Source organism: Poseidonocella pacifica (assembly GCF_900111875.1).
GTDB lineage: Bacteria > Pseudomonadota > Alphaproteobacteria > Rhodobacterales > Rhodobacteraceae > Poseidonocella > Poseidonocella pacifica.
The window spans coordinates 1-57,671 of sequence record NZ_FOJU01000004.1 but is presented as its reverse complement, the minus strand read 5'-3'; the positions used below and the strand labels follow the sequence as shown (position 1 = coordinate 57,671).

The 57,671-nt window shown below is 60.6% G+C and carries 49 protein-coding genes, 1 tRNA gene and 2 riboswitches (1 of these 52 running past the window's edge); of the genes, 24 read left to right on the top strand and 26 right to left on the bottom strand.

Annotation, left to right across the window (positions count from 1 at the left end; all coding sequences use genetic code 11):
* From BM234_RS12195 to BM234_RS12140, 12 genes are all read right to left on the bottom strand, one after another.
* Positions 1 to 70, bottom strand: partial view of a YjbF family lipoprotein gene (locus BM234_RS12195; protein WP_092065369.1) — the beginning only. 533 nt of this gene lie to the left of the window's left edge; only the first 70 of its 603 coding nucleotides appear in the window; the start codon lies at positions 68 to 70; its stop codon lies beyond the left edge, outside the window.
* Positions 67 to 2,121 carry a YjbH domain-containing protein gene (locus BM234_RS12190; protein WP_092065367.1) on the bottom strand — a complete coding sequence of 685 codons (2,055 nt, stop codon included), beginning with the start codon at positions 2,119 to 2,121 and terminating at the stop codon, positions 67 to 69. Before BM234_RS12190 ends, BM234_RS12195 begins: the two co-directional genes overlap by 4 nt.
* A gap of 88 nt (positions 2,122 to 2,209) precedes the next feature.
* A complete protein-coding gene (gene rfbA / locus BM234_RS12185; protein WP_092065364.1) occupies positions 2,210 to 3,085 on the bottom strand; it encodes a glucose-1-phosphate thymidylyltransferase RfbA in 876 nt (291 codons plus the stop codon).
* Positions 3,082 to 3,939, bottom strand: coding sequence for a dTDP-4-dehydrorhamnose reductase (gene rfbD / locus BM234_RS12180; RefSeq protein WP_092065362.1), 858 nt, complete (start codon positions 3,937 to 3,939; stop codon positions 3,082 to 3,084). The genes rfbA and rfbD overlap by 4 nt, the downstream gene beginning before the upstream one ends.
* Complete coding sequence (rfbB, locus tag BM234_RS12175; protein WP_092065360.1) at positions 3,936 to 4,970, bottom strand: dTDP-glucose 4,6-dehydratase; 1,035 nt, start codon at positions 4,968 to 4,970, stop codon at positions 3,936 to 3,938. The genes rfbD and rfbB overlap by 4 nt, the downstream gene beginning before the upstream one ends.
* On the bottom strand, positions 4,967 to 5,533 hold the full coding sequence (gene rfbC, locus BM234_RS12170; protein WP_092065358.1) for a dTDP-4-dehydrorhamnose 3,5-epimerase: 567 nt from the start codon (positions 5,531 to 5,533) through the stop codon (positions 4,967 to 4,969). The genes rfbB and rfbC overlap by 4 nt, the downstream gene beginning before the upstream one ends.
* Positions 5,534 to 5,733: 200 nt before the next feature.
* Positions 5,734 to 6,519 (bottom strand): DUF2793 domain-containing protein, encoded by a 786-nt coding sequence (locus tag BM234_RS12165; RefSeq protein WP_092065356.1) that lies wholly within the window; start codon positions 6,517 to 6,519, stop codon positions 5,734 to 5,736.
* Positions 6,520 to 6,626: 107 nt separating this feature from the next.
* The gene (gene gcvP, locus BM234_RS12160) at positions 6,627 to 9,476 is read right to left on the bottom strand and encodes an aminomethyl-transferring glycine dehydrogenase (RefSeq protein ID WP_092065354.1); all 2,850 of its coding nucleotides are present in this window, start codon (positions 9,474 to 9,476) and stop codon (positions 6,627 to 6,629) included.
* Positions 9,477 to 9,498: 22 nt separating this feature from the next.
* Positions 9,499 to 9,858, bottom strand: coding sequence for a glycine cleavage system protein GcvH (gene gcvH, locus BM234_RS12155; protein ID WP_092065352.1), 360 nt, complete (start codon positions 9,856 to 9,858; stop codon positions 9,499 to 9,501).
* Positions 9,859 to 9,876: 18 nt separating this feature from the next.
* Positions 9,877 to 11,001 carry a glycine cleavage system aminomethyltransferase GcvT gene (gene gcvT, locus BM234_RS12150; RefSeq protein WP_092065350.1) on the bottom strand — a complete coding sequence of 375 codons (1,125 nt, stop codon included), beginning with the start codon at positions 10,999 to 11,001 and terminating at the stop codon, positions 9,877 to 9,879.
* A gap of 68 nt (positions 11,002 to 11,069) precedes the next feature.
* A riboswitch (glycine riboswitch) is annotated at positions 11,070 to 11,136 on the bottom strand.
* 1 nt (position 11,137) lies between these two features.
* Positions 11,138 to 11,223: riboswitch (glycine riboswitch) on the bottom strand.
* 43 nt (positions 11,224 to 11,266) lie between these two features.
* Positions 11,267 to 12,883, bottom strand: coding sequence for an NTP transferase domain-containing protein (locus tag BM234_RS17800; protein ID WP_092065348.1), 1,617 nt, complete (start codon positions 12,881 to 12,883; stop codon positions 11,267 to 11,269).
* A complete protein-coding gene (locus BM234_RS12140) occupies positions 12,880 to 13,878 on the bottom strand; it encodes an XdhC family protein (protein WP_092065346.1) in 999 nt (332 codons plus the stop codon). Before BM234_RS12140 ends, BM234_RS17800 begins: the two co-directional genes overlap by 4 nt.
* Before the next feature lie 459 nt (positions 13,879 to 14,337).
* Here BM234_RS12140 and BM234_RS12135 point away from each other — a divergent pair, with 459 nt between their 5' ends.
* The 3 genes from BM234_RS12135 to BM234_RS17495 are packed head-to-tail and all read left to right on the top strand — an operon-like array spanning position 14,338 to position 16,579.
* Positions 14,338 to 15,276 carry a sulfurtransferase gene (locus BM234_RS12135; protein WP_092065344.1) on the top strand — a complete coding sequence of 313 codons (939 nt, stop codon included), beginning with the start codon at positions 14,338 to 14,340 and terminating at the stop codon, positions 15,274 to 15,276.
* Positions 15,277 to 15,284: 8 nt separating this feature from the next.
* The gene (locus BM234_RS12130; RefSeq protein ID WP_092066024.1) at positions 15,285 to 16,409 is read left to right on the top strand and encodes a YeeE/YedE family protein; all 1,125 of its coding nucleotides are present in this window, start codon (positions 15,285 to 15,287) and stop codon (positions 16,407 to 16,409) included.
* Complete coding sequence (locus BM234_RS17495; protein ID WP_092065342.1) at positions 16,406 to 16,579, top strand: hypothetical protein; 174 nt, start codon at positions 16,406 to 16,408, stop codon at positions 16,577 to 16,579. The genes BM234_RS12130 and BM234_RS17495 overlap by 4 nt, the downstream gene beginning before the upstream one ends.
* Positions 16,580 to 16,643: 64 nt before the next feature.
* Here the strand turns inward: BM234_RS17495 and fcl are convergent, their stop codons facing one another.
* Positions 16,644 to 17,573: a GDP-L-fucose synthase gene (fcl, locus tag BM234_RS12120; RefSeq protein ID WP_092065340.1), complete on the bottom strand. Its 930-nt coding sequence runs from the start codon at positions 17,571 to 17,573 to the stop codon at positions 16,644 to 16,646.
* Between the two features lie 460 nt (positions 17,574 to 18,033).
* On the opposite strand from fcl, the gene BM234_RS12115 reads away from it, so the two are divergent.
* The 8 genes from BM234_RS12115 (at position 18,034) to BM234_RS12080 (ending at position 28,330) form a co-directional block, all read left to right on the top strand.
* Positions 18,034 to 19,047: a hypothetical protein gene (locus tag BM234_RS12115; protein ID WP_092065338.1), complete on the top strand. Its 1,014-nt coding sequence runs from the start codon at positions 18,034 to 18,036 to the stop codon at positions 19,045 to 19,047.
* Positions 19,048 to 19,242: 195 nt separating this feature from the next.
* Entirely contained in the window at positions 19,243 to 20,037 is a 795-nt protein-coding gene (locus tag BM234_RS12110) for a hypothetical protein (RefSeq protein ID WP_139226801.1), read from the top strand.
* The gene (locus BM234_RS12105; RefSeq protein ID WP_092065334.1) at positions 20,034 to 21,182 is read left to right on the top strand and encodes a glycosyltransferase; all 1,149 of its coding nucleotides are present in this window, start codon (positions 20,034 to 20,036) and stop codon (positions 21,180 to 21,182) included. The genes BM234_RS12110 and BM234_RS12105 overlap by 4 nt, the downstream gene beginning before the upstream one ends.
* Positions 21,179 to 22,303: a hypothetical protein gene (locus BM234_RS12100; RefSeq protein WP_092065332.1), complete on the top strand. Its 1,125-nt coding sequence runs from the start codon at positions 21,179 to 21,181 to the stop codon at positions 22,301 to 22,303. The genes BM234_RS12105 and BM234_RS12100 overlap by 4 nt, the downstream gene beginning before the upstream one ends.
* A 102-nt stretch (positions 22,304 to 22,405) precedes the next feature.
* Entirely contained in the window at positions 22,406 to 23,419 is a 1,014-nt protein-coding gene (gmd, locus tag BM234_RS12095; RefSeq protein ID WP_092065330.1) for a GDP-mannose 4,6-dehydratase, read from the top strand.
* 85 nt (positions 23,420 to 23,504) lie between these two features.
* Positions 23,505 to 25,913 carry a glycosyltransferase gene (locus tag BM234_RS12090; RefSeq protein WP_175501265.1) on the top strand — a complete coding sequence of 803 codons (2,409 nt, stop codon included), beginning with the start codon at positions 23,505 to 23,507 and terminating at the stop codon, positions 25,911 to 25,913.
* Between the two features lie 51 nt (positions 25,914 to 25,964).
* Positions 25,965 to 26,891, top strand: coding sequence for a sulfotransferase family 2 domain-containing protein (locus BM234_RS12085; RefSeq protein WP_092065326.1), 927 nt, complete (start codon positions 25,965 to 25,967; stop codon positions 26,889 to 26,891).
* Positions 26,892 to 26,902: 11 nt separating this feature from the next.
* Positions 26,903 to 28,330: a mannose-1-phosphate guanylyltransferase/mannose-6-phosphate isomerase gene (locus BM234_RS12080; protein WP_092065324.1), complete on the top strand. Its 1,428-nt coding sequence runs from the start codon at positions 26,903 to 26,905 to the stop codon at positions 28,328 to 28,330.
* 6 nt (positions 28,331 to 28,336) lie between these two features.
* On the opposite strand, the gene BM234_RS12075 is transcribed toward BM234_RS12080, so the two are convergent.
* On the bottom strand, positions 28,337 to 31,036 hold the full coding sequence (locus BM234_RS12075; RefSeq protein WP_139226800.1) for a DUF4214 domain-containing protein: 2,700 nt from the start codon (positions 31,034 to 31,036) through the stop codon (positions 28,337 to 28,339).
* A 251-nt stretch (positions 31,037 to 31,287) separates the two neighbouring features.
* Between BM234_RS12075 and BM234_RS12070 the strand changes: the two genes are divergently transcribed.
* Entirely contained in the window at positions 31,288 to 32,193 is a 906-nt protein-coding gene (locus BM234_RS12070; RefSeq protein WP_092065320.1) for a hypothetical protein, read from the top strand.
* Here the strand turns inward: BM234_RS12070 and BM234_RS12065 are convergent.
* The 6 genes from BM234_RS12065 to smpB form a co-directional block, all read right to left on the bottom strand.
* A complete protein-coding gene (locus BM234_RS12065) occupies positions 32,179 to 34,644 on the bottom strand; it encodes a glycosyltransferase family 2 protein (protein ID WP_092065318.1) in 2,466 nt (821 codons plus the stop codon). The two genes, BM234_RS12070 and BM234_RS12065, sit on opposite strands and share 15 nt — an antisense overlap.
* Positions 34,645 to 34,737: 93 nt before the next feature.
* A complete protein-coding gene (locus BM234_RS12060; protein WP_092065316.1) occupies positions 34,738 to 35,121 on the bottom strand; it encodes a rhodanese-like domain-containing protein in 384 nt (127 codons plus the stop codon).
* 11 nt (positions 35,122 to 35,132) lie between these two features.
* Positions 35,133 to 36,032, bottom strand: coding sequence for an MBL fold metallo-hydrolase (locus BM234_RS12055; RefSeq protein WP_092065314.1), 900 nt, complete (start codon positions 36,030 to 36,032; stop codon positions 35,133 to 35,135).
* Positions 36,033 to 36,141: 109 nt separating this feature from the next.
* Positions 36,142 to 37,326, bottom strand: a complete 1,185-nt coding sequence (locus BM234_RS12050; protein ID WP_092065312.1) for an amino acid aminotransferase — start codon at positions 37,324 to 37,326, stop codon at positions 36,142 to 36,144.
* Positions 37,326 to 38,183, bottom strand: coding sequence for a 3-mercaptopyruvate sulfurtransferase (gene sseA / locus BM234_RS12045; protein WP_092065310.1), 858 nt, complete (start codon positions 38,181 to 38,183; stop codon positions 37,326 to 37,328). The genes BM234_RS12050 and sseA overlap by 1 nt, the downstream gene beginning before the upstream one ends.
* Before the next feature lie 62 nt (positions 38,184 to 38,245).
* Positions 38,246 to 38,722 carry an SsrA-binding protein SmpB gene (gene smpB, locus BM234_RS12040; RefSeq protein ID WP_092065308.1) on the bottom strand — a complete coding sequence of 159 codons (477 nt, stop codon included), beginning with the start codon at positions 38,720 to 38,722 and terminating at the stop codon, positions 38,246 to 38,248.
* A 131-nt stretch (positions 38,723 to 38,853) separates the two neighbouring features.
* On the opposite strand from smpB, the gene BM234_RS12035 reads away from it, so the two are divergent.
* From BM234_RS12035 to BM234_RS12025, 3 genes are all read left to right on the top strand, one after another.
* On the top strand, positions 38,854 to 39,402 hold the full coding sequence (locus BM234_RS12035; RefSeq protein ID WP_092065306.1) for a pseudouridine synthase: 549 nt from the start codon (positions 38,854 to 38,856) through the stop codon (positions 39,400 to 39,402).
* 70 nt (positions 39,403 to 39,472) lie between these two features.
* Positions 39,473 to 39,859, top strand: a complete 387-nt coding sequence (locus BM234_RS12030) for a hypothetical protein (RefSeq protein WP_092065304.1) — start codon at positions 39,473 to 39,475, stop codon at positions 39,857 to 39,859.
* A gap of 168 nt (positions 39,860 to 40,027) precedes the next feature.
* Positions 40,028 to 41,461: a PepSY-associated TM helix domain-containing protein gene (locus BM234_RS12025; protein ID WP_092065301.1), complete on the top strand. Its 1,434-nt coding sequence runs from the start codon at positions 40,028 to 40,030 to the stop codon at positions 41,459 to 41,461.
* Between the two features lie 11 nt (positions 41,462 to 41,472).
* Here BM234_RS12025 and BM234_RS12020 read toward each other — a convergent pair whose 3' ends face one another.
* Positions 41,473 to 42,264 carry an alpha/beta hydrolase gene (locus tag BM234_RS12020; RefSeq protein ID WP_092065299.1) on the bottom strand — a complete coding sequence of 264 codons (792 nt, stop codon included), beginning with the start codon at positions 42,262 to 42,264 and terminating at the stop codon, positions 41,473 to 41,475.
* Between the two features lie 80 nt (positions 42,265 to 42,344).
* On the opposite strand from BM234_RS12020, the gene BM234_RS12015 reads away from it, so the two are divergent.
* From BM234_RS12015 to BM234_RS11995, 5 genes are all read left to right on the top strand, one after another.
* Complete coding sequence (locus tag BM234_RS12015) at positions 42,345 to 43,820, top strand: NAD-dependent succinate-semialdehyde dehydrogenase (protein WP_092065297.1); 1,476 nt, start codon at positions 42,345 to 42,347, stop codon at positions 43,818 to 43,820.
* Between the two features lie 76 nt (positions 43,821 to 43,896).
* A complete protein-coding gene (ade, locus tag BM234_RS12010; protein ID WP_425439244.1) occupies positions 43,897 to 45,687 on the top strand; it encodes an adenine deaminase in 1,791 nt (596 codons plus the stop codon).
* Positions 45,687 to 47,174: an AMP nucleosidase gene (locus tag BM234_RS12005; RefSeq protein WP_092065293.1), complete on the top strand. Its 1,488-nt coding sequence runs from the start codon at positions 45,687 to 45,689 to the stop codon at positions 47,172 to 47,174. Before ade ends, BM234_RS12005 begins: the two co-directional genes overlap by 1 nt.
* A 129-nt stretch (positions 47,175 to 47,303) precedes the next feature.
* Complete coding sequence (locus tag BM234_RS12000) at positions 47,304 to 47,594, top strand: HU family DNA-binding protein (protein ID WP_092065291.1); 291 nt, start codon at positions 47,304 to 47,306, stop codon at positions 47,592 to 47,594.
* A gap of 155 nt (positions 47,595 to 47,749) precedes the next feature.
* Positions 47,750 to 48,922, top strand: coding sequence for an HWE histidine kinase domain-containing protein (locus tag BM234_RS11995; RefSeq protein ID WP_092065289.1), 1,173 nt, complete (start codon positions 47,750 to 47,752; stop codon positions 48,920 to 48,922).
* 58 nt (positions 48,923 to 48,980) lie between these two features.
* On the opposite strand, the gene ykgO is transcribed toward BM234_RS11995, so the two are convergent.
* Both ykgO and BM234_RS11985 read right to left on the bottom strand, forming a co-directional pair.
* Complete coding sequence (ykgO, locus tag BM234_RS11990) at positions 48,981 to 49,106, bottom strand: type B 50S ribosomal protein L36 (RefSeq protein ID WP_010141322.1); 126 nt, start codon at positions 49,104 to 49,106, stop codon at positions 48,981 to 48,983.
* A gap of 80 nt (positions 49,107 to 49,186) precedes the next feature.
* Positions 49,187 to 49,261, bottom strand: a tRNA-Val gene (locus BM234_RS11985).
* Between the two features lie 152 nt (positions 49,262 to 49,413).
* Here BM234_RS11985 and BM234_RS11980 point away from each other — a divergent pair.
* Positions 49,414 to 50,274: an N-formylglutamate amidohydrolase gene (locus tag BM234_RS11980; RefSeq protein WP_425439243.1), complete on the top strand. Its 861-nt coding sequence runs from the start codon at positions 49,414 to 49,416 to the stop codon at positions 50,272 to 50,274.
* 1 nt (position 50,275) lies between these two features.
* Here BM234_RS11980 and BM234_RS11975 read toward each other — a convergent pair whose 3' ends face one another.
* Both BM234_RS11975 and pyrF read right to left on the bottom strand, forming a co-directional pair.
* Positions 50,276 to 51,529 (bottom strand): DNA polymerase IV, encoded by a 1,254-nt coding sequence (locus tag BM234_RS11975; RefSeq protein ID WP_092065288.1) that lies wholly within the window; start codon positions 51,527 to 51,529, stop codon positions 50,276 to 50,278.
* A 191-nt stretch (positions 51,530 to 51,720) separates the two neighbouring features.
* Complete coding sequence (gene pyrF / locus BM234_RS11970; protein WP_092066020.1) at positions 51,721 to 52,416, bottom strand: orotidine-5'-phosphate decarboxylase; 696 nt, start codon at positions 52,414 to 52,416, stop codon at positions 51,721 to 51,723.
* A gap of 203 nt (positions 52,417 to 52,619) precedes the next feature.
* Here pyrF and clpB point away from each other — a divergent pair, with 203 nt between their 5' ends.
* Positions 52,620 to 55,238: an ATP-dependent chaperone ClpB gene (gene clpB, locus BM234_RS11965; RefSeq protein WP_092065286.1), complete on the top strand. Its 2,619-nt coding sequence runs from the start codon at positions 52,620 to 52,622 to the stop codon at positions 55,236 to 55,238.
* Positions 55,239 to 55,286: 48 nt separating this feature from the next.
* On the opposite strand, the gene BM234_RS11960 is transcribed toward clpB, so the two are convergent.
* A complete protein-coding gene (locus BM234_RS11960; protein WP_092065284.1) occupies positions 55,287 to 55,721 on the bottom strand; it encodes a DUF302 domain-containing protein in 435 nt (144 codons plus the stop codon).
* 156 nt (positions 55,722 to 55,877) lie between these two features.
* Between BM234_RS11960 and msrP the strand changes: the two genes are divergently transcribed.
* Both msrP and msrQ read left to right on the top strand, forming a co-directional pair.
* Entirely contained in the window at positions 55,878 to 56,771 is an 894-nt protein-coding gene (gene msrP / locus BM234_RS11955) for a protein-methionine-sulfoxide reductase catalytic subunit MsrP (protein WP_092065282.1), read from the top strand.
* Positions 56,771 to 57,376 (top strand): protein-methionine-sulfoxide reductase heme-binding subunit MsrQ, encoded by a 606-nt coding sequence (msrQ, locus tag BM234_RS11950; RefSeq protein ID WP_092065280.1) that lies wholly within the window; start codon positions 56,771 to 56,773, stop codon positions 57,374 to 57,376. The genes msrP and msrQ overlap by 1 nt, the downstream gene beginning before the upstream one ends.
* Positions 57,377 to 57,671: the final 295 nt, after the last annotated feature.

The following is a 57,671-nucleotide window of genomic DNA, read 5'->3' as shown; positions in this document are numbered from 1 at the left end:
CACGCGGTGTCGTGAATGGGTCATTCGAGCATCCTGCCAGAAGCACCGCAAGAACGAGTATCTTCTTCATCGCCAGAACCTCCCCCAGCTTTCGACAACTTCGGCGGCATGGTAGTCCCGCACATCTTCGTATAGCCGGTCCCGGACGCGCAATCTTGCGCCGCCGTCCCGGGTCAGAGACTGCAAGGCGATGCTATTATCGTTCCTTGTGGGTGTTCCGAGGACGAAACTCATCGGGATCGTCAGCCTGATACCCTTGTCGAAAGAGCCTTCTCCGAAATCTTCGGTTTCCGCATCGGTGACCGTGGCATAGGCCCCGACCCGCCAACCGTTGGCGAACTCGCGGTCCAGCGCAACGGTCGCACCATAGTCCCCGGCCAAATAGCGGCCGAGGTCCAACTGTCCTTGAAAGCCATTTCCGAAATCGTAATAGGCGGAAGCGTGACCGGTCATGACGTCATAGTCGCGCAATCCGAACAGTTGATCGAAGTCACGCTGCTGCACGTAATTCAACTCCACCCCGAGCGCGAGGCGGCTATCGACGGGTTTCCAGAGAACTTCGCCGGAAACACCGGCATACATCGTCTCCAGGTATCCTGCCGTCAGACGGCCGTAGAGGTCGGGGCCGGGGCGGGCATAGCCTGTCAATGTGAGATGCCCGATGGCGGGGTTACCCTCTCGGGAATAGTATTTGGCATCGGTTCTGACGCGGGGCAGGCCGCTTTCGTCTTCACGTTCGATATCGTCCAGGTTGCCAGCGAGTTTCGCCAGAAGGGAACCAGAAGCGATGATGTTCGGGCGTAGGGCATAATCGCCCCGCAGGCGCAGGCCGACGTCGGCGCGCAGGGGTGATTCCGGATCGAAGAAGCTGAGGCTCATGAACGGGGCCAGAGACCAGCGGAACCGTGGATCGCGCGCTGTGGGGTCTGCGGGTGGCAGGATTTGAGGGGCCTCGGTGATCGTCGCCCTGCGCAGCATTTCCGCGGCGGGGGCATATTCGAGCGCTTCGAGATCGTCCCGTTGCAGGGTAATCGCAGAGGCAGGAACGCCGTTGACGATCGGGACGATTCTGAATGTTTTGATCCGGGCGGGCAGGGTGCGCGTCATGGCGCGGGCCGTGCGTCCGATTGCCTGCGCCTCGGCGTCATAGGTCGGATTCACAAGGCGGAGCGTCGCGGTATCGCCGTCAAGCGATAGCCCATCAGCAAGGAGCTTTTGCTGCCTTAGCAGGGTGGTCAACTCAGCGCTTGCGCGCTCGTCGGACCATCCTTCGCTTCGGCCTGCGACCGGGTAGGGTGCAGTCTCCACACCGCTGGGGCGCGGATTTTCGCGGGCATTCAGGTGAAAGCTGACCTGTGCGCCAATTTCTCCGCCGTGCAAGGTATAGGCTGAGAGTTGCGTTCCGTTGTCGAACCGATAGGTGGCCGCGGCATTCCACGGCCCTGCGCGGTCAAAGACGCCATCGCCTTCCTCTTCGGTGTAGCGATCCGGGGAATATTCGACACTTACGGACCACGGCGCACCGTCGGGCGCATAGCGAAGCCCGCCGAAGCCTGCCACGGGTCCGCGAAACCAGCGGTCATAGTTTGGCACGCCGCCTTCGCCGAGCAGGCTGTCGGGCCGATCACCGGTTTGCCCAAGGGGGCCGTCGCCGCCGAGCCTACCCCAGCCGAGGCCGCCGGTGAGGGTCAGGCCGGGAAGAACTTCCTTGCTCGCGACAAGGTATTCACTTTCGTAAAGCCCTGTCCCAATGAAGTCCTGCAGCCCGATGGCAAGCGCGGGCCAGGCTTCGGTTTCTTCGACAAGTTGATAGCGGAGGTCAAAGCTCCGGTCGTAGTAGTTGGATCGGTCCCACCCAACAGGTTCCAGCCCCTCGATACGGGTGTAACGAAAGCTGCCCTGCAGGCGGGGCGTGATCTGAAAGGTCAGGGTGGTGTGTCGGGAAGGACCAAATTGGCCCAAGGTGGCCGACAAGGTGGCATCCGCAGATTGACGCGCTTCGGGCAGCTCGATGAGCCCGGGTGCGCCGTATATGTTGAAAACGGGCACCTCACCCCAAGCCGCGCTGCTGATCGCGCTGACCAAGAAGATGCCCGCCATACCATGCCGATTGATGCCCATAGCCCACTCCCTTTGGTCAAGAACTAGGCGAGCGACGAAGGCATGTCCATGAAGCGCGCGCAGGTATCCCCACAGCATTGCGGGGAAGTCACGCTTCGCGGAGCAGGCCTTTGAGATAGGTGCCGTAGTTGTTCTTGCGATACCGTTCGGCCTGCTCCGCAAGATGCTCCGCACTTGTCCATCCAAGCTTGAACGCGATCTCATCAAGGCACCCAGTTTGCAGTCCTTGCCGCTGTTCGAGCGTCCGCACGAAGTTGCCCGCATCGAGCAGGCTGGCATGTGTACCGGTGTCAAGCCACGCAAAGCCGCGACCCATGGTCTGCACGTTGAGTTTGCCCGCCTCGAGATACATCTCCAGAAGCGTCGTGATCTCAAGCTCGCCACGCGGCGAGGGGGCGACTTCGCGTGCCAGCTTCGGCGCGTCGGCGTCGAGGAAGTAAAGCCCCGTCACGGCATAGTTGGAAGGCGGCACCTCCGGCTTTTCGATGATCTTCTGTACCTGACCGTCTTGATCAAATGCGACGACCCCATAGCGTTCCGGATCGGCCACGTGATAGCCGAAAACGGTCCCACCCTCAGTCTCATCGGCCTGTTTTAGAAGTTCAGGCAAGCCGTGCCCGAAGAAGATGTTGTCGCCCAGGACCATGGCCGATGGCGACCCGTCCAGAAAATCTTCGGCGAGAATAAACGCCTGCGCCAGCCCATCGGGAGAGGGCTGTACGATGTAGGTGAAAGAGATGCCCCACTGGCTGCCGTCGCCAAGAGTGCGCTGAAACTGCGCTTGATCTTCGGGCGTGGTGATCACCGCGATGTCCCTGATGCCGGCGAGCATGAGCACCGAAATCGGGTAATAGATCATCGGCTTGTCATAGATCGGCAAAAGCTGTTTCGAGACACCGATGGTGATCGGGTAGAGCCGCGTTCCGGAGCCGCCAGCGAGGATAATGCCCTTGCGATTGGTCATGTCTGGGCCTTTTCGAGTTGGGTCAGGACGTGTGCGAGGCCCGCGTGCCAGTCGGGGCGCGGGATACCGAATGTCGTTTCGGTGGAGGAGCAATCGAGACGGGAATTGAGCGGACGGGTGGCCGGCGTGGGATAGGCCGACGTCGGGATGTCTTCTACGGCGCAATCAATCTTGGCTTGGGCGAAAATCTCACGTGCGAAGTCTGCCCATGAGGCATCTGGCGCGCCGCTGAAGTGATAGGTGCCGCTTTTATCGGGGGATGCGCTGAGATCGCCCGCAATGCGGAGGCAAGCGGCCGCGATATCCGCGGCGGGGGTTGGCCCGCCAATCTGATCGGCAACGATGGTGAGCTTTTTCCGCTCAGCCCCGAGGCGAAGCATGGTCTTCACAAAGTTCGTGCCGTGGGCCGAAAATACCCAAGAGGTGCGCAGGATTGCGTGAACACCACCCGCCTCGCGCACCTTCTCCTCTCCTCGCAATTTCGTTCGGCCATAGGCCCCGAGCGGCGCTGTGGGCGCATCGGGCGTTCGCGGTGTATCCCCACTGCCGTCAAAGACGTAGTCGGTGGAAATATGAACGAAGGGTATGCCGCGCGCGGCGGCCGCATGTGCCATGGCTCCGGGCGCGTGCCCGTTGATCGCTCGGGCCGCGGAATCTTCGCTTTCGGCTTTGTCGACTGCGGTATAGGCGGCCGCGTTGATCACAGCCTCCGCATCGCTTTCACGGATGATCTTGGCACAGGCGGACGCATCGGTCAGATCCACATCGGCGCGCGCAAGGAAACGGGCTTCGGGAGCCAGAGCCTTCAGTTCGGTCGCGACCTGACCCGTGGAGCCGAAGACCAGAAGTTTCATGTGCCAAGTCTCCGACCGACGCCGTCACGACTGAGGAGGGGGCGCCACCAGTCCTCGTTGTCGAGGTACCATTGCACCGTCTTCTCCAGCCCCTCGTCTACCGTCACCGATGGACGCCAGCCAAGTTCCGTCCGGATGCGGGTCGGGTCAATCGCATATCGAAGGTCGTGTCCGGGGCGATCCGTAACGAAGGTGATCAGATCGGCATGGGGCGCGCCCTCAGGGTGCTTGCGGTCGAGGATCGCGCAGATCTTTTTCACAAGATCGAGGTTCGTGGCCTCGTTCTCACCGCCGATGTTGTAGCTTCGGCCCTCTTTACCCTTTTCCAGCACCAGCAGCAACGCGTCGGCGTGATCTTCGACAAAAAGCCAATCGCGGATATTCTCGCCGCGCCCATAGACCGGAATTTTCTTTCCGGCCAGGGCATTCAGGATCACGACCGGGATGAGTTTTTCAGGGAAATGGAACGGCCCATAGTTGTTTGAGCAATTCGTCAGAACGACCGGTAGCCCATAGGTTTCGGACCACGCGCGAACGAGATGATCCGAACTGGCCTTGGATGCCGAATAGGGGCTATTGGGGGCGTAGGGTGTCTCTTCGGTAAACTGCCCTTCGGGCCCCAGCGTGCCATAGACCTCATCGGTAGAGATATGGTGAAACCGGAACCCTTCAGGGCGGCCTTTTGCTTCCCAATAGGCGCGGGCGGCTTCCAGCATATTGAATGTGCCCGTCACGTTCGTCTCGATGAACGCTGCAGGTCCGTCTATGGATCGATCTACATGGCTCTCGGCAGCAAGGTGCATGACCGCATCGGGGGCATGCTTCGCAAAAATCCGGTCCAGCGCGGGACGATCACATATGTCTGCCTTCTCGAAGGCATAGTTGGGATTGTCCGCCACCATCGCCACATTCTCAAGGCACGCGGCATAGGTCAGCGCATCGAGGTTCACGATCTCATGCCCGCGAGAGACCGCAAGCCGCACGACGGCGGACCCGATGAACCCGGCACCGCCGGTCACGAGGATCTTCATGTAGCAACTCCATACGTGAAGGGCGAAGTCCAGTCAGTAAGGTGCGGCGCCGCATCGTCCTTGCCCGAGAGCACCGGATCGCCAGTAAGGCCCCAGTCTATGCCGATATCCGGATCGTCGAAACGTACTGCGCCATCACATTCCGGAGAATAATAATCGGTGCACTTGTAGATGATTTCGGTATCAGGTTCGCGGGTCGAAAACCCATGAAGGAAACCGGCGGGAATGAGCAGTTGCCGCCCGTTTTCAAAGCTCAATTCCTCACCCACCCACTGGCCATAGGTTGCCGAGCCGAGCCGTACGTCGACAGCGACATCAAAAAGCCGCCCTCGCCCACAGCGGACAAGCTTGGCCTGCGCATGGGGCGGCGACTGATAATGCAGGCCACGGACGGTGTTCGTTTCACGGCTGAGGGAGTGGTTGTCCTGCACGAAGTCGTAGTCGAGCCCTTGATCGGCCATGCGTTTGCGATTCCAACTTTCGCTAAAAAAGCCTCGCTCATCCCCAAAACGCGCTGGAATGAGGATCAGAACGCCGAGAAGCGCCGTTTCAATGACTTCCAAGGGAAAACTCCTGAACCAAATGCTTCAGGCACCCCTTAGCAACCGCCCGTCGGCTTGTCACGTCGCGCCACCCGAACCCTCCGAGAATTTGCGCCTTCGTGCTTAATGTCGCACGCGCCGTGGGCGTTCTGCACAGGCGGCATAAAAAAGCACCCGCCGAAGCGGGTGCGAAGGTGGCAGTTGGCAGTAATTGGCAGTGTTCAGATAATGGCTTTGTTGGCACCTCGGCGCCAATTCTCTCCGTCAGAGTAGACGATCTGGGGGCCGCCATCATCATCGGAGACGAAGGCGATGCTTCCCATAGGTGCTCCGGCCGGCAGGTCCGAGATGATCGTGGGGGGCAGGCGAAATGCCCCTTGGATATTTACGGTGCCGTCCGCTGCATCGACGCGGAGCGCTTCGGACCAGGCTGATCCGTCGGCGCTGACCTTGATGGAGAAATCGTCGTTGCCGGCTGTTCCCAGTTCCGCGCGTCCCGACCACCCGGCCTGCAACAGAAGGCTGGCGGTCTCTGTCTCCTGGGCCTTGTTGATCTTGAGGTGATGGCTGCCGCCCGCGTGGCTCAGCGCGGTGGCGTCGGCGGAAACAGAAAGCCGCGTGGTGTCATCGGCCGCGGTGTTGACCCCGAGTCTGTCGGTTTCGCGAGTTGCGAGAGGTGTCCAGCTGACTCCGTCGAACCGCAGGGTCGTCCCGTTGACCTGATCATCTGCGCGCCAGCCGGGTTGCGGTGCATGAAATTCCCATCCCGTCGGCCCGAAGAGCGTTACCGCGTGATCTTGACCAGCCCACTCTCCCGTCGCACCGGAGGCCACGATATAGCGAGATCCCATTTCCGGCGTCACAGGCGGTGAGGTCAGCGCCGCGTCGACAACTGAAAGTTGGATGAGCGCGTCAAGCACCCGCAACGCCTCATTGTGCGTCACGTGCTTTTGCGCCTGCGCAGGCTGAATATAGGGAAGCTGCAGCGTGGGGGAGGTTTCGGTCATTGCGGGTCCTTGTCATCGGGGCGAAGAGCACGATCGCTTTTGGCCGCGCTCTGCCAAGATAAATCCATCCGCTGGCTTAATAAGACGGAAACCGACCGCGCGGTGCCCTACTCTGCGGCGTCGGCGTAATCCTCCATCGGTGGGCAGGTACACACTAGGTTGCGGTCGCCATAGACGTTGTCGACCCGATTGACCGGTGGCCAGTATTTGTCCACGCGAAAGGCGCCGGGCGGGAAGCAGCCCTCTTCGCGGGAATAGGGCCGATTCCAGTCACGGACGAGGTCTTCCATCGTGTGGGGCGCGTTCTTGAGCGGGTTGTTGTCCCGGTCCATCTTTCCGTCTTCAATGGCCCGGATTTCCTCCCGGATGGAGAGCATCGCATCGCAAAAGCGATCAAGCTCTGCCTTCGTCTCGCTTTCCGTGGGTTCGACCATGAGCGTTCCGGCCACGGGCCAACTCATGGTTGGCGCGTGAAACCCGTTGTCGATAAGGCGTTTCGCGATGTCGTCCACGGTAACGCCAGCACTCTTCTCAAACGGGCGCGTATCAAGGATGCATTCATGCGCCACCCGGCCCGTGGGGCCTTTGTAGAGCACGTCGAACGCCCCCTCGAGCCGCTTAGCGATATAATTCGCATTCAGGATCGCAACCTTGGTGGCTTGGGTCAGGCCCGCGCCGCCCATGAGCAGGATATAGGCCCATGAGATCGGTAACAGCGACGGCGACCCGTAGGGCGCGGCGGAAACCGGCCCCTCGGGAGCGTCGCTGTCGATATGGCCAGGGAGATGCGGCGCGAGATGTGCCTTGACGCCGATGGGCCCCATTCCGGGCCCACCTCCGCCGTGCGGAATACAGAAGGTCTTGTGCAGGTTGAGGTGGCTGACATCGCCGCCCAGATCGCCGGGCCGCGAGAGGCCGACCATCGCGTTCATGTTGGCGCCATCGATATAGACCTGCCCGCCGTGCTCATGCGTGATGGCACAGACGTCCTTGACGGTCTCTTCAAAAACACCGTGCGTCGAGGGATAGGTGATCATGCAGCCCGCCAGCGCATCGGCGTGCTTCTCTGCCTTGGCGCGGAAGTCATCGAGGTCGATATCGCCATTTTCGGCTGACTTCACCGGCACAACCTTCCAGCCGACCATTTGAGCAGACGCAGGGTTGGTGCCATGTGCGCTGTTGGGAATGAGACAGACGTTCCGGTGCCCCTCACCCTGAGCGCGATGATAGGCGGCGATTGTAAGCAGCCCCGCATATTCCCCCTGAGCGCCAGAGTTCGGTTGCATCGAAAGCGCGTCATAGCCCGTGATTGTGCAAAGCTTGGCGGAAAGGTCTTCGATCAACTCTCGATAGCCCTCGGCTTGATCGGCGGGCGCGAAAGGGTGAAGCAATGAAAATTCACGCCATGATACGGGCATCATCTCGACCGCTGCGTTGAGCTTCATAGTGCAGGACCCGAGCGGGATCATTGCCCTGTCGAGAGCGAGGTCGCGATCCGCCAACCGGCGCATGTACCGCATCATTTCGGTCTCGGCACGGTTCATGTGGAACACATCATGCTCAAGGTAGTTCGACTGTCGTTGAAGGGCATCCGGGATACGGTACTCGGCGGTCAGGTCATCGTCCTTCCGGTCGATACCGAACGCGCGCCAGACTTTTTCTATGATGCCCGAGCGGGTTGCCTCATCAAGCGTGATACCGACGCAGGTTTCCCCGACTTTCCTCAGGTTGATCCCCTCGGCCACCGCGGCCTGCATCACACCCTTCTGCAGCAATCCGACCTCTACCGTGATCGTATCGAAAAACGTGGACGGTTCGATCTTGAAACCCGCAGCCTCAAGACCGCGGGCGAGGCGGACGGTCTTGCGATGAATGCGTTGCGCTACCGCTTTGAGCCCTTCTGGCCCGTGAAAGACGGCATAGAAGGACGCCATGACGGCAAGTAGCGCCTGCGCCGTACAGACATTGGAGGTGGCTTTCTCGCGGCGGATATGCTGTTCGCGGGTTTGCAGGGCGAGCCGGTAGGCCTTGTTGCCGTGGCTGTCGATGGAGATCCCCACAAGCCGGCCGGGCATTGCACGTTTGAAGTCGTCTTTGGTGGCCATGTATGCCGCGTGCGGGCCGCCATAACCCATCGGCACCCCGAACCGTTGGGCGGATCCGACGACGATATCCGCCCCCATCGCGCCCGGCTCCTTGAGCAGGGTCAGCGACAGCGGATCGGCTGAAACGACGCCGATCGCCTTCGCCTCGTGCAGCGCGCCTATCTGTTGCGTGAAATCTCGGAGGTGGCCGAACGTGCCCGGATACTGAAAGATCGCGCCGAAAACCTCATCGGCCACAAGGTCATCGGGCGCGCCGACAATGATCTTGATCCCGAGCGGTTCCGCCCGCGTGCGCATAACCGCGATGTTCTGCGGATGACAGTTTTGATCGATAAAGAAGGCAGCCGCTTTCGACTTGGCCACGCGCTGCGCCATGGTCATGGCCTCGGCACAGGCGGTGGCCTCATCGAGCAAAGATGCGTTCGCGATTTCGAGCCCTGTGAGATCAGAAATCATCGTCTGAAAGTTCAGCAGCGCTTCGAGGCGACCTTGGCTTATCTCCGGCTGGTAGGGCGTATACGCCGTATACCAAGCAGGGTTTTCCAGAATGTTCCGCTGGATCACCGGGGGCACGACGGTTCCATGATACCCCTGCCCGATAAGCGAAGTCAGGACCTGATTCTTTGAGGAGACGACACGCATATGATAGAGCAACTCGCGCTCTGACTTGGCCTTCCCGAAATCAAGCGGCTCAGCCTGACGAATTGATTTCGGGACGGTGTCGTCAATGAGAGCGTCGAGCGTCCCTGCACCAAGCGTTTTGAGCATCGCAGCCATCTCTTTTGGCGACGGCCCGATGTGACGGCGATTTGCGAAATCGTACGGCAGGTACTCGGTCGGGGTAAATGACATGCCCGTCTCCTCTTGGTTTGTTCTAGCCGATCAACTGCTTGTAAGCGGCCTCGTCCATGTATTCGTCCATCTGGCTCGGCTCGGCGGGCTTGATTTTGAAGAACCAGCCGTCGCCGAGTGGATCTTCGTTGACGGTGCTGGGCGAATTTGTGAGCGCCTCGTTGACCTCGACGATCTCTCCGTCAATCGGGGCGAGAATATCGCTCGCGGCCTTGACGCTTTCGATGACGACAACCTCATCATCCTTCACGACCTCTGTGCCTTCTTCGGGAAGCTCGACAAAGACGATGTCGCCAAGCTGCTCGGCGGCGTGCTCCGTTATGCCCACAACGATCAGATCGTCCTCGGGGCGAAGCCATTCGTGTTCTTCCGTGAATTTCATGGAGTGCAGACCTCTCTGTCAGCGTTTGAATCTCGCCGGTGTAAAGGGCAGGGGAACAACGCGCACCGGCTGGCGCCTGCCCCTAAGATCACCATAGATCACTGTTCCGTCTGGGGAATAGTGAGCGGTCACATATCCCATCGCGACGGGCCCCTGTACCGTAGGCCCGAACCCGCCGGAGGTGATTTCCCCGATGAGATCATCACCCGTCTCGGACGCAAAGAGTTTGACCCCTTCGCGCATGGGCGCGCGCCCCTCCGGAGCAAGGCCAACGCGCTTTCGCGCCGGCCCCTTGGCCATCTGGGTCAGTATCGCAGCCGCGCCGGGAAAGCCGCCCTCCCGCGCCCCCCCCGCCCTGCGCGCTTTTTGCATCGCCCAGGTCAGACCGGCTTCGACCGGTGTCGTCTTTTCCGTGATGTCGTGCCCATAGAGGCACAGGCCGGCTTCCAGTCTGAGGGAGTCGCGTGCGCCGAGGCCGATCGGCTCCACGTCTGGATGTGCGAGCAGTTTCTCCGCCAGCGGGGCGGCATTCTCAGACGGAACTGAAATCTCATAACCGTCTTCACCCGTGTAGCCTGAGCGAGAGACCCAGCAGGTTACCCCGCCCAGCATGAGGTCGAAAACATCCATGAAGCGCATGTCGGCCGCGCGTGGGTCGAGCTGTGAGAGGACGGCCTCGGCGGCAGGGCCTTGCAAGGCAATCAGCGCCCGGTTGGTAATTTCCTCAAGCATCACATCTTGCGGGAGGTGCGCCCGAAGGTGGGCGATATCGGCGTCTTTGCAACCCGCATTCACCACCATGAAAATGTGATCCCCGCGGTTTGCAAACATCAAATCATCAAGGATGCCGCCATCGGAATTGGTGAGAAACCCATATCGTTGGCGGCCTTCCGCGAGCCCCTGCGCATCCACGGGGACAAGCGCTTCGACAGCTGCAGCGATGGTGGCGTAGTCCGGTCCTGTCAGTCGAAGCTGCCCCATGTGGCTGACATCGAACAGTCCCGCCTTGTCTCGGGTGTGTTGGTGTTCCTTGAGTACCCCTAGCGGGTACTGGACCGGCATTTCGTAGCCGGCAAACGGGACCATCTTGGCACCATTCGCAATATGCAGGTCATAAAGTGTCGTCCGTTTCAGGTCAGTCATGCCCAACTCCTGCCATCGACGGTGCGCAAGGCACCGTGCATCCTTGCGCGTTTCGCGCGCGCGATGCCCCCTCTGTCCTTTTGCCTGAGATCGTTATCCCGTCGGCGCCCCGGTTAGGGGGATCTCTCCAGAGTGCTTGGCGGCGTCGGTCCTTTGGCCTGAGAGTTTCCGGGGCGGTTGCTCCTTCGGCACCGGATGAACCGGTTCTCCCGACGACACTTTCAAGCTTGGTAGCGAAGCTGACAAAGCCGCACAACCCGGTTTCTCAACTCGCTGCCCTTGTTTTCCGCTCGGCATCCCATGCTGCCCAATCTTCGGGAGAATCCAGATCGAGCGTAGCGCCGCGACCTGGCGTCGCGACCTCCTGAAGGTACTCCGGATGCGCGATCAGGATCTCCTTCGCGCCGCGATCACCTTGCAATGCGCGCAAAGCTTCGAAGAAGCGCGCGCCAAAGAGTACGGGGTGACCGGGAAACCCGCCCTCGTCGCACGCACGGCAGATTTCCCTTTGTTCGTCTGGGCGAAAGGCCGCGATGAGCCGGTCGTGATGCTCCGCTGTCACCTCGGGCATGTCGGCAAGTGCAACGATTACCGCGTGTGTCGTAGGTTCAATGGCGCGCAAGCCAGCTTGTAGCGAAGCGGCCATTCCCAAACTCGTCTCGGGGGTTTCAATAATGTCGACGTCGAGCCCTGCCAGGGTATCTCGACGGGCTGTCTCTGCTTCTGGGACAACGACCCGCACGCGGTTGGCCCGAGATCCCAAGGCGGCGCGCGCGGAGTACCGCAACACGGCCTCGCCTTCGACCTCGCGAAGCAATTTGTCTTCGCCCCGCATACGTCGGCCCTCGCCCCCTGCGAGAAGGATCACTTCGACGCGCAAGGGTCCTTCACGTGGGGTGGCGCGGGGATGATCGCGTTGGGGGATTTCCTTGAGCAGTCCACCTACTCCCATCGCGCCAATATCGTCCGAAGTGACACGTATCCCGGCCGCCAGCCTTTCGAGTATCCAATCCGCTCCATTGAGCGCAGGAGAGCGCGCGCAGCCGGGCAAACCTACCACGGACCGTCCCTGCAACTCGCCCAACAGCAAAAGGTTTCCCGGATCCACAGGCATTCCGAACCGTTCGATCCGCCCCCCAGCTTTGAGCAAAGCCGACGGAATCACATCGGCTCGGTCCGCGGTGGCGGATGCCCCGAGAAGCAGGACCAACTCAGCACCGCACTCCGCGAGGGCTCTTGCAACGGCCTGTTCGTCGTGCGGAACCCGTATCACCCGGCCAAGAGCCATGCCCAAGCCGGCGAGGCGCCGCGCGGTGACGGCTTCCGCCTTCGACAGAAGGCCCTGCTTTATCCCCGGCACTTCCGTCAAGATGAGGTCGGCCCTGCGCAGCTGAAAGGGATGAAACCGGATCGCGCCCCGCCGCAGGAGGGAGGCCGCGCGAGCGACATCGGCACCTTCTGCGGCATAGGGTATGATCTTGATCGTCGCGGCGAGCGTGCCCGCCCCCAAACGGGCCATGTTCGGGAGGGTCGCGATCGTGATCGATTCATCGACCGTGTTCATCTCTCCGAGCGCGTCGGCGTCGACTTCCAGAAGTCCGGCGTGCGGCGCGATGAGGTTGACCCGTCCGGTGAAGGGCGCGCTGGATTCAAGGCCGTGATCGCCCAGAGCATCGGCAATCGCCGCAGCGGCGATATTCTCGTCCATGTCCCCCGGGGCAAGTGCAGCAGCTATGACCGAGGTGATGCCGGACATGCGCAGCAATGCGATGTCGTCCGGTCCGATCACCTTTCCCTTGCGGAGTTTGCGCCCGTCCGCCTGAATCGAATGGGCGAGGATGAGTCCCTGAGCATTTTCGATAGCGACCGTACCAAATTTCATGCGGTTCTCCCGGGGCGGGTGTTTGGGCGACGCAGGCGCTCCGTCATTTCCGCCATGATCGAGATCGCTATCTCGGCGGGGGAACGGCTTCCGATGTCCAGCCCCACGGGAGCGTGAATGCGAGCAATCTCTACGTCCGAGAAGCCTGCTTCCTTGAGGTGACGGACGCGCTTTGCTTGGGTTCGCGTGGAGCCAAGACAGCCGAGGTAAAACACTTCAGACCGCAGCGTGGTTTCGATGGCCGGATTGTCGAGTTTCGGATCGTGAGTGAGCGTCACAACCGCAGTGCGCGTGTCCAGCCCGTGGGCTGCGAGGGCCTCATCGGGCCAATCGTGCACGAGCGTGAGATCTGGAAACCGCGCGGGAGAGGCGAAACTCTCCCGTGGGTCGATGATCGTGACATCGTACCCCGCCAGAACCGCCATCCGCGTGAGCGGCTGTGCAATGTGGACCGCGCCTACGACGGCGAGTTTCAGCGGCGGATTATGGACCGCGTAGAAAGAGGCTCCGTCCACAAAGGAGGTGTCCGTTCGCAATCCCTGCGCCGCCTTGCCGTCATCTGGCGGCAATAGAGTGCGGTCCCAGTCGCTGAGGTTTGTGGATAGGACGATTGGGCGACGTTCGGTCCGCGCGCGCGCGAGACTCCGCAGCAACTCGGGGTCGGGCCCGTATCCGATCCCCACCGGTTCGACGAGAATCCGGATGTTGCCGCCGCAGGCGAGACCGACGGCGAAAGCATCTTCATCTGCGACGCCGAATTCCAGGATGCTGCATTGACCGGTCCGTATGGCATCCTGCGCCTCGGCGACAACGGCACCTTCGACACACCCACCCGAGACGGACCCTGCCATTTCACCGTCCCCGGCGATGGCCAGTTGGCTCCCCACAGGGCGCGGCGCGCTGCCCCATGTCTCGATCACTGTGGCGAGCGCCGCGCCGCGTCCCGCCTCAAACATCCTCAGCACGGTTTTCGTGATATCGTCGTCATCGTGCATTGTATGATCCCCGGTGGGCTTCTGCGATATTCTATCCAGTGCAATGAGATGCACGGTACTGGCCCTGCGGCCTGTTTGCCGTGCTCAGCCTCCGGCGTCAGGCCATCATGCAGCCCAATCGCCTATCTACTGTGGTGCTCTTGCCTCTCAAGACAAGAGAGGCTGCGCGAGACTGGCGCAAAATTCCACCCCATCGTGCAAGATACGACAGCGATCCCAAGGCCTATGGTTGCCACGGGCATGTGGCGAAAATCTAGCGCGGAAAAGAACGCTTGTTCGCGCTGCAGGGCCGATACGACACGTGTTTCCTCCTATGCGTCTTGAGGGGCAACAATGAGCTTGGGAATTCAGGGTTTGTTGCGGCGCGGTTTTCTGCGATCCTGCCCCAGAGGAACCGCAAGGGTTGCCAATTGCGCAAAGCGCCCGAAGTTAGCGGCAAGACTTCAGGAGAGTTACACCATGAAACAGGTACTGGCCGCTGCTGCGGCGCTTGCATTTTCCGCTACAACCCTGCTGGCTCAAGCGGGGTTCGGTCCCTTGATCGACCCGGCGACGCTCGAATCCGCGCAATCCAGCGAGGAGGACCTTCTCGTCCTAGATATTCGCGCAAACAAAGATGGATACGCCGAGGGTCATATCGAAGGGTCTGTGAACGCACCCTATGGTCTTTTTCGCGGGCCGGAGAACAATCCGGGGCAACTGGTTTCCGAAGCGACGCTCACCGACGTTCTGAGCAACGCCGGAGCGACCCCCGACCGCCCGACCGTCATTGTGTATCAGGGCACCGATGTCACTGACTTCGGAGCGGCGGCCCGTGTGTACTGGACTCTGAAATCCAGCGGCGTCAGCCAACTTGCGATCCTGAACGGCGGCGTGAATGCGTGGACCGAAGCGGGCAAGATCCTCACGAAAGAGACCTCGGAGCCCGCGCCGAGTGAGTTCGAGGTCAGTTTTTCCGACCAGTGGCTCGCGACGGTTGACGACGTTCAGGCGGTGCTGAATGGCGATGACGATGCGCTTTTGCTTGATGCCCGCCCAGAGAGCTTCTGGAACGGGGAGCAGGCTCATCCCGCCGCCGCACGTCCTGGAACCTTGCCGCAGTCGGAATACTTCGAGCATGCAGGTTGGTTCTCCGGCGGGCCGGCGATCATTGATGCGGCTGCTGCTCGGGCCCTCTCAGAGGAGCAGGGCTTTACCTCGGCGGATCAGTTGATCTCATTCTGCAACACGGGTCACTGGGCGGCCACCAATTGGTTTGCTCTGAGCGAGCTTGCAGGGATTGAGAATGTGAAACTCTTTCCCGAAAGCATGGTTGGATGGTCGAACGCTGGCTATGAAATGGCCAACGTCCCCGGCCCGATCCGCTATCTGTGGATCCAGATCAAGAACATCTTCTGAAGGTCGACATGAGCCAAACACTAGATACGCCTGACGCTGGGCCCGGACTGGGGCGGCGCGCGGCGCTCATCGGGGCGGGCATTTCGCTCGCCCTCATCGTTGCCGCCTTCGTTGGCGCTCGGTACGGGGCCCTGCTCCTGATCGGGTTGGGTTTCGGGATCGTGCTGGAAGGCATGCGGTTCGGTTTTGCGGGTCCGTGGCGGGCCATGATCGTCCGGCGCGAGCCTGCAGGCGTGTTGGCACACCTGCTGTCGATCGGGATCGTTGCCGCTGTTGCACTGCCCCTTCTCGGAAGCCATGAGGGCGAACTGGTTGGCGCTCACGCTCCGGTCGGTTTCGCGATGATTGGCGGGGCGTTTGTCTTCGGCGCCTGTATGCAGCTGGTCATGGGGTGCGGCTCTGGCACGCTCGTCAATGCGGGAAGTGGTAATCCCGTGAGTCTGGTGGCCCTGCCGTTCTTTGCGCTTGGCAGCTTTGCAGGCGCATTTCACCTCTTCTGGTGGACCGACCTTGGCAGTTTGCCAGTTATTGCGGCCACTGGCGGCTCGGGCCTTGCGCTTACGCTCGCCGCTCTGGCGGCCGTGGCGGCACTTCTTTTCTTCCTCGGCAAGCCGGGACACCGCACGATGCCCCGGCGCTATGTAATTGCGGCCATTCTGCTCGCGGCGCTAGCTATCGGAAACCTCGTTGTCGCAGGGCAACCTTGGGGTGTGGTCTATGGCTTGGGGCTCTGGGCGGCAAAGGGGGCAAGCGCCGTTGGGGTCGATCTTGCGGCATCGCCTTTCTGGTCCGCTCCGGGGAACGTGGACCGAGTGGCGGAAAGCCTTCTCACCGACGTCACCTCGCTTACCAACATCGGCATCATCCTTGGGGCATTCGGCGTGGCCGTATGGCGCGGCGCGCTGTCGGCTGGACTGCCCAAGCTGCCTGCGAAAGCCTGGGTCGCGACGATCATCGCCGGGTTCTTGCTTGGGTATTCGTCGCGCCTTGCGTTTGGGTGCAATGTCGGCGCGTTCTTCAGCGGGATATCGACCGGCTCACTGCATGGATGGGTCTGGTTTGCGATGGCCTTCGGGGGCTCCGCTTTGGGAATCCGGCTTCGCCCATCCCTTGGGCTGGAGGCACGGAAATGAGCACCAGAACTCCGATCGCGCTTGCAACCGTTGTGCTGCTGTTTGTCCTCATAGGCTGGGATCTCGCCGCGAAGGGCATGCCAAACGCTTATCAAGCACCTCCGCTTCTTGCTCTTGGGTCAGGGCAAGCCGCTGGCGGCGCGCATTGCGCGGCACTGCCCGCCCAATAGCGTACCTGCTGAGTTTGTGGTTGCCGGTTTTCAATCAGGAAACCGGCGGCCCTCCTCGTCCCGCTCAGGCCTCAACGTTCTGTAGAAACCATTGGTAGGTCGCTGCGAGGCCTTCGCGCAGTTCGATCTTGGGGCGCCAGCCGAGCCCGCGCAGTTTCTCCGCGGACATGAGCTTGCGCGGTGTGCCGTCTGGCTTGTCCAGATCATGGCGAAGCTCGCCCTCAAGTCCTGCAACCTCCATCACCATTCGCGCGACTGCGGCGATAGAAAGGTCGGAGCCGCTGCCAATATTGATGTGCTCGTAGTCTTCGTAGTTGAAGAGGACATAGACGGCAGCATCTGCAAGATCGTCGACGTGCAGGAACTCGCGCAATGGTGTGCCCGTGCCCCAGATTTCCATTCCGCTTTCGCCGGCCAGTTTCGCCCGATGTGCCTTGCGCATGAGCGCCGGTATGACGTGACTTGATTTCAGGTCAAAGTTGTCGTTGGGACCATAAAGATTGGTGGGCATCGCCGATACAAAGCGCGCGCCGTATTGCTTCATGTAAGCCTGACAGAGTTTGATTCCGGCAATTTTCGCAATCGCATACCATTCATTCGTCGGCTCAAGCGGGCCTGTCAGAAGGGCGTCTTCGGTGATCGGCTGTGGTGCGTGTTTGGGGTATATGCACGACGATCCGAGGAAGAGCAGCTTTTCAACGCCGTGTTGATGACTGAGGCGAATGACGTTGTTCTGGATCGCCAGATTCTCATACAGGAAATCCACGGGATAGGTATCGTTCGCCAGAATGCCGCCCACTTTGGCTGCCGCATAGACAACCATATCGGGGCGGTTCGCCCCCAGCCAAAGATCCACTGCCTTGGTGTCAGAGAGGTCGCATTCCCAGCGGGGAACCGTCAGGATCTCACAGTCTTCGCGTTCGAGGCGGCGAACGAGCGCCGATCCCACCATCCCGCGGTGCCCTGCAACCCAGATGCGTTTTCGATCCGCCATTCGCTCACCAAAGATTTCCGTCTAGTCATTGGCACCCTGCCACGTGTGTACCGCCGCGCCCATGGAAAATGGTGGGGTTTGGGTCAAACGGCGGAAAGGGGCGAGCTCTACCGTTGGGGCGCAAGGTCGCCTCCTTATGCTAGTTGATTGCCATACGTGGGCCAGTTGTCGTAAACGCCGAGTAATCAAGGGCGCAACCTCGCGGATGGGAACGAAGAGACATGTTCTACAACCTATACGATTGCGAGTTGCCGAGCGCTCACAGGCTTTCCCCTCCCGAAAGACATGCCTCCGGTTCGATTTGCCGACGCCCGCGCCTCGGGCCTCTGGGCGCGAAATCTCCCCGCGAACCCTCCGGCTTCCATCAAATCCGGTCGATGTCAGGCAAAGCAACAAGCGGAGTCCCCGGGCTTCACTTCGGTTCTTGACATGGCTCTGGGCGTAGTTTCGGATATCACATATGCAACCTAAAGTTCATCTTCACATCGGCCTCGGCAAGACCGGGACGAGCACGATCCAGTCGCTTTGCAATCAGCAAAGAAAGGCGTTGGAGAGCCACGGGATACGTTACGCGTTCCCGGAGGAGAATCATTCTCTGCCTTTGGTTTCTGCCTTTGCTTGCGATCCGCTGCGCTTTCCGGTGTTTCTCGAAAACGGCGGCAACCCAGACACGGTGGAAAACAAACGCCGTGGTGCTCGGAGGACCCTGAAGAGACAACTCAAGGATTGTCCGGTACCGAATGTTTTCATCTCCGGAGAGGCTGCTGCTGCGTTCGGCGATGAAGACGTCAAGCAGGTGAAGAAATTTCTGAACAATCAGGCGATCTCGGGTGTTCAGATCATCTGCTACGTACGAGAGCCGATTTCCTTTGCGACGAGCCTTGCACAGCAGCGCATGAAGGCCGGCGTTCGCTTGAGCACGTTGATTGCAGAGCCGCCAAAGCCCCTGTTTCGCGAAAGGCTTTCCCGGTGGGCAAATGTGTTCGGGCGAGAGGCGATCACCGTAGTCGATTTCCATGAGGCGTGCCAGCATCCCAACGGTTTGCTCGGGTCCATACTTGCCAAGGTCCTTGGTGAAGAGGTCCCGGCTCTGGATGGCGATGTCATGCAGAAATCCAACCCGGCCCTGTCGATGGAGGCGGCGCTCTTGCTGGACGCCATCAATGCCCGGCACCCCTATATCGTTGATGGGAAAATCAATCCGAACCGACGATCTCAGGATGCGAACAGGATCTTGACGTCGATCAAGGGTGCGAAGTTCGATCTTGGACCCGAATTTGCCGCCCGGGTTCGGGAGTTGACGGACGACGACGTGGCGTGGTTGCGGGAGTTCACGGGAAGGCCAAGCCTCTTTGAGGCGTATACCAAAGCGGCAACAGCTGCGACGCCTGCTCCTCTCTGGTCGGATGACACAATTTCCGACATCGCTGAAGAGTTGTTTGGATTATACGCTGCGTCCGTTCAACAGAGGTAACATGCCCAGGTGCCAAGCCTTCTACGAAGGAAATCCACTTCTTTTCACCGTCGTTGGCCCTTTTCAGGGCGTCCGCCGGCCAAAGTTGCTATTGAAGCGGTGGATTCGACCGTGGCACTAGTGCGGTAACGTTCCGTTGTCTAATGGGCCGAGGAATTTGAGAAGACTATCGCATTGCAGGGGGAAGGTACGTCAGTGACTGAAGTAGAAGGCCGTATGGACGACGAGGAAATAGCGAAGATCGCGGAGAAGGTCAGCACCTTCATGCAGCTTGATCGCATGCGACATCAAGTGGATACGCAGGTGGATATGACGGTGCTCGGCGCAGTGCCCGCCTATATCGCCTCGGTGTTTGAGCAGGCCAATGAGATCAATTCCGACCTCGAGCCTCACGACGTCTATCGGCAGATCAACAAGCGCATTTCTCAAGTGCAGGCGCAGTTGTACCTGATCCGACTGGAGATGGAAAATCGCTCTGAACGCGATCCTGCGAGCATCTTCGAAGACCCTATGGTCATTGCCGCATATGGCGAACGCATCGTTTCGTCGATGTCGTTCGATCGCAGTTTCAGCTTTGAGACTTCGATTCTGGCCTATGGCTGGTACCCGGTTGAGGTTGTGGAGGGGACGTCTCACAGGTGGATGCGTCCTGCGGATGTGTCCGTGGCTTGTGTGCCTCACCTAGGCCCGGTCGATCAAATTATCGAAGTTTCCGGTCGCGTGCTGGTTCCCGAACAACTGCCGTCGCTGTCGATCAGAGCTGGAAATCAGAATTTCCTCATCCAACAGAGCGGAGCGTCTCCAGTCGACTTCAAGGCTAGCCTGTCGATCTCGAAAGAGGTTGCGAAACACTCCAATCACCTTCCCATTGAGTTCAGGATGAGAGATTTTCGCGAACCCGCATCCGAAGATACCAGAATGCTGGGCGCCAATGTTTCCGGCTTCTCGGTGAAGAAGGCTCTCGAGGAAGAGGCTCGGCAAGATCCATGAAGATAGCCGCTATTTGCGACTTTCCCTACTGGGAGCGAAAGATCGGCTCGGCGGTACGGTTCGACAGTGTGTGCAGATCGGTGTCAAGGCATGCCGAGCTGACCGTGATTTGCAGCGTTTCCTTGCCGTCCACGTACTTCCAGTTCTGTCAGAGCGCTCCTTACGAGATAGTCGACCGTGCGCGGCTCAAGGAGATCGACGCGGGCCTGCCTCAATCGTGGGTGCCGGGTCTGCGGCGGGATCGGCAAATGACCGTCCGTTCGATAAAGCATGTCGTCGAAGAGGGCAGTTTCGATGCCGTGATCATCCCATACTTCAACCGAAGCTGGATGATAGATGGTATCGACCCGAGCGTCGTCCGTATAATCGATACCATCGATTGCCAATCTCAAAGAACCCGGTCCTTCGCGCTACAGGGCATGAGCCCCACATTCCAGATGACGCCCGAAGAAGAAGGCAAGGCTCTCGACGCCTTCGATCTCATCCTGTCGATCTCCGATGAGGACAGCGTTGAGTTCTCGGAGATCACCGAGCGGCCAATCGTAACCGCGCCATTCCGCCTCTCGATCCCTGACATTTCCGAGCGGCGAAAACAGGAAGCCGCTTCGGAAGACAACCGAGAGCTTCTGTTTATCGCCGCAAGAAGTGAGGTGAATGACCTTACCCTGAATTTCCTGCTGACCCAGATTTTGCCGCTTGTTCCAGGACAGGTTACGCTCAACATCGTGGGGAACGTGACCGTCCCAAGCTATTACCCTGAGAACACAACAGTCGTTCGCCACAAGAATCTCGACGATATTATCCCGATCTATTCGAAAGTTGCGCTTGCCGTGAATCCGACCTTTGCAGGCGGCGGGGTGAAGACCAAGACTCTCGAGGCCATCAGTCTGGGCGTGCCAATCATCACCACCGACGAAGGGGCGAGGGGATTGCGCCCGCTCGTTCCGGACTCGTTGATCGTGAACGACAAGGAGAGCTTTGCCTACATGATAGGGTATCTTCTTGATCGGCCCGAAGAATTGACCGCGCTGTCGAAGGAAATACTTCTGCGTGTGAAGGCCGAAGCCTCCAACGCATGGGTTCCGGTGTTCGTCCAGCTCGTTTCCGCGATCAGGATTGAGAAGACAGCCAAGAGGGCCGGATGACAAATCGGGTTGAACGCATAGTATTCACCGGCGATTTTCTGCGGCCCTCCGTAGGAGAGTTTCGCCCTACCCAGCACGAAAATATCGCGTGGCTGGCGCGTGTTCTGGACGCGCCGGTGGGGATGGCGACAGGGCTTCCTCGCGAGATCGTTCATTGGGACAATAATTGGCTGAATGGCTCACGTCTGGATCAAGGGACAGTCGAGGCAATCTACAGATCTCTCTGGCTTGAGCCCAATATAAACAGCTGGCCTTCCGTGTTCGACGCGACCGCTCTTCCTGACTCCGTCGAGAGCTTGCTCGCGCCACTGTTCGAAAACAGTTTTGTCATCGGATTCGAACTGCCGCCGTATCTTTTGGCCATTCTTCGGCGGCTTGGGGTCGGGTTCGTAGATTGCTCTCTCTCGCCCATACGTTTTCTGGACGACATCGTTTTCACTGTCGCTGGAGAGGCAGAACATGTCTCCGCTGCGATCAAGCGGTATGAGGTCTTGGAAGATTACGTAAAGCTGCATGCGGGAGTTTTGGCCTCCAATGTGGCCAAGGCGAACCCAAATCCGCCACGTCCGAACACGCTGCTTTTGATCCTGCAAACCGTCTATGACAAGGTGGTCATCTCGAACGGCAAGTTCGTCTCTGCCTACGATTATATCGATGCGTTCAAAGAGATTTCGGCGGACTATCAGCATGTGTTGATCAAGGAACATCCGCTGGAGCCGCAGCCCAACGTTCGGGACCAACTCTTGAAGAACCTGAAAGCAGCCTCTGTGACGGAGGAGAATTTCTACCGTCTGGTTGGGCATCAAAACGTCACGGGGGTAGCGGCCCTTTCCTCCAGTTGCGTAGCCGAGGCGCGATACTTCGGGAAGACCGGTCATTATGTCTTGCCGGGCTTTACCGAAAGCTCTTCCCAGTCGATTTCCGGGGGGTCGAACATCGACGATGCGGTCATCATGCCGGATTTCTGGCGGGATGTTCTGGGGGCTGCTGGGGTGACCACGTCCGCAAAGGACGGGTTGCGGATTCCCACGAAACCCAACCGGTTCCGGCAGCAACTTCGCGCTGCATGGGGGTTCAACCAGATCGACACGGATATCCCGGTCGAATGGGCGCGCAAATAGGGGACTATCCCGGTGGCGCCTTGCTTCTGGTGTTCCGCGCTTTTAGGAACCGTATGATCAAAACAAGAGCGTCACGGCGCGCGGACACGGGGCAAAACACGCATGAAGTCGGCATTCATTACGGGCATCACCGGGCAGGACGGCGCATATCTGGCAAAGCTTCTGCTGGAAAAAGGGTACGTGGTCCATGGCGGGGTCCGCCGGATTTCGCATCCTGAGCTTGGGCGCCTCGAGGCTCTGGGCATCGCGAACGACGTTCAACTCCATAACTTCGATCTGACCGATACGACGAACATCCACAGGGTCGTGAAGACCATCGAGATGGATGAGTTCTACAACCTCGCCGCGCAAAGCTTCGTCGGGGCCTCGTGGGATCTGCCGGTCTATACCGCGGATGTCGACGGGATGGCGGTGGTCCGCATTCTCGATACCCTGCGCACCATGCGTCCGGAAATAAAGTTCTATCAGGCTTCGACATCCGAGATGTTCGGGCTGGTGCAGGAAGTTCCGCAGTCTGAGACAACCCGTCTCTATCCGCGCTCTCCTTACGGTGTGGCCAAGGTGTATGGGCACTATATCACCATGAACTACCGTGAGAGCTTTGGCATGCACGCAAGCTCCGGCATCCTTTTCAACCATGAGAGCCCCCTGCGCGGCAAAGAGTTCGTCACGCGCAAGATTACCATGGCGCTGGCCAAGATCGCCCGCGGCGGCGACGTACCCGTCGAGTTGGGGAACATGGATGCGCAACGGGATTGGGGCTTTGCCGGCGACTATGTCGAGGGCATGTGGAAAATGCTTCAGCAGGAAACCGCGGACGATTTCGTGCTCGCGACCGGGGTGACGACGACGATCCGCGATTTCTTCACCTACGCCGCGGAAATCTTGGGGATGGATATCGAGTGGAAGGGCGAAGCCGAGGCGGAAACCGCCACGGACCGCAAGACTGGCAAGGTCGTCATGAAGGTCAACCCCAAGTTCTACCGGCCGGCGGAAGTGGACTTGCTGATCGGTGATCCTTCCAAGGCCCGAGAAAAGCTGGGATGGGAGCCAAAGGTCGACGTTAGGCAACTTGCGGAGATGATGGCAAAGGCTGACTACGATGCGCTTGCCTGAAGGACTCCGCGCGCGCCTTCGCGGACCCTTGGCGCGAATGCGCGGATTTCGGGGAAATGTGGACGGCGTCGCGGAGTCAGCGCTGATGGGGTGGGTGCATATACCCGGCCAGCCTTTCGTAAAGGTCGGGCTATACCTTCAGGATGCGCTCTTGGCCCAAACGATGGCCAATCTCGAACGGGAAGACGTGATCGCAGCGGGTCTGGCGGATGGACCATGTGGTTTTGCGCTACCCTTGAGCGAGGAGACCCTTCGTCTGGTCCAAGGCAACGGCGGCGTTGCCGAGGTAAAGGTGATCGGACCGCGCAACCAAAAGATTGGCGTCTGGCGGGTCGACAGGGCGGATGATCCAAGTGTCCGACCCCTTCAGACCGGGCTTAGCCAGCGTCAGAAACGCCTGTACGGCGATGTCGAACTTCTCGGCAAGTTGCTGGAGTTGCCGGCGCTGGAGGCTCGGGAGCCGCTGAAAAGCAGTCCAGTTCAGAAGCTGCTTTTTGACCGGCGTGACTTTCTGCATCCGGGTCATGAACTGCCCAACGAGATGTTCGCCTACACTGAGTATATCAGGTACCGGGATCGGCTCGACGAACGTTACCAGACAGACAGCGCCCCCGAGGATGTGGCCCATTTCTACAAACGGTATCTTGGGGTCTATGGGGCGATGCGCGGGGGGCTGCGCATCCCCCTCTCGAAGGCTGCGATTGACTGGCTGAATGAGCCGATCGTGATTCCCGGTCAGACACGGCATCTGACCCGCGTGGCGTGGGCTTTCTTGATGGATGTGGCCCCAATCCTCAAAACGATGAACTTCGGTGCGTCGGATTGGTATGCTTGGGTGGTGTACTGGTGGTCGGTCAACCAAGCCGAGGCCATTCACTGTGAAGACTGCCTTGTCCCGGACTTTCTTATCGCGGTTCTGGGCGCGGTGGATGAAACCCGGTGGAACGGACCGCTTGCCCCATCCGAGTTCATGGTGCGCATCCATTCCGAGACGCCGGAGTTGGCCGGATTGGATCTGAATACCGAGGCGGGAAAGCAAGACCTGATCTGCGCCCTCATGATCTTGGGTCTCTCCCGTCCTGACTACCTGAGGTATATTCCTGACGCCGCGATCGAGGCTATGCTCTCTTCTGAGACCGGCCCATCGGCTTTTGCGACCTACGTCGCGGAAATGGGTCTGCCTGTTTCTGATCTGACGCGGCAGGACTACGCCAACGCGCTTCGCCATCAGCGCTTTGATCTGGACACAAAGCAGTTCCTGACCTTCACCGCTGAAGGGCATCGTGTGGAATATGCGTCGCTTCCTGTCATAGACGAGGCAGCGGCAGATCAGGATGTTCCCGCGGTTCAGGTCATTGGCCCATTCGCCAAGGCTTCGGGGCTTGGACAGGCGACGCGGCTTTCTGCCGAGATGGTCGAAGCCAGTGGATTGTCGCTCAACCGCGTAAACTTCGGGCTGGATAATCCGGCGCCAGAAGGGTTCAGCAGGGCCGAAGCCGTCTCGGGCTACCAGCGGGCACAGATCAACCTCTTTCATCTGAACGCCGAGGCAATCCCCCTCGCTGCTGCTTATCAGCCCGATACATTTTCGGGCGCCTACAATATTGGTTACTTCTTCTGGGAACTCGATAGCCCGGGTGCCTGTCACTATCTTGGAATGGAGATGCTGGACGAAATCTGGGTGTCGAGTGAATTCGGCGTCTCGGTTTTCCAGCCTCATACCGACAAACCCGTGGTGAACGTCGGGATGAGCTTTGAGGCCCTGCCGGACATCTCGCGGGATGAGGCGCGAGCTTTCCTGAAGAAAACGGCGAAACTGAACTCCGAAGATTTTGTCTTCCTCGCGACGTTCGACAGTTTTTCCTTCGTCCAGCGCAAGAACCCCCTTGGCGTGCTTGCGGCGTTTCGCGATGCTTTTCCGGTCGAACGGAACGTCCGGCTCGTCATCAAGACACAGAACCGAACCCGAGTGGCAGATCCCGCTCAGATCGCGATCTGGAAAGATGTCGACAAGATTCTCGCAAATGACGATCGCATCGTCCTCATCAATGAAACCATGCAATATGAGGATCTGCTCCGCCTGAAGGCCGGGGCGGATGCCTATATCTCGCTTCACCGTTCCGAAGGGTGGGGTTTCGGTATGATCGAAGCCATGAACCTCAACGTTCCCGTGATCTGCACAGGATATTCGGGAAACATGGAGTTTTGTACCGAAGAAACCGCTTGGCTTGTGGATTACGAAGAACGGCTGCTGGAACAGGGGGAGTATATCTTTGTTCGTCTTGGGTCGTTCTGGGCGGAGCCGGATGTGGCGTCTGCGTCTTATCAACTGCGAGCGCTTTACGACGATCCAGTTGAACGGGAGCGAAAGGCGGCTGCGGCGTATGATTTCATCCAGTCAAAATTCTCCAAACAGGCGATTTCACAGCGCTATGCGCGGCGCCTCCATGAAATCATCGGCGATCTGGACGAAGGCATCCGAAATGCTGGTTAGCGTGATTGGTGGTTGCGCGGGGCAAGCTTTGAATCGCCGGGACGCAAAGGCATGATGAAAAAGAAGAATGTCGTCACCGCGTACAGATTTTTTCTCGGACGTCGTCCGAGTGATGAAGAAGTGAAGAAGATGGTTGCGCGGAAGCACAACCTCGAAAGTCTACGACGGGCCTTCCTTGCTTCCGATGAATTCAAGAACAAGGTTGCCCCAAAGTTCCGCTTGGTAGAGAGCGCTGAGGCCCCTGCTGGCGACAGCAGCGCTGAACTCTTGATTCACCTTCACGTTCCAAAGACTGCCGGTACCACGCTCAGTTCCGTCCTTCAGCAGGTCGCGGCCGGTGGGCCACGAATGACGGTGGGCACTCATGATATCCACCGTTTGGAAGAGTTACCCGCCCCGCGCCGTGCCGCGTTGCGCTTCGTCTTCGGGCATCTCAACCACGGTGTCGATCGTTACTTCACCCAGAAATGCACCTACGTCACAGTTCTGAGGCAGCCGGGGCCGCGGATCCTGAGCTTCTTCAACTATTGCAAACGCATCGAGCATCATCCCCTCCACGCCAAGATAAACAGCGCAGGGATGTCGTTCGGCGACTTTCTCGAACACGTGGCGCGGACAGGGGACGCCCAGAATGAGATCGACAACGGGCAAGTTCGTCGGCTCTCCGGCTTTGACGCTGCTGCGGGCGCAGAACTACAGCAGCAATTCTCGGCGGCGTTGGGAAACATCTTTGCGGCGAACATGCATTATGGCCTCAGCGAGCATTTCGGGGAGTTTCTTGATCGTTTGCAGCGCCGTGGTCTGATCCCGGGATTCGAGAACTCGCGCCAGAATGCAGCGCCGGAGCCTACGGATATTGCATCTGCGCTTGCGAAGCTCACCCCAAAGCAGAAACGCATTTATGATGCTTTCACAATCTGGGACGATTGTTTCTATAATATATGTGAGGCGGCATTTTTCGCTCCTGACGAACCTTGAGGATTGACCTTATGATTACGCCTATTCTTCTTTGCGGTGGTTCAGGGACGAGGCTTTGGCCGCTGTCGCGTAAGAGCTTCCCGAAGCAATTCACCGAGGTTGTCGGGGACGAAACCTTGTTTCAGGCTTCGGCCCGCCGCTTTGTGGGGGAGGGCTTTGTCGATCCGGTTGTCGTCACTGGCAATGATTTCCGGTTCATCGTTACTGAACAACTCGAAGAGATCGGGGTTTCCCACGCGGGAATCATCATTGAGCCGTCGGGCCGCAACACCGCTCCCGCCGCGATCGCATCGGCTATCTTCGCGGCCAAGTCCAATCCGGATACCTTGATCCTTTTGGTGCCCTCTGACCATTCCGTCTCTGATCCAGATGCGTTCCGTGACGCGGTAGAGAAGGGCCGGATCGCGGCAGAAGAGGGCCAGATCGTAACCTTCGGTATCGCGCCGACACGCGCTGAAACGGGGTATGGTTGGCTGGAATCTGGCGATATCACCCATGACGGCGTTCACAAGTTGACCCGGTTCATTGAGAAGCCGAATACCGCGCGCGCGGCTGAACTCTTCGCCGACAAGCGCTATCTATGGAATGCGGGGGTCTTTCTCGCGTCGGCGCAGACCCTCATCGCCGCTTACAAGAAACATGCGCCCGAGATCTACGAGGCAGTGCAACTCGCCCTTGCGCAAGGGATGGAGGATTTGAGCTTCACTCGGATCGATCCCGAACTTTGGGAAAAGGTCCCGGAGGACTCAATCGACTTCGCGATCATGGAGAAGGTCGACAACGTTTCGGTTGTCCGCTTCGAGGGGCATTGGTCCGATCTGGGGGGCTGGGAGTCTGTCTGGCAGGAATCCGGTCATGATGCGGCTGGCAATGCGGTATCGGAGCACTCCACCGCGCTGGATTGCGAAAACTCGTTGCTGCGGTCCGAAAGCGATGAGATCGAACTTATCGGGATTGGCCTGAAAAACACTGTCGCGGTCGCTATGCGTGATGCGGTGATGGTTGCCGATATGTCGGAAAGCCAGAACGTCAAAAAGGCGGTACAGGTGCTCAAGGAGCGCGGGGCGAAGCAGGCCGATCACTTCCCCGTCGATCACCGGCCCTGGGGCTGGTATGAAACCCTTATTCTGGCCGACCGTTTTCAGGTGAAGCGCATCCATGTCGATCCCGGTGCTTCGCTGTCGTTGCAAAGCCACCACCATCGGTCGGAGCATTGGATCGTCGTGGCGGGCACCGCCAAAGTAACGGTCGACGACAAGGTGACACTCCTGACCGAAAACCAGTCGGTCTATATCCCGCTTGGGGCGGTGCACCGAATGGAAAATCCGGGCAAGGTGCCCATGGTTCTCATCGAGGTTCAGACCGGGGCATATCTCGGAGAAGATGACATCATCCGCTACGAAGACAAATATGCCCGCGGTCAGGGCGCAAAGGGCTAGCGTCTATCAGAAGACGAACATCCCGTCGTCGAGAAGTGAAAGGGAGGCGTCGTGAAAAACGACGCTGACCCCGGCATCCTCAAAGAGAACGGCGCCTTCCGATTCTGTAAGGTGGGCCCGTATCTCATTGGCGCTCGAATATCCGAAGCCTTCGAATTCCAGTGTATCCCAAGCTTCGAGGTCCAGAACAGAGTGTTGGCCCTCATCGCTTGCTCGGAAGACGAAGCAATCGGACAGCACGCCACCTACCAGAACATTGCTGCCTGACCCACCATCGAGAGTATCGTCGGTGCCAAGGTCGCGAAGCCACTCCTTCATGAGCGGCTCGCTTCGCGCACGGAATTCCACGCTGTCGGAGAACCGAAGCACGGCCTCCGTTCTGGCCATGCCATCCGACAGCCTGCCGAGCCATGTCTCAAGCCCGCCGGGATCAGGCGTTCGGTTCAGCACGTTGTTGTAGAGAAGCGTGATGAACTCGTTGTCCGAGGTCGATCCATAGCTTGAGACAAACTCCGCGCTGCTTACGAAACGATCGATGGCGTCGGCGGAGGTCATTCCGTCGGCGAAACGTTCCGTCCAGGTCAGGAAGCCAGCCTCATCGGGGGCCCGGCCCAAGGTCGCTTGGTACAGCCGGAAGACGTCGTTTGCTGCGGCCGCACGCAAGCCGGACCACGAAAAGGCAACGACGTCGTCCGCCGTGCTGTTCTTGAACTCAAGGCTCTCGGAGAAGCGCAAGACAGCTTCCTCGCGGGCCATTCCACCCGCAAGTCGTTCCGTCCATGTCTCAAACCCGCCGGGATCGGGCGCTCGCCCCAAAACGTTGGAATAGAGCAGTGTTATGAAGGCTTCGTCCGTACTGTCGCCGTAGACGGATCGAAATTCACGGCTGTTGACGAACCCGGAAACGACATCAAGGCCGGTAACACCATCCTGCAATTTGTCGATCCAGCTATGAAGCCCGACCGGGTCGGGATCGCGGCCAAGCGTCGCCCAATAGATCCTGCACACCTGCGCTGAGAGCGCGTCAAACTCCGCAAACAGCGTTTCTGCGTCAAGCCTGTCGTCCCCGCCCGCCCCGATCAGAAGGTCGTGACCGCCACCGCCCATAAGTCTGTCGTCTCCGCCAAAGCCGGTGAGCGTATCGTTCAGCTTACTTCCGGCCAGCGCCACGGGGCCCTGAACGAGCGCGGCCGCATCCATGTGCCAGATGTCAAAGAGATCCTCCGCGTCGAAACTCGCCGCTGTCAGCGATGATCCATCATCAGTGATGACGCGAATGACTTCGTCGCCGATGGTGATCTCTGCGCCGTTGGATCGACTGACGATCTCAAGCGCGTCTACTCTGCGTTCCTGTGTAAGTGAGGACAGGTCAAGCCGGTCAACGCCCAACTGAAAATCCACAACGGTATCAAGTACGCCGTCAAGGGAGAACACGAACACGTCCGAGCCATCCCCCCCGGTGAGCCGGTCGATTCCTTCGCCATCAATCAGGATATCGTCGCCATCCCCGCCCAACAGAACATCGTTCCCCGCGCCGCCGAAAATCTGATCGTTGTGTTCGGTGCCAATCGCGGACTGGGCCCCATCACCAAACGCAATGACTTCTCCGACAGCGCCAAGGTCCAGGTGTAGGCGGGTGATCCCATCCTCAGCCGCGTCTTCGTTGTCAGGGACCAGAAAGATGTCGATCCCATTCTCGTCTGCCGTGAGCATGAGGCCCGCGAAGGCGCTCTCCGCATCGACGGCTTCCATGTCGAGGGTAGACAAGCTCAAGAGACGTCCATTCGGAAGCAACGTCAGAAGGCTCAAACCGCCTTCGGTACTCCCGGCGACGATGTAGCCGCGGTCGCCCAATGTCACGGTCTGGAGGATTGCCGCGCCTGCGAATTGCGTCGACGGATCGCCGCCGATCACGTCGGTGACGCGCATATCTCCGTCAGTGCCCAGGGCGACCACCGCAATCTTCTCGTCCTGCGATCCGCCGACGATCGCATAAGAAGATCCGGCTACATCCAAAGTCGCGAGGGACGTTGGCGCAGACAACTCGACCTCTTCGAGCAAGTCTATGGATTGCATCCCGGTAAGTTGGCCCTCTTCCGAAAGCGTGAAACTGACCACGGAATTGCCCGCTGATGAGAGCGACAGCACTTGGGCGGTCTCGCCAATGACAAGCGCGGCTGGGGAGCTTAGTTCACCCGGAGCAAGGTCAGTCGGTGGAGTCGATTGCAATACTTGGGCAAAGCTCGTCCCATCGAGTTGCCAGATGACCGGGCCCGCCGCGTCGGTAGTAGTCGATACGAAAAAGGTTTCACCACCCAGTGTCACCGCCGTCATACCAAGCAGACCTTGGATGTCGTCGCCTTCGAGTGAAAGTTGTTGCGCAGGGGCAAAGTCACCGTCGGCACGGATGGCCCATGCCTCGACCTGTGTGCCGATCTGCTCGATGGAAATGAGGGAGGAAATGCCGTTCACATCTGCACTCAGAAGCGTTCGCGGCAAATCCAGAGAGTCGTTCGTTGGAAAGGTGCCCGCGTCGATCAGCGCGATATTGCCGCTCGCGTTCCGTGCGAGGTTTTTACCCCCGAGGCCCGCAACCGTATAGACTGACGTCCCCGGACCCGCCTCAGTTGAGAGAAGCGCGGAAATCGAGGTGATGTTCGCAGTTGGGCCCGATGTGTCGGGCCCCCCATCTTCGATCAGTGCCATGATTTCTTCCAAATTGCCCTGCGCGGGTATCCTTTGAAAAAGAAGAAATCTGATGACTCAATTGCGGCGAAAATGTGGAACGTGGGTCGAATTTTCCATGTTCAGAGTTGGTTAAGTGTTGGGGGCTGATCGCCGGGTAGGGCGATTTCGGTTTGACCTCACCCCTTGCTTGACCCAAGCCTATGGCGGTTGGTCACGGCGCGCTCTGATGCCGTTGGCGCCATAGTTGCAGCAGGAATGACGTGGGCTTGATGCCGAAACTTTATATTCACGCGGGCCAACACAAGACTGGCACAACCAGCATACAGCGCGCGATGTTCGTCAACCGAGAGTCCTTGCGCGAACAGGGCGTCCTCTATCCGCAAGCCGGCCTTGCCACAGAGAAAAACAACTGGGGGCATCACGCCGCCGCGCTTTCGTTGGGAGATGCCGAAACGGGGAAGGACGTCTGGGGGAGGATGCGCCGGGAGGCGGACGAGGCCGCCCTTGATACCGTCGTCGTATCTTCAGAAATTCTCTACCGGTTGCCATTTGGAAAGATGTCCGCTGCGCAACCGTTTCGCCTGATCGCTGAGCATTTCGCAGGGTATGACATTCGCTTGTTGGTCTACCTGCGCCCGCAGGTGGATCTCATCGCGTCGAACTACAGTCATAACGTCAAAGCCGTGGGGGAAACGGCGAGCATCGTCGACTTTATCACGCGCGCCGCGTCGTCGCTGGACTACATGCAATTTCTGCACCTTGCCTCCGTCGGCTTGGGTGAGAGCGCCATAGAGGTGGGCCGCTACGACAAGCCTTATCTCACCAATGGGGACGTCGTCGAAGATTTCGCGCGGCGGATTGGCATTGATCTGTCACGGGGGATCGCCCTCCCGCCGGAATCCCTGAATCGCGGATTGAGCGACGAAGGCTTGGCTAGAATGCTTGAGGCAAACCGAAGGTACGCAAACAGCCCCCTGCGCCTCCGGCTGGCTCGAAAACGGATCCTTGAGGCGCATCGTGCGCCGCCCTTCACACGGGTGAATGTCCTGAGCGATGATATGTGCAGGACGATCGAGGCGATTTATCGTCTTCGCAACCGCAATGTGGCGGCGCGGTTTCTTGGCGAAGACGGCGATCTTTTTCCGCCGCGTTATTTGACCTCACCCCTTCCCTGAGGTCACGGCCAGCTCTTTTTCGATGGCCGCAAGCATACGCTCAAACAACTCATCGGGCTCGCCAAAGGGGAGTACCGATCCCGGAGCGCCGTGCGCCATCGCCGCCCCCACCGCTTCACCCTGTGCTCCCATCCCGAACGCGATGACCGGAAGGCCGGTGCCCAGCATTTCGTGCGTGGTGAAGGAATAGGTTTCCGGCCAGATAGACGGCATGAGCCAGACCCGAATACCATAGCGCGTGATCAGTCCGGGGAGATCCTCAAGACGATAGCTGCCATGAACCACGCCGGGAGACGCCAGCCGATATTCCGGTGCGAGATCGCCGATCACGATGATCCGCGCCTTGCCGAGCAATGCTCGGCTAAGACGTGCCACCAGCGCCGCGCCCTTTTGCTCCCCGATGTTTCCCAGAACCCCAACAGTGGGCACAGTGGCATCTCGTGGTGCGGGCGACTGGAGCGGCGGCACCACGGGCCGATCATGGGGACAAATGCGAATGTCGCTCCGCTCGGGATAGGCTTCATGCAATATGTCGGCGCTTGCGTTTGAGAATGCCACGACGTCATCCGCTTCCTTGAGAAGCGCACCCCACGCAGTCTGCCATTCGCGAAGATCCACCTTTTGATTCGGCAAACGTAACTGGTGTGCCGGATCGCTCGCCTGCGGAAATCCAGCGCGTGGCACCCCCCGATAGACGCCGTCGGCGCAAAGCAGCGTGTAGGAGGGGCTGATGGCGAAGTAATCGTGCAGCAGCAACCTGAGCGGCTGTCTCTGTCTGTCCCCGGTGCGACCGGCCAGCTTCAGAAGGAAGGAGGGAAGGCCGAGCGGGTCCCGGGCGCCGACGCCGCAGGAATAGATTATATGGCGTTTTGGCAGCAGATCGAGCAGCGTTTCAAGGAAGGCCTCATCGTCGCAAAGACCTTCGGCAAGACCCTCGGGGCAATGCAACTCCAGCTTCCATGGCGTCTGTCGCCAGACACGTAAAACAACCGCAGAAACCCCCTCGCTCAGATGCCCCTTGATTTGCGTATCAAGCCAGTTATCCGCTCCCCCGCCGAGGGCATGGCCGATATAGACGGGGATCGCGATCTTTTGGCGATTGCCTGTTAGCGCCAATCCGAGAGCGAGCCGAACGGTGTGTAACGGGTCGCGCCGGATGAAGTCCTGTACCGCCGCCTCATACCCCGGGTGGCGGCGCGACAGACGACGCAGGTTCTGCTCCAGAAGACGTTGCTTCTCGGCGCTTGGGAAGGATTGACCGCCGTGATGCTCGACAAAAAGGTTGGGCGCGGCGCGATGCTGGCCGCCGAAGACCCGAACCTTCTGGCACCAATCGTTTTCCTCGCCATAACCGCGCCCGAACCCGGTATCGAATTCAGGGACATGCGCGAGGAACTTTGGCGACAGGGCCATGCAGAACCCCACTCCGGTAGGCGCGCTTACGATTCCAGCGTCAGGATTGAAGCGGGCGGCGATACGATCAAGCGCGTCCGCCTCGCCGGGAGAGAGGGATATGCGCGTGCAGATAGCGGGGACGGAGAATATCTCTGCGTCATTCGACATGGGCGTGACGGAGGCGGTGTCGGGATCCGATAGCGGCGCAAGGAGCCGTGGCAGCCAACCGTCGGGGACGAGCGCGTCGCTGTTAAGGAGAACAACGGGGGCATCGGGCCAGCGCTCCCGTGCCAGCGCGAGCCCTCGATTGACGGAGCCGATGAACCCAAGGTTACGGTCGTTTTCCAACAAGGTCACCGGCTTACCCTCCGCCCAGGCCCGCAGGAACGGCCGAACCCGTGGGTCGGTGGATGCGTCCTCAATGAGGATAAGCCGCCATTGATCGCCCGAGTGCCGCAAAACCCGGGCCAATGAGTCCTCCAGCAGCGGAAAAGCGTTGAAGACGGGCATGATGAGCGTGGCCGAAGGATCCGGTGGGAGGGCAGGCTGTGGATCAAGCAAAGCGGAGTTCAGCAGGCCCGCGTCCGAACGCGGCACCAACCCAAGCCGTTCCTTGACCACCTCACGGCCCCCCAGATCGCCGCGCATTTTCCAACGATAGATGTCGGGGGCGAGGGCGACGAGGGATGCGACGAAGCGTGGCAACAGTGCAGCGCGCGCCAAAGCCAATTCAGCGCGGCTGAATCCCCGAAGGACCAGCGGGCCTGACCCGTCAACTTTGATCGTGACGGGGCCGGTATCGCTGGGGAGATCAAAGACGAAACGCCCTGTCGAAGGATCGATGTCGGCATCGTGAGTGACCGGTCCGAGTGTCAGGGTGACGGTGGCGCCTTCCGCGCGCCCTTCGATGATTTGCCGATTGGCGCGAAGCGACATCCCCTTGACCGTGCAGATGGGTCGCCCATCGGCGTTGGGCAGCGCACCACCGCGCCGGTCAAGCGCGACATTCATCGCCGCATAGCGGAGAAAAATCCGATATACCCTCCCTGCGAGCACCCGCGCCTCCTGGATCGTGTCGAGAGGCAAGTACGGGCCGCCGGTGCTCGACGCAAGCGATTGCGCCCCCTGCGATGCGGGGGCCCAAGAGGATCAGCTTTTGGCGGGTACTGACTTTGGAGCGCCCGTCCCCATATCAGTGCCCATGTGAGCCTTCCCGGCGGCCTTCCATGCGCCGAACCCCCCGTCCAAGTGGGCAATGGGATCCATTCCCGCGCTGATGGCGTTCCGAGCGACCTTCTCGGAGCGCGCGCCGGACCCGCAATGGAAAACGATCCGCTTTCCGTCCTGCGTGGGCAGCTTGGCGGCATCGAAAAACGCCATGGGCATGAGGAGCGCGCCGGGGATATGCTCGAACATGTATTCCTGAGGTGTCCGCACATCGATCAGTACGATTTCGTTTGCCTCAAGCGCTTTGGCCACCTCATCGGCGCTCCATGTCTCTAGTGTCGAACCATCAACTGTTTCGGTTTTCATCTCGGTCTCCTTCAGAATTTGTTGGCCGGTATCTTGAAGTAACTCGCGCCATCGGATTCTGTTTCAGGTAGTCGTCCTCCGCGCAGATTGACCTGCAGCGCGTGCAACATCCGGTCGGGCAGCGGAAGGGTAGCGTCGCGCTCATCGCGCAGCTTGATGAAATCCTGTTCGGAAATTCCACCGCCCATATGCTTGTTGTTGGCGCGGTGGTCGGCAACCGTGGCTTCCCATGCCGGATCCGTGCGGTCCCCGACGGGTGGGTAATCGTGACCCACGAAAAGCCGCGTATCGTCCGGCAGCGCCAGCAATGCCTGCAGTGAGGCGTAGAGAACCTTGGAGGAGCCGCCGGGGAAATCTGCGCGTGTCGTGCCGGCGTCGACATGCATGAAGGTGTCATGGACGAATGCCGCATCGCCGACCACATAGGTGATCGACCCGAGCGTATGCCCCGGGGACAGCATGACCTTTACGTCGAGTTCCCCGAGTTTGAAGGTCTCTCCATCCGCGAAGAGACGATCGAAATCACGGTCTGCGTCGAACATGCCCGGAACGTTGTAGATCCCGGTCCAAAGCTCTGCGATCTCGCGAACCTTCTCACCGATGGCGTTGGGTGCGCCCGTCTGCTCTTTCAGCCAGGCGGAGGCCATCATGTGGTCGGCATGGGGGTGGGTATCGAGCACCCATTCAACCTCAAGCCCCTCAGCCCGGATATAATCCAGGATATACTGGGCGCTGTCGGTGCGCGTGCGGCCATGCGCAGGATCGAAATCGAGGACGACGTCGACAACGGCGGCCTTTTTGGTGGCTTCATCCACCACCACATATTGGATGCTGCCGGAGGCCTCTTCGTAGAATCCGACAACGCGCGGGCTTCCGGGGCCGGTCGATGGGCTGGTTGCGGTAAACATCATAGGCATCCTTGTCTCGTGTGAGTTACATTCATTAATTGGAATGTAATGGTCGAAGTCAGGATGTAAAGGGCGAGCGAAAAACTCGCCCCAAACCGGGGTTTGTCAGGTATCAGATACCGCAGTCCACGATCGCCTTGGCGAGGATCGGTACGGTCCGCTGGTTGAGACCTGCGATGTTCAGGCGGGAATCCCCCACCATGTAGATTGCGTGATCCGCCCGCAGCTTCTCCACCATCTCAGGCGTCGTTCCGAGGCGGGAGAACATGCCGCGATGCTGGGCGATGAACCCGAACCGGTCGGACCCGGTCAGCCGTTGAAGCTCATCGGCAAGCTGCTGTCGCAGTTCCAGCATCGTCAGGCGCGTATCTTCGAGCTCTTTCTTCCAATCCGCGCGCAGCGCCTCGTCGGTCAGGACCATGGTGACGAGTTTCGCGCCATGATCCGGCGGGAAGGAATAGTTCTGGCGGTTCAGATAGGACAAGCTGCCTTGGGTGATCTTGTTTCTGCTGGCGTCCTGCATCACGGCCATCAACAGACCCGTCCGCTCGCGGTAGATGCCGAAGTTCTTGGAGCAGGAGGCCGCAATCAACACCTCGGGACAGTTTGCAGCAACGAAGCGGGTTGCTTCCGCGTCCTGTTCAAGCCCGTCGCCGAAACCTTGATAGGCGATGTCGATCATCGGAATTGCGCCGACCGCATTGAGATGCTCCACCACTGCTTTCCACTCAACCATGTTGAGGTTTGCACCGGTGGGATTGTGACAGCAGCCGTGCAGCAGGACGATATCGCCCGCTCGGATCTGGGCGAGATCTTCCATCATGCCGCCGAAATCGACGCCGCGGGTTTCGTCGTCGAAGTAGCGATACTGGATCGTTTCCATCTTCATGTGCTTGAGGATGGACAGGTGGTTCGGCCAAGTTGGATCCGACACGAAGACGCGGGCATCGGGGTTCGCCATCTTGACGAGGTCAAATCCCTGTCGCACGGCACCGGTTCCGCCGGGGGTCGCGATCGCGGCGATGTGCTCCCGCGTGACGGCATCCCCCAGGATGAGCGCGATCATCGCGTCTGCATAGGCTGGATCGCCGGCCAGTGCGACATAGGCCTTCGTGGTTTCTTCTTCCCAGAGGCGTTTTTCGGCTGCCTTGACTGCGCGCATGATCGGCGTGACGCCTTCGGGGTTCTTGTAGACCCCGACTCCGAGGTCGATCTTTTCGGGCCGGGGATCGGCCTTGAAGGCAGCGCCCAAGGCGAGGATCTTGTCGGCGGGCAACTCGTTCAGGCGGTCGAACATCAGATGTCTCCAGTAGCGACAGGAAGTGTGGGAAAGGCGCCCCACTCGGCCCAGGAGCCGTCGTAGAGCGAATGATCGTGTTTGCCGAGGCGTTCCAGCGCGAGGCTCAGGATCGCGGCGGTGACGCCGGAGCCGCAGGTGGTGATGACCGGCTTGGACAGGTCCACACCCGCGGCCTCGAACGTGGCGCGCAATGCATCCACGTCTTTCATCGTGCCATCGGCATTGAGGAGGCTGCGATAAGGAACGTTGCGGGAGCCGGGGATATGCCCCGAGCGCAACCCGGCCCGTGGTTCGGGTTCAGCGCCGGTGAAACGAGGCTTGGATCGCGCATCGACAATCTCATGATCCCCCAGCTTGGACGCCGAGGAAACCTGCGTCACGTCCCGGACAAGATGAGCCTGCCGCTGTACCGTCATGTGGCGGTCGCGGATCACGGGGGGGAGGTCTTCGACCTCGCGCCCTTGGGCCTGCCATTTCGGAAAGCCGCCGTCCAGAACGGCCACATCCAGCTTGCCCATATGCTTGAAAAGCCACCAGACCCGGGCCGCGGAGAAAAGCCCGGTGCCGTCATAGACCACCACCTGGTGCCCATCGCCGACGCCCATGGCGCGAAGGCGGGACATGAACTTTTCCACTGGTGGGGCCATGTGGGGCAGGTCGGAACGGGCGTCGCTGATCTCATCGATATCGAAATAGCGTGCGCCGGGGATGTGGGCGGTTTCATATTCAGCCCGGCCGTCGCGCCCCGTGTCGGGCATGTGCCACGACGCGTCGAGAATCCTCAGGTCGGGATCGTTGATATGCGCTGCGAGCCATTCCGTCGAAACGAGCGTTGTGGGATCGTCCTGTGCCATGCGCTTTTCCCGGTCCATCAATCCCGGGCATGGGTAAACGAGGGCGCTGTGGCTGGCAAGTCTCAGCCGTGGTCCTTGAGCAGCCGTTGTTTCTGGCGGCTCCAGTCGCGCTTGGCGTCGGTTGCGCGTTTGTCGTGCAGCTTCTTGCCCTTGGCGATGGCGATCTTGATCTTGGCCATACCGCGGTGATTGAAGTAGAGCACGAGCGGCACGAGGGTCATGCCCTTGCGTTGCGTCGCGTTCCACATCCGCGCCAATTCACGCTTGTTTGCCAACAACTTGCGCTGTCGCCGTTCGTTGTGCTGGAACGTCTTGGCCTGATCATAGGGGGCCACGTAGGAGTTGGTCAGCCACAATTCGCCATCGATGACTTCGGCATAGCTCTCGGCGATATTCGCGCCGCCCTGACGGAGGGATTTGACCTCCGACCCTTCGAGCATGATGCCACACTCCACGTCCTCTTCGATCGCGTAATCGAAGCGGGCACGGCGGTTTTCGGCCACCACCTTGTAGTTCTTGTTGTCTTCGTTCTTCGCCATGGAGTGGAGATATAGGGCGAGAGGGGGGCTGTAAACAGAGGGGCCGCAACGCGGTATGACATGTGTATGACAATCGTATGACTCCGCGGCATACGATTGTGCAGCACGGCCCGGGCGGATAGCTAGGGCGCATGGCCCGAGTGATCCTTTTGAACAAACCTTTCGACGTGCTCTCGCAGTTCACCGACAAGGGCACCCAAGGCAGCAGCGCACGAACCCTGTCGGAATTCGGCCTGCCCCCGCGCGTCTATGCGGCGGGGCGGCTGGATCGTGACAGTGAAGGGCTTTTGGTTCTGACCGATGATGGGCGGTTGCAGGCCCGGATCGCGGAGCCGAAGGCCAGAACCGCCAAGACCTATCTGGCGCAGGTCGAGGGCGCTCCGGACGAGGCCGCGCTGGAAGCGCTGCGGCGGGGGGTTGATCTCAAGGACGGGCCGACGCGGTCAGCCGAGGTGCGGATCGTCGAGGAGCCCGAATGGCTCTGGCCCCGCGTGCCGCCGATCCGTGTGCGCAAATCGGTGCCCGACACTTGGGTCGAGCTGACGATCACCGAAGGGCGCAACAGGCAGGTGCGCCGCATGACCGCTGCGGTCGGGCATCCGACGCTGCGGTTGATCCGGGTGCGGGTCGGGGATTTCCGGCTGGACAGCCTGCCCAGCGGTGCGTGGCGGGACGCCTAGCGCGGCGATCTGGCCAGAGCGCCGGGGGGCAGTCAGGTGCGGCATCAGGACCGAAAATGGATATCGACCTGTGCGCGGCGAGGCCTTAGACCTCGTGGGCAGCATGCGGATATTCCGGTTCCTCTGTTTGATTGCCGTCATTCTCGGCATCACGCTGCCCCAGACGTCGGCGGCGCTTTCGGCTATGGCCGCGCCGGGGGCGATGACCATCGTCATCTGTACCGGCAACGGGCTGGAAACACTTACGCTCGACGATGTGGGCAATCCCGTCGAGCAGGCCGAGAAAAGCGCCCACCACTGTCTTTTGATGCATGCCGCCGATACCGGGCGGCGGGTCTCTGTGGGTCAGCGCGTGCCGGGGTGGCGACATGCGCCGGGCTTTGCGTCGATTGAGGTTGCCACACTGCCCGCGCGGGGGCCGCACGATGGCCAGCCCCGCGCGCCCCCGGTCACATGATGACGGACTTTCGCGCCTGATATCATGATCTGCCGGAACTGGCCCCGCCATCCGGCCTGACGGAGACCTTCCGATGACCTCGTATTCCTTCGCGGCGCTTATGCGTGTTCCGCGCCCATCTTGTCGTTCCATCACCGCTGGCCATGCGCCGTTTCCGGGAGGCCGGACATGACAGCGTCGCGCGCGAATGCCCAGCCCACCACGGACGCGGCCAAGACTGCCAAGCTCTATCGTGCCGTATGGCGGTGGCATTTCTATGCCGGGCTTTATGTCATTCCCTTCTTCATGATGCTGGCGCTGACCGGGATGGCGATGTTGTGGATCGCATGGATCGACGGCCGGGACGGCGAGCGGACCGCCGTGGCGATCCAAGGCACGCCGCTGCCCGTATCCGCGCAGGCGGAGGCCGCATTGGCCGCGTGGCCGGGGGGCGACCTGGCCCAGTATATCGCGCCGCGCGACGGGGATCTGGCCGCGATCTTTCGCGTGAATACCGCGGAGGGTCCGATGATGGCGGTTGTTGATCCCTATACCGCCGAGGTGATCGAAGCCTTTCCCCGCCGCAGCGGGTGGTACGATACGATGGACCGGATCCATGGGGAGGTGATGCTGGGCGTGGCGGGGGATCGCATGATCGAAATCGCGGCCTCGCTTGGGGTTATCCTGCTCGTGACCGGGCTTTACCTCTGGTGGCCACGCGACGGGCAGGGGCTTCGGGCGCTGGTGCCTCGTTTCGGGGCGCGCGGGCGCGGGGTGTGGAAATCGCTGCATGCCACGGTGGGAATCTGGATTTCCGTGGCGCTGTTGTTCTTCTTGATCTCGGGTCTGTCGTGGGCGGGGATCTGGGGCGGCAAGATGGTGCAGGCGTGGTCGAGCTTTCCGGCGGGCAAGTATTCCGGTGTGCCGCTGAGCGATGTCAGCCATGCGAGCCTGAACGGGGGGCGGCGGGAGGTCGCATGGGCGCTTGAACAGACGCCGATGCCCGCCTCCGATCCTCATGCGGATCATGGCGGCGGAGCGGTGGCGCGTGTGGCGCAGACCGGCCAGAGCGCCGGGGCCGCGCCCGATCTGGACCGGGTGGACCGGTTTGCCCGCGAGATCGGGTTTCAGGGGCGGTATCAACTGAACTGGCCCGCCGGGGAGACCGGTGTCTGGACCCTCAGCCGGGATTCCATGAGCACCGACAGCCCTGATCCGACGAGCGACCGGATCGTGCATCTGGACCGATACTCGGGGGATATGCTTGCTGATGTGCGGTTTGAGCAGTATTCGCTCATGGGCAAGGCGATGGCGGTCGGTATCGCGCTGCACATGGGGACGCTGGGCCTCTGGAGCGTCCTCGCGAACACGGCGGTGTGCCTGTCGGTGCTGTTCCTGTGCGTCTCCGGGGTGGTCATGTGGTGGAAGCGGCGACCGGCGGGGGGCCTGCGTCTGGCCGCGCCGCCCGCCCCGAGGGACATGCCCCAGTGGGGCGCGGCGATGAGCATCGCGCTGGGGCTGAGCCTTGCCTTTCCCATGGCGGGGATCACGCTCGTGGTGGTGCTGGCCTTTGACAGCGTGCTCTTGCCGGCGCTGCGCGGTCGTGCGGTGGCCCCCGGCTGAGCGGAGGGGGGTCAGGCGAGCAGGGCTTTGGTGAGGGCACCCTCCGGGGCGGCGAGGCTGTCGATGACGTCGAAGTGGTGGCGATCCTTTTCGACGGTATGGTCCGCCGCCCATGCCTCCGCCAGCCACCGCGCCTGATCGAGAAAGGCGGGACGCTCCTTTGCCCCGACCCAGACGGTTGTAGGCACCGGCAGCAGGTCATGCATCAGCACGGGGCTTTCCGCAGTGGCGCTTTGGGCGTCCAGCTTCAGGTCGCGGTTCATGGAGGTGCGCAGCAGCGGGCGCAGGTCGGAGACCGGGGAGATGGGCAGGATCCGCGCCAGACGGCTTGCGGTTTGCGGGGGCAGCAGGCGCGGATCTCTCATCCGGGCGACGAGGTGGCCGCCCGCCGAATGCCCGGCAAGGCGAATTGGGCCGGCGATCTCCTGCGCGGCGCTCTCGATGGCGCGCGTGATCTGTGCCGTGATCTGGGGAATGCGGGCCTTGGGGGCGAGATCATAGGAGGGAAGCGCCACGGCCCAGCCATGGGCGAGGGGGCCTTGCGCCAGATGCGACCACGAGGATTTGTCGAACCGAAGCCAGTACCCCCCATGCACGAACACGGCGAGCCCCTGCGGCGTGCCATCGGGCAGGAAGAGATCAAGCACCTCGCGCGGGCCCGTACCATAGGGCAGATCGAGCCGGGCACGGCCATCCATCGAGGCGCGAGCGCGGAACGACGCCGCGTCATCGGCCCAGCGTGCGGGGAATTTTTCCGCGCCCGGAATGTAGGGCGCATTTGCATAGGCGTCGTCGAGCTCCATCTTTCCCTCCGTGACGGCTGGACAAGGGCAAGTGTGAGTGGTTTGCCTGAGCCAAACTCGAATTCCAAGGGAGTGCGATCATGCTGGACGAGACAACGAACCTCGCGGGGCTTCTGAAGGACCCCGCGCTTTTGGTCGAGCGCGGCTATGTTGGCGGCGAATGGATCGAAGGAGACGACGGAACTTTCGACGTGAAGAACCCCGCGCGCGGGGATGTCATCGCACGGGTTGCGGATCTGTCGAGAGCCCAAGTGGCCGTGGCAGTGGCCCGCGCAGAGGCGGCGCAGAAGGACTGGGCCGCGATGACCGGCAAGGAACGCGCCGGGATCCTCCGCAAGTGGTTCGACCTGCTGATGGAGAATGCCGACGATCTTGCCACGATCCTGACCGCCGAGATGGGCAAACCCCACGCCGAGGCAAAGGGTGAGATCGCCTATGGCGCAAGCTACATCGAATTCTTTGGCGAAGAGGCCAAGCGGATCTATGGCGAGACGATCCCCGGCCATCAGCGCGACAAGCGCCTCATGGTGCTCAAACAGCCCATCGGGGTGGTGGGCGCGATCACGCCGTGGAACTTCCCCAACGCGATGATCACCCGCAAGGCGGCCCCGGCGCTGGCGGCGGGATGCAGCTTCATTTCCCGCCCGGCGGCGGAAACGCCCCTTTCGGCGCTGGCCCTCGCCGTGCTGGCGGAACGCGCGGGAATACCGGCGGGTGTCTTCAACGTCGTGCCGTCGTCCTCGGCGTCCGAAGTCGGCAAGGAATTTTGTGAAAACCCCGGCGTGCGCAAGCTGACCTTCACGGGGTCCACGGAAGTGGGGCGTATCCTGCTGCGGCAGGCGGCCGATCAGGTCATGAAATGCTCCATGGAGCTTGGCGGGAACGCGCCCTTTATCGTCTTTGACGATGCCGATCTGGATGCGGCGGTCGAGGGGGCGATGCTCTGCAAGTTCCGCAACAACGGCCAGACCTGCGTTTGTGCCAACCGGATCTATGTGCAGGACGGGGTCTATGACGCCTTCGCCGAAAAGCTGGCAGACGCCATTCGGGGCATCAAGGTCGGCGACGGGCTGTCCAGCGGTGTCGATGCAGGCCCGTTGATCAGCGAGGAAGCCGTGGAGAAGGTGCGCGAGCATCTGGCCGATGCGGAATCCAAGGGCGGCAAGGTCGTGGTCGGCGGCAAGCCGCATGATCTTGGCGGCACCTTCTTCCAGCCGACGCTTGTCACCGGAGTGACCCAGGAGATGAAAGTCGCCTCCGAAGAGACCTTCGGCCCCGTCGCGCCGCTCTTCCGGTTCAAGGACGAGGATGAAGTCATCGCCATGGCGAATGACACGATCTTTGGGTTGGCGTCCTATTTCTATGCCAAGGACCTGTCGCGCGTTTACAAGGTTGCCGAGGCGCTGGAATACGGGATCGTGGGGGTCAACACCGGGATCATTTCCACGGAGCTAGGGCCCTTTGGCGGGGTCAAGCAATCCGGTCTTGGCCGCGAGGGCAGCCACCACGGGCTCGAGGACTATCTCGAAATGAAATACGTCTGCATGAGCATCTGATGATTTACGGGCCCGCGTGACCCGCGGGCCCGCTTGAACCCCACCCAAAGCCGTGCGACCGTGGGTCATGAGCAGCATGAGTTTCAAAGCATGGGCCGAGGTGGCCGCCGATCTGGTGGCCGTTGCGGCGGGGCGCGCGCCTGCGGATCTGGTGATCCGGGGCGGGCAGTGGGTCAACGTTCACACGCGAGAGGTTTTGCCCGATCACGACATCGCGGTGAAAGCCGGGCGGATCGCCTATGTCGGCCCCCACGCGGGGCATTGCATCGGTGACGGCACCGAGATCATCGAGGCCGAGGGCCGGTTCATGATCCCCGGCCTGTGCGATGCGCATATGCACATCGAAAGCGGTATGCTGACCCCGGCGGAGTTTGCACGCGCGGTCATCCCCCATGGCACCACGAGCATGTTCACCGACCCGCACGAGATCGCCAACGTGCTTGGGCTCGATGGCGTGCGGATGATGCATGACGAAGCGGCGCTGCAGCCGATCAATATCTTTACCCAGATGCCAAGCTGTGCGCCCTCCGCGCCGGGGCTTGAGACCACGGGCCATGAGATCACGCCAGAGGACGTGGCCGAGGCGATGAGCTGGCCCGGAATCGTTGGGCTGGGCGAGATGATGAATTTCCCCGGTGTTGTCGCGGGCGATCCCAAGATGCTGGCCGAGATCGCGGCGACCCAGACCGCGCGCAAGACGGTCGGGGGGCATTACGCCTCGCCCGATCTCGGGCCTGCGTTCCATGCCTATGCGGCGGGCGGCCCGGCGGATGACCACGAGGGCACGCAGGAGGCGGATGCCATCGCGCGGGTCCGGCAGGGTATGAAGGCGATGATGCGCCTCGGCTCTGCGTGGTATGACGTGGAAAGCCAGATCACCGCCGTGACGGAAAAGGGCCTCGATCCGCGTGGGTTCATCCTGTGTACGGACGATTGCCATTCCGGGACGCTGGTCAACGACGGGCATATGAACCGCGTGGTGCGACATGCAATCGACTGCGGCTGTGATCCGCTGATCGCGCTGCAGATGGCGACGATCAACACCGCCGAGCATTTCGGAATGGAGCGCGAACTTGGCTCCATCGCGCCGGGCCGGCGGGCGGATGTGATCCTGACCTCGGATTTGCGGAGCCTGCCGATCGAGCATGTGATTGCGCGGGGCGTGACGGTGGCGAAGGATGGCGCCTGCCTCGTGGAGTGTCCGCATTACGACTGGCCGCAGCGGGCGCGGGGCACCGTGCATCTTGGCCGGGCGCTGGGCGCGGCAGATTTTGAGATCAAAGCCCCGAAGGATGCCGCGCGCGTCACCGCCAAGGTGATCGGCGTGGTGGAAAATCAGGCCCCGACCAAGGCGCTTTCGGCGGATTTGCCGGTGCAGGGCGGGATCGTCGAGGGCGAGGGCGGCGTTTGCCAGATCGCCTTGGTGGAACGGCACCGGGGGACCGGAGGGGTCACCAATGCCTTCGTGTCCGGCTTTGGATATGAGGGGCGGATGGCGATGGCTTCCACTGTCGCGCATGACAGCCACCATATGATCGTCGTGGGCACTGACCGCGCGATGATGGCGGAGGCGGCGAACCGGCTGTCGGATGTGGGCGGCGGCGTGACGTTTTGGGCGGATGGCGCGGAACAGGCGCTGGTTGAGTTGCCCATCGCCGGGCTGATGAGCGACGCACCGGCGCGCGAGGTGGCCGCAAAGGCCGAGGCGCTTGGTGAGGCGATGCGGGCGCAGGGCTGTACGCTCAACAATGCCTATATGCAGCATTCCCTGCTTGCGCTTGTGGTTATCCCCGAATTGCGTATTTCGGACATGGGGCTGGTGGATGTCACCCGCTTTGAGATTACACCGCTGTTTGAGGAAACCTGATGTTCGAAAACGCGTCGCCCGACCTGCCGATCCGCACCCCGACCGCGCATGAGCCGAAGGTTTTCCACGACGCGCGCGCGGCAGTGGAGCATCTCAAGGTGCTCTATAACGATGCCGTCGCCTTTTTGACGGAGCATTTCACCGCCGCGCTTGCCGGTGAACCTACGGCGGCCCGGTATCGCGCGTTTTATCCCGAGGTTCGGATCACCACCCGCACCTTCAAACCGTCGGATTCCCGGCTCAGCTTTGGCCATGTTCCCGCGCCGGGCACCTATTCGACCACGATCACGCGGCCCGAGCTTTTTGAGAACTACCTGCGCCAACAGCTTGAGCTGTTGATCAAGAACCACGGCGTGCCGGTGACCGTGGGCCTTTCGACCACGCCGATCCCCATCCATTTCGCGGTGATGCAAGATGCGGCATTGACCGTGCCGCAAGAAGGGGCCGGCAATTTCACCCTGCGCGACGTCTTTGATGTGCCGGACCTGTCGACCACGAATGACGATATCGTCAATGGCTACGGGTTCATGCATGCCGATGGCTCCGGCCCCCTTGCGCCTTTCACCGCGCAGCGCGTCGATTATTCCCTCGCCCGGCTTGCCCACTACTCCGCCACGACGCCCGAGCACTTCCAGAACCACGTTCTCTTCACCAACTATCAGTTCTACGTGGAGGAGTTCGAGGCATACGGGCGCAAGATGCTGGCCGATGAAAGCAGCGGCTATGACTCCTTCGTCGGGCCGGGCAATGAGGAGATCTATGCGGGCGATGCGCCGCTGCCCACGCCGGCCAAGTTGCCGCAGATGCCGACCTATCACCTCAAGCGCGCGGATGGCTCTGGCATCACGCTCGTGAACATCGGGGTGGGGCCGTCGAACGCCAAGACGGCGACGGACCACATTGCGGTGTTGCGCCCCCATGCCTGGCTCATGGTGGGCCATTGCGCGGGGCTGCGGAACACGCAGGCGCTTGGTGATTTCGTGCTGGCCCATGCCTATCTGCGCGAGGACAACGTTCTCAACGACGATCTGCCCGTCTGGGTGCCGATCCCGGCGCTGGCGGAGATTCAGATCGCGCTGGAGGAAGCGGTGGCCGAGGTCACTGAGCTTGAGGGATACGAACTCAAGCGCATCATGCGGACGGGCACGGTGGCCACGATCGACAACCGCAATTGGGAATTGCGCGACCAGTCCGGCCCGGTGCAACGGCTCAGCCAATCCCGCGCTGTGGCACTCGACATGGAAAGCGCGACCATCGCGGCCAACGGTTTCCGCTTTCGCGTGCCCTACGGAACGTTGCTCTGCGTGTCCGACAAGCCGCTGCATGGGGAATTGAAACTGCCCGGCATGGCGACGGATTTCTATCGCACACAGGTCACCCGGCACCTGCTCATCGGGATACGCGCGATGGAGATGTTGCGCGAAATGCCGCTGGAGCGCATCCATTCGCGCAAACTGCGCAGCTTTGAAGAGACGGCATTCCTCTAAAAACGCGGGTTACGCTACAAAATGAGCCTTTTTTCCTTGCATCGCTCCACCATTCGTTGTGAAGCATAACTACATAAGGCAAGATTCAACCGAGACCGCCCAAGATCGGGCAGAGGAGGGAAAGAAAAAATGGCAACGAAACCGATGACGAAGACCCAGCTTGTCGCTGCTCTGGCCGAAGAAATGGACACAGAGAAGAAGACGGCGGGTGCCGCGCTCGACGCGATCACCGATATCATCACGCGCGAAGTTGCGTCCGGCGGTGCCGTGACGCTTCCCGGCGTCGGCAAGATCTACTGCCGCGAACGTCCCGAGCGGATGGTGCGCAACCCCGCGACGGGCGAGCAGATCAAGAAAGATGCCGACAAGGTGGTCAAGGTCACCATCGCAAAGGCTCTCAAGGACAGCGTGAACGGCTAAGCTCCGTTTCGCGTCCGAGTACCAAAGGGTCGCCCTTGGCGGCCCTTTTTCTATGGAAAGCGTGCGTTTGTGCGCCCGCTTGTCGTATAAAGGGTTGCCGGCGCCTGCTCAGGACGACCTGATAGGGTGAAGGTGGAACCGACATGGAGACGTAAATGGCCGGACCCGGCGCCTTTCCCACTGAGTCACCGGCAGATCACGAAGACGGGCTGAACGATGAAGCGCGCCTGTCTGCGTTGCGATCGTCTCGCCTGATGGAAAGTCTTCCCGAAGAGGCATTTGACCGGGCGGTGCGCCTTGCGACGCGCATCACCGGCTCCCCCGTGGCGCTGTTTTCCCTGGTGGATGACCGGCGACAATTTTTCAAGGCAAAGTCCGGGGTGCCCGATCCGCTGACGGAAACCGGCCTGAACCATTCCTTTTGCCAATATGTCGTCAGTTCGGACAAACCGCTCGCGGTCGAGGACTCGCGCAAGCACCCTCTTCTGTCAAAGCTGGATGTGCATCCCGATCTGGATGTCGTGGCCTATCTCGGGGTGCCGGTCCATGGTCCGGAGGGACAGGCGCTCGGGTCGTTCTGCGCCATCGACACGGAGCCGCATCGCTGGAGCAAGGATGAACTCGACGCGCTGCGCGATATGGCCGCGACGATTGAATCGGAGATCGCCCTGCGGCAAGCGCTCAAGGAGCGTCAGCTTCTGGTGGAAGAGCTTAATCACCGGGTGAAGAACCTTTTCGCGGTGATTTCGGGGATGATTTCGCTGTCTCTTCGGGGGGAGCAGGATGTGAAGGCGGTCAGCACGACGCTGCTTTCCCGGATCAAGGCACTCTCGCAGGCGCATGAACTCATCGTGCCGCTGGTCAATGCGGATCGCTCACAAGGGGTGGAGGTGACGATTCAGAAGCTCGTGACAACCCTGATCGAGCCGCATCTCGATGTGGATGTGGAGCGGGTCACAATCGATGGTGCGCCCCTCATGCTTGCGCCGCGGGCGGCAACGAACCTTGCGCTTGCCCTGCACGAGTTGGCCACCAACGCGGCGAAATACGGTGCGCTCTCCGTTCCAGAGGGGAAGCTGGAGATTCGCTGGGAGATCGTGGGCGATGATCTCAGGCTTTTGTGGCGGGAAACCGGCGTCCCGACGCGGACAAAGACACCGTCGCCATCGGGTTTCGGCAGCCGGTTGATTGATATCAGCATTCGTGCGCAGCTCTCCGGGGCGATCGAGACGGAATACCTTCCGACCGGGATGGAGCGGCGCATCACGATCCCTCTGTCGGAAATCAAGGCCCCCGAGCGGTTGGGCGCGTCAGCCAGAGCTGGCTAGGAGCAAACGCAAAAAAGCCGCCCGAAGGCGGCCTTGTCGCTAGAACTGTGCCGTGTCTTCAGCCCTGACGGGCTTTGAAGCGGCGCTGCGTCTTGTTGATCACATAGACGCGGCCCTTGCGGCGCACGACGCGGCAATCCCGGTGGCGCTGCTTGAGCGAGCGGAGCGAGTTGCGAACCTTCATGGTCGTTCCCTTCAGTCGCGGCGCAAGCGATGCGCCTTGTTACGGTCATGCCACCCGGAGTTCCGGGGACGGTGAATTCATGGTGGGCGATACTGGGATCGAACCAGTGACCCCTTCGATGTCAACGAAGTGCTCTACCGCTGAGCTAATCACCCATACCCTTGACGAAAACCCCACGCCCAAAAACAAAGTGGACGCGGGCGAACCGCGTCGGGTGTGCGGTCTATAAAAGGAGTCGAACGGGGGATCAAGGGCTTTTGGAACGTCACGAATCCGGTCTATGCTTTCTTATCGAAAGGACATGTCTGTGACGAAGGCTGCTTATATCCTGCATCAGCCGCGAACGCGGCAAACGAGCGTCGTTTTTTCCTCCCCGCACAGCGGGTGCGACTATCCGGCATCGTTCCTTGAGCAGTCTACGTTGGACGAACACAGCATTCGGTCCTCCGAAGACGCTTTCGTCGATCAGCTTATCGGATCTGTCACGGATTATGGTGCGCCACTCCTGAGCGCTGTGGCGCCTCGGGCTTATCTAGACTTGAATCGTTCGGCGGAGGAGCTTGATCCGGCGCTTATCGAGGGGGTGCGGAAACTTTCGCACAATCCACGGGTCGCGTCGGGCCTTGGGGTGATTCCCCGTGTCGTGGCGGGCGGGCGGGCGATCTACTCCGGTAAAATCACCCAAGATGAGGCCGACCGGCGCATTTCCCGGCACTGGTATCCCTACCACGAGCGGTTGCGCCAACTTCTGACGGAAAGCCATGCGCTGTTCGACGAAGCCATCCTCGTGGATGTCCATTCCATGCCGCATGAGGCGATCGAAGGGATCGGGCGCGTTGGCGCGCCGCGACCGGATGTCGTGATCGGTGATCGATTCGGGGCCTCTGCGGGGGCGGGGATCGTGGAGCAGGTGGAGCAGGCCTTGCGCGGGGCGGGGCTGCGGGTAGCGCGCAATGCGCCGTTCGCGGGGGCCTATATCGTCCAGACCTATGGCCGGCCGGCACGTAATCAGCATGCCCTCCAGATAGAGATCGACCGCTCACTCTATATGGATGAGCGAGAGATTCGCCCGAACGAGAACTTCGAAGAGGTCCGAGCGCTTCTGTCGGGCGTGATGGCAGAGATCGCAGCGATTGGTCAGGAACGTTTGCCGCTCGCTGCAGAATAGATCACCGCAAAGAACGCCCCTTCACGATGGCTTCTGCGCCAAAACGCGCGCGAATCGCATCGGTCGCACGCTCCGCCCGCTTTCGTTGCTCCGCACCGGGATCGAGGAAATCCGACGTCAGGTCGGCTTGCGCACCGGGGACGAGTTCGCTGATGCCAACCCCGAGAAGCCGGAACGGTCCCTTGTCCGCCAACGTTTCATGCAATGTGCGGGCCGTGTGATAGATCTTGTCAGCCAGCTGCGTCGCGATAGGCAGGTGCGTCCGGCGCGTGATCAGGCGATGGTCCGCGCGTTTGAGCTTTAGCGTGACGACGCGGCCCGCCAGGTCTTTTGCCTTGGCGCGGTCCGCGACTTTCTCCGCCATGCGCCACAAATGCCCGTCAAGCAGGTCGGGATCGGCGGTGTCGGTATGGAATGTTGTTTCATTGGAGATGGATTTCACCGGGTTGCGGGCAGAAACGCGCCGCTGATCCTGTCCTCGGGCGAGGTGCCAGAGCCGCTCTCCCATGGAGCCGAAACGATCATGCAGGTCGCGGCGATCCCAGCGAAGCAGATCCGCAAAGGTATGAATGCCCGCTGCATCGAGCGAGGATTGTGTCGCCTGGCCCACACCCCAGATGAGGCGCACAGGCTTGTCATGAAGAAAGTTGGGGGTTTCGGCGGCACCGATCACGGCAAACCCGTTGGGCTTGTCGAGGTCAGACGCGATCTTGGCGAGGAACTTGTTGTGGCTCAGCCCGATGGAGCCAGTCACGCCAAGCTCGGATTTCATACGCTTGACGAGACGGGCGAGCATGACCGCAGGCGGAGCGCCATGGAGCCGCGCCGTTCCGTTGAGGTCAATGAACGCCTCATCAAGCGAAAGGGGTTCGATCGCTGGGGTCAGATCCTCCATCATCGCGCGGATCTGTTTTGATACCTCGGCGTAGAGTGCCATGCGGGGTTTGAGAACCACTGCGTCGGGACAAAGCTTGAGCGCCTGAAACATCGGCATTGCCGAGCGAACGCCGCGTATGCGCGCAACGTAGCACGCGGTCGAGACGACGCCCCGGCGCCCGCCCCCGATGATCACCGGCTTGTCGGCAAGTTCGGGGCGGTCGCGTTTTTCCACGCTGGCATAGAAAGCGTCGCAATCCATATGGGCGATGCTGAGCTCGCAGAGTTCCGAATGGGCAACGATGCGCGGGCTGCGACAAGCCGGACACCGGGAGCCGGTATCAAACAGGGTCAGGCAATCGCGGCAAAGGGCGGTCATGAGACGATTATACGCCCGGCGGGAACGATGGAACAGGGGAGGATGGTCCCGTCCGGTTGGGAGAGAACCGGACGGGAGAAGAGGCGTGTTCCGAGGTAGGACGCAACAGGGGGATGTGCCCTCGGGTGACGCAGGAATACTCTCGCAAACGTTTGACCCAAGGGAAAGTCAGGCAATCCCTACCGCACGTCCTAGGCCGCCTGCATCTCGTTCAGGATGGCGGTTGCCGCATCGGCGGGGCGCGCAGCGGTCCAGACCGGGCGGCCGACGACGACGTGATCCGCCCCGGCGGCAAGCGCCGCGGCGGGGGTGGCGATACGCTTTTGATCGTTCGACGAACTGCCGGTCGGGCGGACGCCCGGCGTGACGATCAAGCGCCCAGCAGATTCGGGCATGGCGCGTATCGCGGCGGCTTCGTGGGGGGAGGCAATGACACCATCCGCGCCAGCTTCGAAGGCGCGCCCGGCGCGGGTCTGGACCACATCGGAGATCGCGCCGGGCATCATGAGGGAGGCATCCAGATCGGCCCGGTCCAGCGATGTAAGGATGGTGACCGCGAGGATCTTGGTCTTGCTGCCGGATGCGCCTTCCATAGCGGCGCGTACGACATGGGGGTCGCCATGTACGGTGAGAAAGTCGAGATCGAACTGAACCAGCCCGCGCACCGCGGCTTCGACAGTCGCGCCGATGTCGAAGAGTTTCATATCGAGGAAGATGCGCTTGCCATGCTCCATCTTGAGCTCGTTGGCGAGTGCCAGCCCGCCCCCGGTCAGCATGCCGAGCCCGATCTTGTAGAAAGAGACTGCGGGGCCGATCGCCTTGGCGAGTTCAAGTCCGCTATGGGCATCGGGCACGTCGAGAGCGACGATGAGACGATCGTCGGACATGGGCATCTCCTGTTCTGTTTGGGTGGCGTCCTCCGTGGCATAGCGCGATGGTTCGAGCCTGTCCATTGAATGTGGCAAATTTGCACCGCTGCTTACTTGAAGCGTCCACATGCTGTGCCCATCTCTTTGTTGAGGCCCTTAACATGGCGTGCCGCGAGACGGACGCTGAACCATAGGGCGCTTGCTGAAAAGGAGAACAAACCATGGACTTGTCCAAGTTCACGGAGCGGTCGCGAGGGTTCGTACAAGCGGCTCAGACAATCGCCATAAGGGACGGGCACCAACGTCTGCTTCCCGAACATCTGCTGAAAGCATTGATGGATGACGATCAGGGGCTTGCGGCCAACCTGATCAAGAGCGCTGGCGGCGCACCGGACCGCGTGGTCGAAGCGCTTGCCATCGCGCTGAAGAAAGTCCCGAAGGTCAGCGGTGATACCGCACAGGTCTATCTCGATACCCAAACGGCCAAGGTGCTCGACGAGGCACAGAAGATCGCGAAGAAGGCGGGCGACAGTTTTGTCCCCGTAGAGCGGGTGCTGATGGCGCTTGCCATGGTGAAGTCCGGGGCGAAAGACGCGTTGGATGCCGCTTCGGTTACGGCGCAGAAGCTGAACGAAGCGATCAACGACATTCGCAAGGGGCGCACCGCGGATTCGGAAACCGCCGAAGAAGGGTATGACGCCCTCAAGAAATACGCGCGCGATCTGACCGAGGCCGCCGAACAGGGCAAGATCGACCCGATCATTGGCCGAGACGAGGAAATTCGTCGGGCGATGCAGGTGCTTTCCCGGCGGACCAAGAATAATCCGGTCCTTATCGGTGAACCCGGCGTCGGCAAGACGGCCATCGCCGAAGGTCTGGCGCTCAGGATCATAAACGGGGATGTGCCGGAAAGCCTTCAGAACAAGCGCCTTCTTGCGCTTGATATGGGGGCGCTCATCGCGGGTGCGAAGTATCGCGGCGAATTCGAGGAACGGCTGAAAGCCATTCTCAAGGAGATCGAAGACGCGGCGGGCGAAGTCATTCTTTTCATCGACGAGATGCACACGCTGGTTGGCGCGGGCAAGACCGATGGCGCGATGGACGCGGCGAACCTCATCAAGCCGTCACTGGCGCGGGGGGAGTTGCACTGCATCGGGGCTACCACGCTTGATGAATACCGGAAGTATGTCGAGAAGGACGCGGCCTTGGCCCGGCGTTTCCAACCTGTGATGGTTGAGGAGCCGACAGTTGAGGACACAATCTCGATCCTGCGCGGCATCAAGGAGAAGTACGAACTTCACCACGGCGTTCGGATTTCCGATAGTGCGCTGGTCGCGGCAGCAACCTTGTCGCACCGCTACATCACGGATCGGTTCTTGCCGGACAAGGCGATCGACCTGATGGATGAGGCGGCCTCCCGTCTTCGGATGGAGGTGGATTCCAAGCCGGAAGAGTTGGACCAACTCGATCGGAACATCCTTCAGATGCAGATTGAGGCCGAGGCCCTGAAGAAGGAGGATGATGCCGCCTCCATGGATCGGCTCGAGGCGATCGAACGAGACTTGGCCGAGCTGCAGGAGCGTTCATCCGAGATGACCGCGAAATGGCAGGCCGAGCGCGACAAGCTCGCCTCCGCGCGTGATATCAAGGAGCAGCTGGATCGGGCACGGGCGGAACTCGATATCGCCAAGCGCGAGGGCAATCTCGCGAAGGCCGGTGAGCTATCCTATGGCGTCATTCCACAGCTAGAGAAGCAGTTGAACGAAGCCGAACAGCAGGAACAGGATGGCGTCATGGTCGAAGAGGCCGTACGGCCGGAACAGATCGCGGCGGTCGTCGAGCGCTGGACGGGCATCCCGACTGCCAAGATGCTTGAGGGTGAGCGTGACAAGCTGTTGCGCATGGAAGACGAGCTTCATGCGCGGGTGATCGGACAGGACGCGGCTGTTTCAGCAGTTGCCAATGCCGTTCGCAGGGCGCGTGCCGGTTTGCAGGATGAAAATCGTCCGTTGGGATCGTTCCTCTTCCTCGGGCCGACCGGCGTGGGGAAAACCGAATTGACCAAGGCGCTGGCTGAGTACCTCTTTGATGACGACAGCGCGATGGTTCGCATCGACATGTCGGAATTCATGGAGAAGCATTCGGTATCGCGCCTGATCGGGGCCCCTCCGGGTTATGTCGGGTATGAAGAGGGCGGTGTCCTGACCGAAGCTGTCCGGCGGCGTCCTTATCAGGTGGTCCTGTTCGACGAGGTCGAAAAGGCGCATCCGGAGGTCTTCAACGTGTTGTTGCAGGTTCTCGACGATGGGGTGCTTACCGACGGACAGGGGCACCGCGTCGATTTCAAGCAGACGATCATTGTGCTGACCTCGAACCTCGGGACGCAAGCGCTTAGCCAACTGCCCGAGGACGCGGATGCATCTCAGGCGAAACAGGATGTGATGGCCGCGGTGCAGGCGCATTTCCGGCCAGAGTTCCTGAACCGTCTGGATGACATGATCATCTTTGACCGGCTCGCGCGGGATGACATGGACGGGATCGTCACGATCCAGCTTTCGCGGCTGCTTGCCCGGCTTGCCGCACGCAAGATCACGCTGGAGCTGGATGACAGTGCACGGACATGGCTTGCCGATGAGGGATATGATCCCGTCTTTGGGGCGCGGCCACTGAAGCGCGTGATCCAACGCGCGCTGCAGAACCCGCTGGCCGAGATGCTGCTTTCGGGGGATGTGCACGATGGCGACTTGGTGCCTGTCTCTGCAGGGCCAGAAGGCCTTTTGATCGGCGACAGAGTCTCCCGGTCCAATCGGACCAAGCCCGAAGACGCAGTGGTACACTAACATTCTGACTGAGAGGGGCGCCCTGTGGGGCGCCCCTTTTCGTTCCGGTTAGTCCTGGCCGATGGCCGCTTTCGCGATGCTGTCGAGCAAGTTCTGCACTTCCATCATCGGACCGTCCGGATAGGTTCGGAACCCGATAATGGTTTCATCCGCTCCCGGAAGGCTCGCGACGAAGATATCGTAGGGGCAAAAGACGATGTTCATCGGGTCTGCCTCCATCACTTGGCGTGACACGCGGGCGGAGCAAAAGCTGAGAACTTCGGCCTCTTCATATAGGACGACGTCAGAGCCGACGTCTTCGCGCGTGCGTTCGAGCATGTCGCCGACCTTGCTTCGGCTGTCGATCACGAGACCCTCATCCAAAATCGCGCTCTCCAAGCCGAAAAGCACGTCTTCGAAGCTTTGGGACGAGGTATATGTAATCGCGTCCTGCGCGGCGAGTGGAGTTGCGAGAAGAATGGCTGCGAGTGTTGAGCGGATCATGTTGGCCTCCCTTGCCGATCTGACGGCAGCTTAACATAGCAATTCATGAATGTCTTTGCCGCGTGTTACAGCGCTGGCACGGCAACGTGAGACGAATTTGGTTTGGACGCAGCCGTGGGGAGGGTATCGTCGGGCGCATTGGGAATGGAGTGGCTCATGGCGAACCGTTGGAAATCCGATCTGCGCGAAGACAGTGTTACAGACGAGGCGATCTACCTGAACCGTCGCGCGCTGCTTGGCGGTATGGCGGGGGTCGGGTTCGCCGGCGGTGCCGCGGCTGCCTCTGAAATGGAGCCAAACTCCTGGGAAGAAATCACGGGGTACAACAATTTCTATGAGTTCGGCACGGGCAAGGAAGATCCCGCACGCCACGCAGCCGATATGACCGTCTCACCCTGGTCCGTGAGGATCGATGGATTGGTGGATCGACCTGCGGACTATGCTTTCGAAGACATTCTCTCCAAAATGGTCGTAGAGGAGCGGATCTATCGGCTGCGCTGCGTGGAGGCGTGGTCGATGGTCGTTCCATGGATGGGGTCCGAACTCGCCGATTTGCTGGAGTTGGCGGGGGTACAGTCCAACGCACGCTTTGTCGCGTTTGAGACCCTGCTGCGCCCTGCCGAAATGCGGGGGGTGAGCTCCCCCGTTCTGGAGTGGCCCTATGTCGAAGGGTTACGCCTCGATGAGGCGATGCATCCCCTCACGATCATGGCCACGGGAATATACGGCCGGGACATCCCAAATCAGAATGGGGCGCCTTTGCGGCTCGTGGTGCCATGGAAGTACGGGTTCAAGTCGATCAAATCCATCGTCCGCATTACGTTGTCAGAGTCAGAGCCGCCGACGAGTTGGAACAAGGCAAATCCGCGCGAGTACGGTTTTTACTCCAACGTGAACCCGGAGGTTGATCACCCTCGCTGGTCGCAGGCTCAGGAACGCCGGATCGGTGGGGGCCTTTTCTCTCCGAAGATCCCAACGGAGATGTTCAACGGGTATGGTGCCGAGGTGGCCGGCCTGTATGAAGGAATGGATCTACGGCGCAATTTCTGATGCGAAGCGTAGATCGACTGAACGCGCTCCTGAAACAAGTTCCGGCGGTGGCTGTGTATGTTGCCGGAGTACTGCCCGCGATCTGGCTATTCTGGCAAGCGATCACCGGCACACTCTCCATCGAGCCGATAAAGTCACTGGAGCATGAAACCGGCGAACTCGGCCTTCAGCTTTTGATAGCGACTCTTCTGGTGACCCCACTTCGCCGCTTCACGGGCATCAACCTTCTCCGTTTGCGGCGCGCTCTGGGGTTGCTCGCGTTCTTCTATATAGCACTGCATCTTCTGATCTGGCTGCTGCTGGATGTGCAGGACCCTGCGATGATCTGGGCGGATGTCGTCAAACGGCCTTACATCACCGTGGGGATGCTCGGCTTCGTACTGCTCGTGCCGCTCGCGATAACCTCCAACAATCGATCGATACGCGTTCTGGGACGACGTTGGCACGCGTTGCATCGCTTGGCATACGTGGCGATCCCGCTCGGCGGGCTTCACTTTGTCATGCAGGCGAAGGGGCTACAGATAGAGCCACTCGTATACCTCGGCGTGATTTTCGGGCTCCTGTTTGTGCGGCTCAGCGCTTTGAAACGAAGACGCCTCGCCTGATCCTCTCCAAAGCCATCCGTTCTTTTGAGTCGGGATTCGTGGAATCATCCACGGATTTGCGGCCGGCAGAGTCAGATAGTGGTGAGAAACGTCACTTTGCCTGTTTCTGAGAGCCGACTCGGGTGTGATTTTGTGGGTAAGTATGTGGATAAGGTTTAGGCGATGGTGTTGAGGGGTGTTTTTGGGGTTGGGTTGGGGTTTTTTGGAGCGGTTGTGATCGTGTAGTTGATTGTTTTTGGGGCATTATTTGTGTTTTTTCGAAAAAAGTGAGATTTTTGGAAAAAACTGCTTGCGG

Coding starts and splice junctions, on each gene's coding strand:
- gcvP (WP_092065354.1), bottom strand. CDS start 9,476: ATGTCATTTACCCCGACCGAGTACCTGCCGTACGATTTCGCAAATCGC.
- BM234_RS12165 (WP_092065356.1), bottom strand. CDS start 6,519: ATGACCGAAACCTCCCCCACGCTGCAGCTTCCCTATATTCAGCCTGCG.
- BM234_RS12055 (WP_092065314.1), bottom strand. CDS start 36,032: ATGATGTTTACCGCAACCAGCCCATCGACCGGCCCCGGAAGCCCGCGC.
- BM234_RS11975 (WP_092065288.1), bottom strand. CDS start 51,529: ATGACCGCCCTTTGCCGCGATTGCCTGACCCTGTTTGATACCGGCTCC.
- BM234_RS12000 (WP_092065291.1), top strand. CDS start 47,304: ATGGCAACGAAACCGATGACGAAGACCCAGCTTGTCGCTGCTCTGGCC.
- BM234_RS12075 (WP_139226800.1), bottom strand. CDS start 31,036: ATGGCACTGATCGAAGATGGGGGGCCCGACACATCGGGCCCAACTGCG.
- BM234_RS12105 (WP_092065334.1), top strand. CDS start 20,034: ATGAAGATAGCCGCTATTTGCGACTTTCCCTACTGGGAGCGAAAGATC.
- BM234_RS11960 (WP_092065284.1), bottom strand. CDS start 55,721: ATGATCCGCTCAACACTCGCAGCCATTCTTCTCGCAACTCCACTCGCC.
- rfbA (WP_092065364.1), bottom strand. CDS start 3,085: ATGACCAATCGCAAGGGCATTATCCTCGCTGGCGGCTCCGGAACGCGG.
- smpB (WP_092065308.1), bottom strand. CDS start 38,722: ATGGCGAAGAACGAAGACAACAAGAACTACAAGGTGGTGGCCGAAAAC.
- BM234_RS12070 (WP_092065320.1), top strand. CDS start 31,288: ATGCCGAAACTTTATATTCACGCGGGCCAACACAAGACTGGCACAACC.
- BM234_RS17495 (WP_092065342.1), top strand. CDS start 16,406: ATGAGCACCAGAACTCCGATCGCGCTTGCAACCGTTGTGCTGCTGTTT.
- BM234_RS12060 (WP_092065316.1), bottom strand. CDS start 35,121: ATGAAAACCGAAACAGTTGATGGTTCGACACTAGAGACATGGAGCGCC.
- sseA (WP_092065310.1), bottom strand. CDS start 38,183: ATGGCACAGGACGATCCCACAACGCTCGTTTCGACGGAATGGCTCGCA.
- msrP (WP_092065282.1), top strand. CDS start 55,878: ATGGCGAACCGTTGGAAATCCGATCTGCGCGAAGACAGTGTTACAGAC.
- gcvH (WP_092065352.1), bottom strand. CDS start 9,858: ATGAAATTCACGGAAGAACACGAATGGCTTCGCCCCGAGGACGATCTG.
- msrQ (WP_092065280.1), top strand. CDS start 56,771: ATGCGAAGCGTAGATCGACTGAACGCGCTCCTGAAACAAGTTCCGGCG.
- BM234_RS12100 (WP_092065332.1), top strand. CDS start 21,179: ATGACAAATCGGGTTGAACGCATAGTATTCACCGGCGATTTTCTGCGG.
- BM234_RS12015 (WP_092065297.1), top strand. CDS start 42,345: ATGCTGGACGAGACAACGAACCTCGCGGGGCTTCTGAAGGACCCCGCG.
- BM234_RS12190 (WP_092065367.1), bottom strand. CDS start 2,121: ATGGGCATCAATCGGCATGGTATGGCGGGCATCTTCTTGGTCAGCGCG.
- BM234_RS12005 (WP_092065293.1), top strand. CDS start 45,687: ATGTTCGAAAACGCGTCGCCCGACCTGCCGATCCGCACCCCGACCGCG.
- BM234_RS11995 (WP_092065289.1), top strand. CDS start 47,750: ATGGCCGGACCCGGCGCCTTTCCCACTGAGTCACCGGCAGATCACGAA.
- rfbB (WP_092065360.1), bottom strand. CDS start 4,970: ATGAAGATCCTCGTGACCGGCGGTGCCGGGTTCATCGGGTCCGCCGTC.
- ykgO (WP_010141322.1), bottom strand. CDS start 49,106: ATGAAGGTTCGCAACTCGCTCCGCTCGCTCAAGCAGCGCCACCGGGAT.
- rfbD (WP_092065362.1), bottom strand. CDS start 3,939: ATGAAACTTCTGGTCTTCGGCTCCACGGGTCAGGTCGCGACCGAACTG.
- BM234_RS17800 (WP_092065348.1), bottom strand. CDS start 12,883: ATGAAATTTGGTACGGTCGCTATCGAAAATGCTCAGGGACTCATCCTC.
- BM234_RS12135 (WP_092065344.1), top strand. CDS start 14,338: ATGAAACAGGTACTGGCCGCTGCTGCGGCGCTTGCATTTTCCGCTACA.
- BM234_RS12050 (WP_092065312.1), bottom strand. CDS start 37,326: ATGTTCGACCGCCTGAACGAGTTGCCCGCCGACAAGATCCTCGCCTTG.
- BM234_RS12035 (WP_092065306.1), top strand. CDS start 38,854: ATGGCCCGAGTGATCCTTTTGAACAAACCTTTCGACGTGCTCTCGCAG.
- fcl (WP_092065340.1), bottom strand. CDS start 17,573: ATGGCGGATCGAAAACGCATCTGGGTTGCAGGGCACCGCGGGATGGTG.
- BM234_RS12140 (WP_092065346.1), bottom strand. CDS start 13,878: ATGCACGATGACGACGATATCACGAAAACCGTGCTGAGGATGTTTGAG.
- BM234_RS12090 (WP_175501265.1), top strand. CDS start 23,505: ATGGGGTGGGTGCATATACCCGGCCAGCCTTTCGTAAAGGTCGGGCTA.
- clpB (WP_092065286.1), top strand. CDS start 52,620: ATGGACTTGTCCAAGTTCACGGAGCGGTCGCGAGGGTTCGTACAAGCG.
- BM234_RS12130 (WP_092066024.1), top strand. CDS start 15,285: ATGAGCCAAACACTAGATACGCCTGACGCTGGGCCCGGACTGGGGCGG.
- BM234_RS12020 (WP_092065299.1), bottom strand. CDS start 42,264: ATGGAGCTCGACGACGCCTATGCAAATGCGCCCTACATTCCGGGCGCG.
- pyrF (WP_092066020.1), bottom strand. CDS start 52,416: ATGTCCGACGATCGTCTCATCGTCGCTCTCGACGTGCCCGATGCCCAT.
- ade (WP_425439244.1), top strand. CDS start 43,897: ATGAGTTTCAAAGCATGGGCCGAGGTGGCCGCCGATCTGGTGGCCGTT.
- BM234_RS12080 (WP_092065324.1), top strand. CDS start 26,903: ATGATTACGCCTATTCTTCTTTGCGGTGGTTCAGGGACGAGGCTTTGG.
- BM234_RS12115 (WP_092065338.1), top strand. CDS start 18,034: ATGCAACCTAAAGTTCATCTTCACATCGGCCTCGGCAAGACCGGGACG.
- BM234_RS12085 (WP_092065326.1), top strand. CDS start 25,965: ATGATGAAAAAGAAGAATGTCGTCACCGCGTACAGATTTTTTCTCGGA.
- gcvT (WP_092065350.1), bottom strand. CDS start 11,001: ATGACTGACCTGAAACGGACGACACTTTATGACCTGCATATTGCGAAT.
- gmd (WP_092065330.1), top strand. CDS start 22,406: ATGAAGTCGGCATTCATTACGGGCATCACCGGGCAGGACGGCGCATAT.
- BM234_RS12025 (WP_092065301.1), top strand. CDS start 40,028: ATGACAGCGTCGCGCGCGAATGCCCAGCCCACCACGGACGCGGCCAAG.